Source organism: Streptomyces herbicida (genome assembly GCF_032656585.1).
Taxonomy (GTDB): Bacteria; Actinomycetota; Actinomycetes; order Streptomycetales; family Streptomycetaceae; genus Streptomyces; species Streptomyces herbicida.
Window position 1 is genome coordinate 1 of sequence record NZ_JAUYWJ010000046.1, and the last position, 47,066, is coordinate 47,066.

A 47,066-nucleotide genomic window follows, 5' to 3' on the forward strand; every position below is an offset into this window, starting at 1 on the left:
GCCGGAAGTATTCCTCCCGCTCACGGACCAGGATCTTGCGGCCCTGAGCCTTGCCCCGGTTCTCCCGGATCTTGAAGTCCATCGCACCCCACCAGCTGGGGTGTTGCGACGACCACTAGAACCCAAGTTCCGGGCGGGGCCTTCGGCGTACCCGGGCGGCCTGCACCAGTCGGCCGGGCTGACGGCCGCGCCGCTGATCACGAAGGTCCGGCGGCGCCCAACGCGCCCGCAAGGTCTTCGGGCCGGTCGAAAACGGCCTGAAGGGCAGCGCCGTGAACGCATAGGGTCGCCTCCATGCCGACGGCCAGGAAACGCGCACGCGCCTACGACTACGCCAAGACCCGCACCGCGGTCCTCGCCCAGCTCGGGAACGTACGGGAAGCCGTCCGCGGCCTCGGCCCCGAGCGGCTCGCGCTGCCCACCCGGCTCGGCGAGTGGACCGTACGGGAACTCGTCGCGCACATCGGCATGGCGGTCACGGCCGTGCACCGGGCCCTCGACGAGCCCGCGCCGCCCCGGCAGGACGTCACCGTCGTGGAGTGGCCCTTCGCCACCGCCGCCAACTCCTCCGCCATCGCAGGCTTCACCCGCCGGCTGGCCGAGCAGCACCCCGACCTCGACACCTACCTCGCCGACGTCGACCGGAGCCTGCGCGAGCTCCTCGAGGAACATCCCGGCAGCCGGCTGCTGGCGACCAGTGCGGGCGCCCTGCCCCTGGCCGACTACCTCGTCACCCGGACCGTCGAACTCGTCGTCCACACCGACGACCTGAACGCGGCCGTACCGGGCCTCGACGTGCCCTACGACCGTCAGGCCCTCGCCGCCGCCACCCGCCTCCTCGCCGACGCGCTCGCCGTGAAGGCCCCCGGCGGCTCGACCGAGGTCCGTATCCCGCCGTACGCCGTCGTGCAGTGTGGCGAGGGGCCCCGGCACACCCGCGGCACCCCGCCCAATGTCGTCGAGACCGACCCGCTCACCTGGATCCGGCTCGCCACCGGGCGATTGCTCTGGAAGGACGCCATCGAGGCGGCGAAGGCGAGCGCGAGCGGGGAGCGGGCGGATCTCGCGGCCCTGCTGCCGTTGATGTCGTAGGGGAACCTCCGCCCCGGTCGCTCCGTCGAATCGACATGTACAGGTACAAAGAGCGACTGACACTCGCGGCCGCCGTGGTGCTCGTTCCGCTCGCGGCGGCCTGTGGCGGCGAGCACGCGGGCAGCGGATCCGCCGGGGTCCAGAAGCCGGTGACCGGCGTCCACTGGATCGTGGACAGCGTCACCGCGGACGGCACGACACGCAGTGCCCCCGCGGGCGCCCATGTGGCGATCGACGACAGCGGCAGGACCGAGGGCAACTACGGCTGCAACCACTTCACCGCACAGGCCGCCTTCGAGGGCGACCGCATCCGGCTGAGCGACACCACGGCGACCGAGATGGCGTGCGAGGAACAGCCCATGGCCTTTGAGCGGACCCTCGCCCGCACCCTCGCCGCCGGCCCCCTCACCACCCGGGTGAAGGGCGACAGGCTGACCCTCACCACCACCGGGGGCGACACCGTCCGGCTGACCAAGGAGGAAAACGCCCCGCTCTACGGCACCAAGTGGACGATCACGGCACTCGGTGCCGGCGACGTCGTCAGCTCCCTGCCGAAGGGTGCCGACGCCCATCTCACCTTCGACCGGAAGAGCGGAAAGGTCAGCGGCCGCCTGGGCTGCAATCACGTCACCGCGAGCGCCACGGTCCGCGACTCCCGTATCACCCTGGGCTCTCCCGCGACCACCCGAATGATGTGCGACGCCTCACTCATGCATACGGAAAAGAGTCTGCTGCGGCTCTTCGACGGCACCGTGATCTACCGACTGGATCATCGAAACCTCACGCTGACCAGCGAAAACGGAGAGACCGTGACGGCCGTGGCCGAGGGGTGACCGGTTAAGAACGCATAACTTCGGTGCATTGGCCAATTCGGACCAGTGGTCGATCTCGCCTACACTCGGTGCCGTGCCACGTGGTGACGGTCGACTCAATCACGATCTGCTCCCCGGCGAGAAAGGCCCCCAGGACGCGTGTGGCGTCTTCGGTGTCTGGGCTCCGGGTGAAGAGGTCGCAAAGCTCACGTACTTCGGGCTCTACGCCCTCCAGCACCGGGGTCAGGAATCCGCGGGAATCGCGGTCAGCAACGGCTCCCAGATCCTCGTCTTCAAGGACATGGGCCTGGTCTCCCAGGTCTTCGACGAGACCTCTCTCGGTTCGCTCCAGGGTCATATCGCGGTCGGTCACGCCCGCTACTCGACCACCGGCGCATCCGTGTGGGAGAACGCCCAGCCGACGTTCCGCGCCACCGCGCACGGCTCCATCGCGCTCGGCCACAACGGCAACCTGGTCAACACGGCGCAGCTCGCCGAGATGGTCGCCGACCTCCCGAAGGACAACAACGGCCGCTCGACGCGGGTCGCAGCCACCAATGACACCGACCTGCTGACCGCGCTCCTCGCGGCGCAGGTCGACGCGGACGGCAAGCCGCTGACCATCGAGGAGGCCGCGCACGCGATCCTCCCGCAGGTCAAGGGCGCCTTCTCGCTCGTCTTCATGGACGAGCACACCCTCTACGCCGCCCGCGACCCGCAGGGCATCCGCCCGCTGGTCCTCGGCCGCCTCGAGCGCGGCTGGGTGGTCGCCTCCGAGACCGCCGCCCTCGACATCACGGGCGCCAGCTTCGTCCGCGAGATAGAGCCGGGCGAGTTCGTCGCGATCGACGAGAACGGCCTGCGCACCTCCCGATTCGCGGAAGCGAAGCCCAAGGGCTGTGTCTTCGAGTACGTGTATCTCGCCCGTCCCGACACCGACATCGCCGGGCGGAACGTCTATCTCTCGCGCGTCGAGATGGGCCGCCGCCTCGCCAAGGAGGCCCCCGTCGAGGCCGACCTGGTGATAGCGACCCCGGAGTCCGGCACCCCGGCCGCCATCGGCTACGCGGAGGCCTCCGGCATCCCGTTCGGCGCCGGTCTGGTGAAGAACGCCTACGTCGGCCGGACCTTCATCCAGCCCTCGCAGACCATCCGCCAGCTCGGTATCCGGCTGAAGCTGAACCCGCTCAAGGAAGTCATCAAGGGCAAGCGCCTGGTCGTCGTCGACGACTCGATCGTGCGCGGCAACACGCAGCGCGCCCTGGTGCGCATGCTCCGCGAGGCCGGTGCCGCGGAGGTCCACATCCGGATCTCCTCGCCGCCCGTGAAGTGGCCCTGCTTCTTCGGCATCGACTTCGCCACCCGCGCCGAGCTCATCGCCAACGGCATGACGATCGAGGAGATCGGCACCTCGCTCGGCGCCGACTCCCTGTCCTACATCTCCATCGACGGCATGATCGAGGCGACCACGATCGCCAAGCCGAACCTGTGCCGCGCCTGCTTCGACGGCGAGTACCCGATGGAGCTCCCGGACCCCGAGCTCCTCGGCAAGCAGCTCCTGGAGACCGAGCTGGCCGCAGGGCCCGCCGCCACGGCCGCGGCCGACGCGATCCGTCGCCCGTAAGCCCCGCAGAAACCAACCCGAAAGATCCCAGGCAATGTCTGCTGTGTCTGATCAGTCGCCTTCGGCGACGGGCCCTTCCACCGGTGCTTCCTACGCGGCTGCCGGAGTCGACATCGAGGCGGGCGACCGCGCCGTCGAGCTGATGAAGGAGTGGGTGAAGAAGACCCAGCGCCCCGAGGTCCTCGGCGGCCTCGGTGGCTTCGCCGGCCTTTTCGACGCCTCCGCCCTCAAGCGCTACGAGCGTCCACTCCTCGCCTCCGCCACGGACGGCGTCGGCACCAAGGTCGACATCGCGCGCCAGATGGGCGTCTACGACTCGATCGGGCACGACCTGGTCGCCATGGTCATGGACGACATCGTGGTGTGCGGTGCCGAGCCGCTGTTCATGACCGACTACATCTGCGTCGGCAAGGTCCACCCCGAGCGCGTGGCCGCCATCGTGAAGGGCATCGCGGAGGGCTGCGTGCTGGCCGGCTGCGCCCTGGTGGGCGGTGAGACGGCCGAACACCCGGGTCTGCTGGGTGCGGACGACTTCGACGTCGCCGGCGCCGGTACGGGCGTCGTGGAGGCCGACCGGCTGCTCGGCGCGGATCGTATCCGTAAGGGTGACGCGGTGATCGCCATGGCGTCCTCCGGGCTTCACTCGAACGGGTACTCCCTGGTCCGCCACGTCCTGCTGAACCAGGCGGGCCTGTCGCTCGACGCGCACATCGAGGAACTCGGCCGCACGCTCGGCGAGGAGCTCCTGGAGCCGACCAAGATCTACTCGCTGGACTGCCTGGCCCTCATGCGCACCACCGAGGTCCACGCCTTCAGCCATGTCACCGGCGGCGGCCTCGCGGCCAACCTGGCCCGGGTGATCCCGGACCGGCTGCACGCGGTCGTGGACCGCTCCACCTGGACCCCGGGCGCGATCTTCGACCTGGTCGGCAGGACCGGTGACGTCGAGCGCCTGGAACTGGAGAAGACGCTCAACATGGGCGTCGGCATGATCGCGATCGTGCCCGAGGCCTCGGTGGACGTGGCCCTGGCAACGCTGGCCGACCGCGGGGTCGACGCCTGGGTCGCCGGTGAGATCACGGACCGGGGCGAGCACGACTCGGGCGCGGCCCTGATCGGTGACTACGCCTGACGGTCCCGGTGACTGTGCCTGACGGGCCGCGGGGCTTCACGGCCCCGCGGGCCCAGGGCCCGGCAGTTCCAGGCCCGGCGCCCCGACAGGCAGCACGAAACCCGGTCCGGCGCTGAGGCCCCGGACCGGGTGAAGTGCAGTCGCTACAGAAACCGCGAAGCGCGCAACGTCAAGCGCCGCGACGACGCGACGTGGGACCGGACTCGTCGTCCTCGTCGTCCTCATCGTCGTCGTTATACAGATCCGCGTACTGGGCGTACGGGTCGTCTTCCTCGTCGTCGTCCTCGAACGGCTCGCCGTTCGGCGGCTGGCTCGAAGTCGAAGCGCCCAGCTCGCTGGCCAGACGCGACAGGTCAGTCCCGCCGCTGTTGTACTTCAGCTGGCGGGCGACCTTCGTCTGCTTGGCCTTGGCCCGGCCGCGCCCCATGGCTCGACCCCCTCGGTGACGGGGCTCGACGGCCCCAGAGTCTTGACACGCGTTCATGATCTGGAACGGGCTCTCCGTGGAGAGACCGGTCCGTAGGGCTTCCACGGTACCTGAGCCCGCGCCCATACGGTACGTCGCCCGCAGGACGTGCCTCGGCCCAGAACCCGCGAGGTGCCCCGTCCCCGCTGGTCAACCGCGATTTTAACCACTTATTGGCGGCCGACCCGCCGACGAACGTGAGAGTTCTCTCTAACTGTCCGCCGACGGGTACCGGCAAACCTCGCGGAACCGCGGCGTCAGCGCGCCGCGGCGGCCTCGTGCATCCGCTGCTCGGCGATCCGGTCGGCCGCGGCGGCCGGCGGAATCCCGTCTTCCTTCGCACGTGTGAAGATGGCCAGCGTGGTGTCGAAGATCTTCGCCGCCTTCGCCTTGCACCGGTCGAAGTCGAAGCCGTGCAGCTCGTCGGCGACCTGGATCACACCGCCGGCGTTCACCACATAGTCCGGCGCGTAGAGGATCCCGCGGTCGGCGAGGTCCTTCTCCACACCCGGGTGGGCGAGCTGGTTGTTGGCGGCGCCGCACACCACCTTGGCCGTGAGCACCGCCACGGAGTCGTCGTTCAGGGCGCCGCCGAGCGCGCAGGGGGCGTAGATGTCGAGGCCCTCTACGCGGATCAGCGCGTCGGTGTCGGCGACCGCCATGACGCCCGGGTGCTGGTCGAGAATTCGCCGTACGGCGTCTTCGCGCACGTCCGTGATCACGACCTCGGCGCCCTCGTCCAGCAGATGCCGGACCAGGTGGTGGCCGACCTTGCCGACGCCGGCGATGCCGACCCGGCGGCCGCGCAGCGAGGGGTCACCCCACAGGTGCTGGGCGCAGGCGCGCATGCCCTGGTAGACACCGAAGGCGGTGAGGACCGAGGAGTCACCCGCGCCGCCGTTCTCCGGCGAGCGCCCGGTGGTCCAGCGGCACTCGCGGGCCACGACGTCCATGTCGGCGACGTATGTGCCGACGTCGCACGCGGTGACGTACCGACCGCCGAGCGAGGCCACGAACCGGCCGTAGGCGAGCAGCAGCTCTTCGGTCTTGATGCGCTCCGGGTCGCCGATGATCACGGCCTTGCCGCCGCCGTGGTCGAGTCCGGCCATGGCGTTCTTGTACGACATCCCGCGCGCGAGGTTGAGGGCGTCGGCGATGGCCTCCGCCTCGGTCGCGTACGGGTAGAAGCGCGTACCGCCCAGCGCGGGGCCGAGGGCGGTGGAGTGGATGGCGATCACGGCCTTGAGTCCGGTCGCGCGGTCCTGGCAGAGCACTACTTGCTCATGACCGCCCTGGTCCGAGTGGAACAGGGTGTGCAGTACATCAGCAGGTGCGCCGGTTACGTCGGTCACGGTGGTGACTCCCGGGTAAGTTGCGGCGGTCGAAAGACCAGCTCCCGTGCGGGTGGCGGGTGCTGTGGCATGAGCGTAGAGCCTGTGCCCACCCGCCATCCGTGCAGTGTTCAGGATCACTCTCTCGCGCCGTGCACGCACGCATGCGCGTGGCACGATTTGCAGTGGTTTCCCACCCGTTTCGGGACGCCTCGTACGGATCCCGTGCGGGTCTCGTACGGGTTTCGAGCCCAGTCCGGTGGGGAGGGAGCAGGCGTGCCCAAGGTGTCCTCGGTGATCGTCCCCTACGCGGCGTATCTACGCGTGTACGAGCCGTTGGCCGCCTTCCCGGAGCCGGAGCGCGGTCACTGGGCGCGCTACGCCCGCCGCCCCGAGCGCCCCTCCTACCAGGACGAGCTGCGCCGCTCCCTGGCCGATCTGCTGCCCACCCCGCCCGTCCCGGTGCCGGTCCACGAGAGCGGCGACGCCTTCGTGCTGGACGTCGACGGGGTGGTCTGTGTCTGCCCCTGGCGCACCCGGCTGCGCGGCTGGCAGGCCCTGGGCGAACTGCCCGAAGAGTTCCCGCCGTCGGTCCTGGACGCGGTGCTGCCGCCGGTCGTGCGCCGCCAGGCCGCCCAGGACTACGAGCGCTGGCTCACCCGCAACCCCGATGCCCGCCCCTGGATCCGCACCGCCACCTGGCAGGTGCCGCTGAACTGGTTCGTGCTGGTCTCCGACGAGGAGCGGGAGTACACCAAGGGGACCGCCGAGGAGGCTCCCCTGCTGCGCTACCGCACGCCCATGGTGCAGGCGAGGCGGCGCGTGGCACGGGGGCTGCGGACGCTCAAGGACGCCATCGAGGAGGGGCCGTTGATCGACGGCCTGGTGGACGTCGGGCGGTGGCTGGAGGAGTTCCATCCGCGCTCGCTGGTGGAGCTGGACTACGGAGGCCTGGTGCATGTGGTGCCGGCCGGCGAGCTGGAGGGGGACCACTCGGCGGCGGACGTGGCCGCGGGCATCGACGCGCTGCGCAGGGGCGACGGGGCCGCGGCGGGGGAGGCGTACGGGCGGCTCGTGGAGCGGTGGCGGGCGGTGCGGGACCGGCGTTCCGCGAACTGAGTGACGTAGGTCACGGCCCAAAACGCCGTGGACGACGTACGGTCTACGCCACATAGGTCACCTGACGGGGCGTTGGTTCCGATCCGGGCTTTTGTGTCAAGGGTGATGGACCGCACTTACGCGGCCCTTGCGCCTCTTGCCGCTCCTCATGCCAAAATAGGACAAGGAGTCCGGGGAAGACTCCGTCCGCCCAACTAAGCTCCGTTCTGGGCGGAATCTCAGCATTGCACTGCTTTGGGGGGTCTCGTGACTCCTGATCGCCCTGTGACTGATCGTCACAGTGGCGTGACTGTCCGCTATGGCATGGTCCATCGGCTTCCGCGGCTGATGACTACCTGGGAGGGCAATTCCATCGGTTTGGCCGACGCGGCTGGACAGATGGTGTAGTTGTAGTGCCGAGGACAAGCCGTTCGTCCTATAACCGACTCGACTCGCGTCCGCCATTTCGGGCAACGCGGGTCAAGGTGCAGAATTTAGAGGAAAGAACCGAGAAGGTTCGGTTCTCCCGAGGAGGCCGCTCATGACCGCTCGCACCCCTGATGCCGAGCCGCTGCTGACCCCGGCTGAGGTCGCCACGATGTTCCGCGTTGACCCGAAGACGGTCACGCGGTGGGCGAAGGCCGGCAAGCTCACTTCCATCCGTACGCTCGGCGGACACCGCCGCTACCGCGAGGCCGAGGTCCGCGCTCTTCTCGCGGGCATCCCGCAGCAGCGCAGCGAGGCCTGAACAATCGTATAACCGGGCAAAACGGCTGGTCCCCCAACCCGCCGAGGCGCCCGAACCCTAGCTCCAAGCGACGCGGGACCTGCCCCAACAGGCCCTCGCCCAAGCCAATGGGAACTTCTCAGGCACGCGACACAGGGTGCGTCGTAGATCGCGCTGGACTCCGCCGGGTCCAGCGCGATCTTTTTTGTGCGCCGAAGGCCCTGGTGCGAGGGGTCTGTGAGCGGGCTTGTCGGAGTCTGGGGAGGGGTGTCGGATCCGCTGCGGATGCCCCCTGGAAGCGGTGCAATTGCACATATTAAATTGACCCGTTGTAGGGCAGGTGTAAGTACCGCGGTTTCAAAAAGTCATGCGGTGACACCCGTCACATGCGGGGTGGCTTGTTGCCGGTGGGTCATGTGCGCTAAGGGAGGAAAGGGTTCCAGCATCACACTGTGGCACGGGTGTTGGGAGTGCGCGAGCGCTACGCGCTCGGGGCGGCTTCGTCCTCGACGGCGCCCTCCGGGGCCTGAGGGCCTGGTGGGGCGGAGTCCATCGCCAGCCTGAGCAGGCGGTGGCAGATCGGGCAATGTCGGGTGACGTGGCGATAGGAGGAGGCGGCCGACAGGTGCGCGCGGAGCAACGCCCGCGTCTCGTGCCTGACAGATGCCGCCATAAGCCACCTCCGGGCCGCACGAGGGGAACGAGCCTGCTTTCTGGGTACCGACGGAATGTGACGCCGTCAAGAGCGCGGGGCTCCGCCGGTTTGGCCGCTGTCCACGGGTGCCGGCTCTTGTTCTTGACGCCGGTGTTGATGCCGGCCTCTGCTGGGGGCTGCCGCCCCCAGGCCCCCGCTTCGGCCCGAACGGCCTCGTCCTCGAACGCCGGACGGGCTGGGTGGTGCCGGTCGGCGCCAAGAGGTGGGGGTATGCCGAAGGCCCGCATCCGTATCGGTGCGGGCCTTCGATGTTGCGGTCCTGACGGGATTTGCTCTGTTCGATTGCGGCTTCGCCGCGGGCGCGGCCTGCGCCTTGTCAGGGTGACGGCACGGCGAAGGCCCGCATCCGTATCGGTGCGGGCCTTCGATGTTGCGGTCCTGACGGGATTTGCTCTGTTCGATTGCGGCTTCGCCGCGGGCGCGGCCTGCGCCTTGTCAGGGTGACGGCACGGCGAAGGCCCGCATCCGTATCGGGGCGGGCCTTCGATGTTGCGGTCCTGACGGGATTTGAACCCGCGGCCTCCACCTTGACAGGGTGGCGAGCACTCCAAACTGCTCCACAGGACCAGGTTTCGCGGCGCCCGCCCGGCGGAGCCGGTTATCGGCACTGCGTGCGTTGCGCTGCGAGAAGAGACTGTACAGGAGGGTGAGCCCCTGGTCGAACTCACCCTGTGTGAACGGACGATTACGAGATCGCGGCGTCGATCGCCTTCACGATCCGTTTGTCGGAGACCGGGTACGCCGTGCCGAGCGCGTGCGCGAAGTAGCTGACCCGGAGCTCCTCGATCATCCAGCGGATGTCCAGGACCGTGGACGGGACGGGACGGCCCTGCGGAAGCTGCTCCAGGAGCCAGGCGTACTCGTCCTGCATCTCATGGACCTTCTCCATGCGCGTGGTGTCGCGTTGGACGCCCGTCGGCATCTGCTGGAGACGACGGTCCGCGGCCACGAGATAGCGCATCAGGTCGGGCAGCCGCCGTATGCCCGCCCACGTCACGAAGCCGGGCTTCACGAGGGCGTCCAGCTGGGCGCGTACGTCCGCGAGGTTGGGCAGGAGGGTGGGGCTGCGTACGGCCTTCAGACGGCGCTCACAGGCCTGCCAGGCGGCGAGGACCTGCTGCACCTGCGCGACCGTACGGGCCGTCGTGTCGACGATCTCCGCGCGCACCTTGTCGTACAGCTTGCGGTACGACTCCTCGTCCCACACCGGCCCGCCGAAGTCGGCGATCAGCCGGTCCGCCGCCGCCATCGCGCAGTCGTCGAACAGGGCCTGTATCGAACCGTGCGGATTCGCGGACAGGGCGAGCTTCTGGGCGTTCGTCAGGCGGTCGCTCGCGAATTTCGCCGGGTTGACCGGGATGTTGCGCAGGATCAGGCGCCGGGTGCCCTTCCACATGGCCTCGGTCTGTTCCGCCTCCGTGTCGAAGAGGCGGACCGACACCGTGTCCCCGTCGTCGACCAGCGCCGGGTACGCCTTCACCGGCTGGCCGGCCCGGCGGGTCTCGAAGACACGGGTGAGCGTGCCGATCGTCCAGTCGGTGAGGCCCTTGCGCTCCAGGGACTCCCCACCCCGGCGCTCGGCCGTGGCCGCCGCGGCCTGGGAGAGGGCCATGCGCGCCTTCGGCTTCAGCCGGAGCTTCAGCGCCTCCAGGTCCTTGTCCTCGGCGAGCTTGCGGCGCCGCTCGTCGACGATCCGGAAGGTGATCCGCAGATGGTCGGGGACCCGTGTCCAGTCGAAGTCGTCGGCCTCGAAGGGCACGCCGACCATGCGCTTCAGCTCGCGGGCCATGGTGACCGTCAGCGGCTCCTGCAGGGGCACCGCCTTCGCCAGGAACGCCTTCGCGTAGTTCGGAGCGGGCACGTAGTTGCGGCGGATCGGCTTCGGCAGGGAGCGGATGAGCTCCGTCACCACCTCCTCGCGCAGCCCCGGGATCTGCCAGTCGAAGCCCTCGTCCGTGACCTGGTTGAGGACCTGGAGCGGGATGTGCACGGTGACGCCGTCGGCATCCGCGCCGGGCTCGAACTGGTAGGTCACCCGGAACTTCAGCTGCCCCTGCCGCCACGAGTCGGGGTAGTCGGCCTTGGTGACCGCCTCCGCCGACTCCCGGATGAGCATCTCCCGCTCGAAGTCGAGGAAGTCGGGCTGCTCGTGCCGCTTGCGCTTCCACCAGGAGTCGAAGTGGGCGCCGGAGACGACATGGTCAGGGACCCGCTGGTCGTAGAAGTCGAAGAGCGTCTCGTCGTCGACGACGATGTCCCGGCGGCGGGCGCGGTGCTCCAGCTCCTCGACCTCGCTGAGGAGTTTGCGGTTGTCGGCGAAGAACTTGTGGTGCGTGCGCCAGTCGCCCTCGACCAGGGCGTTGCGGATGAAAAGCTCGCGGGAGGCCTCCGGGTCGATACGGCCGTAGTTGACCTTCCGCTGGGCGACGATCGGCACGCCGTACAGCGTGACCTTCTCGAACGCCATCACCGCCGCCTGGTCCTTCTCCCAGTGCGGTTCGCTGTACGTCCGCTTGAGCAGGTGCTCGGCGAGCGGCTCCACCCACTCCGGCTCGATCTTCGCGTTGACCCGGGCCCAGAGCCGGCTTGTCTCCACCAGCTCCGCGGACATCACGAAGCGCGGGGTCTTCTTGAAGAGGGCCGAGCCGGGGAAGATCGCGAACTTGGCGTTCCGGGCGCCGAGGTATTCATTCTTTGCCGTGCTCCGCCCGCCCTCCCCTCCGGCGTCCTTCACGTCCTTCATGCCGATGTGCGAGAGCAGTCCGGCCAGGAGGGAGACGTGGACGCGGTCGTCGGAGGCGTCCTGCTCGCTGAGGTGGATGCCCATCTGCTTGGCGACCGTGCGCAACTGGGTGTAGATGTCCTGCCATTCGCGAATGCGCAGGAAGTTGAGGTACTCCTGCTTGCACATGCGCCGGAACGCGGACGAGCCCCGCTCCTTCTGCTGCTCGCGGATGTAGCGCCAGAGGTTGAGATAGGCGAGGAAGTCGCTCGTCTCATCCTTGAAGCGGGCGTGCTGCTGGTCGGCCTGGGTCTGCTTGTCGGCCGGGCGCTCGCGCGGGTCCTGGATGGACAGCGCGGCGGCGATGACCATGACCTCGCGGACACAGTCGTTCTTGTCGGCCTCCAGGACCATACGGGCCAGACGTGGGTCGACGGGCAGCTGGGCGAGCTTGCGGCCGGTGTCCGTGAGCCGCTTGCGCGCGTCCTTCTGCGTGGGGTCGAGGGCGCCCAGCTCCTGCAGCAACTGCACGCCGTCGCGGATGTTGCGGTGGTCCGGCGGGTCGATGAAGGGGAACTTCTCGATGTCGCCGAGGCCGGCGGCGGTCATCTGCAGGATGACGGACGCGAGGTTCGTACGGAGGATCTCCGCGTCGGTGAACTCCGGCCGCGCGTTGAAGTCGTCCTCGCTGTAGAGCCGGATGCAGACGCCGTCGGACGTACGGCCGCAGCGGCCCTTGCGCTGGTTGGCGCTGGCCTGGGAGACCGCCTCGATGGGCAGCCGCTGCACCTTGGTGCGGTGGCTGTAGCGCGAAATGCGGGCGAAGCCGGGGTCGATGACGTACTTGATGCCCGGGACGGTGAGCGACGTCTCGGCGACGTTCGTCGCCAGAACGATCCTGCGGCCGCCGTGGGGCTGGAACACGCGGTGCTGCTCGGCGTGCGAGAGCCGCGCGTACAGGGGCAGGATCTCCGTGCCCTGCCAATTGGCGCCTCCGGCGCGGGGATACTTCTTCTTCTCCAGCGCGTCCGCGGTGTCCCGGATCTCCCGCTCACCGGAGAGGAACACGAGGATGTCGCCCCGGCCCTCGCCCATCAACTCCTCGACGGCGTCGGTGATCGCGGTGATCTGGTCCCGGTCGGCGTCCTCGGAGTCCTCCTCCAGGAGCGGCCGGTAGCGCACCTCCACCGGATACGTCCGGCCGCTGACCTCGACGATCGGCGCGTCGCCGAAGTGCCGGGAGAAACGCTCGGGGTCGATGGTCGCGGAGGTGATGACGACCTTGAGGTCCGGCCGCTTCGGCAGCAGCTGGGCCAGATAGCCGAGCAGGAAGTCGATGTTGAGGGACCGCTCGTGGGCCTCGTCGATGATGATCGTGTCGTAGGCGCGCAGCTCGCGGTCCGTCTGGATCTCGGCGAGCAGGATGCCGTCCGTCATGAGCTTGATGAACGTGGCGTCCGGGTTCACCTGGTCGGTGAACCGCACCTTCCAGCCGACGGACTCGCCGAGCGGGGTGTCCAGCTCCTCGGCCACGCGCTCGGCGACCGTACGGGCGGCGATACGGCGGGGCTGGGTGTGCCCGATCATGCCCCTGACCCCGCGCCCGAGCTCCAGACAGATCTTGGGGATCTGGGTCGTCTTCCCGGACCCGGTCTCACCGGCGACGATGACGACCTGGTGATCGCGGATGGCGGCCGCGATCACGTCCTTCTTCTGGCTGACGGGCAGCTGCTCGGGGTAGCCGACCGCGGGCACCCGGGCACGCCGCTCGCCCATCCGTACCTCGGCCTTCGCGACCTCGGTCTCGATCTCGGCGAGAACAGCGGCACGGGCCTCGGGCTTGCGGATCTTGCGCGCGCCCTCGAGCCTGCGCCCGAGCCGGTGCGCGTCGCGCAGCGACAGCTCGGTCAGGCGGGGGGCGAGGGCGCCGAGGGCGGGGGCTGGATGCGTAGACATACGCGGTCCAGGATCTCACCTCGGGGAAATTCGTGGCGAACGCTTTTGCACCACGGTGTTTTCAGGGGGTGCGCTGCACCGGAGGGGCTGGTTGCGGCTCGCGCCCGCGGGAGCCGTCGCCCAGCGCGATGGACCTGGCGGTGTTGGAGACGGCCTTGATGCCGAGGTAGGCCGTGGTCAGGCTGCTGACCGCGGTGAACGCGGCCGTCAGCACGCCGACGATCACCGCCTTGTCACCGTCGAGCTGCCACACCCCGAAGATCGCGACTCCCGCGATCGCAAGGTTGCTGATGACCACGGCGAGCAGCCCGTAGCGCGCCCGGTCCTTCTCCAGCTCGGTGTCCCGAATGGCTCTCGACTCGTCCCGGCTCATCGTCCCACGCCCCCCGAAAAGTCACGGCCGACCAGGCAAAACGTAGCGCCGCGCAGCAGCCGCGCCAAGCCGAGTGCAGAACAAATGAAAATCCGAGCAATCACTCTCAGTGGTGAATCACTCCCTTCGCCTGAGCGAACCGGAGAACGAACCCAGATTCCTTGTTCGTGAAGACCGTGGTACGCCTCAAGCTGCTGCCGACACCGGAACAGTGCTCGGCACTCCAGGCGACGCTGCGCGCCTGCAACTCAGCAGCCAACCACGTCTCCGTCATCGCGTTCGGCACAGGCATCAAACGCAACCGCGAACTCCGCGCCATGATGCGCCACTTACGCCGAAGCCATCGGCGGGGGTGAGCTGCGAGCCGGGGAGCCTGCTCTCGGGTAGCGGACGCGATCGCTCGTACGCGTCTCCGGTGGCGGACGCGGACTCTCGTTTGAGGAGCATGATCCACGAGACACACAACAAGGCCCCGATCCGGGGATCGGGGCCTTGGCTGTGACTGTGGCTGGGGCCGGGATCGAACCGGCGACCTGCCGCTTTTCAGGCGGCCGCTCGTACCAACTGAGCTACCCAGCCGTCAAGGCCTCTTATGCGGCCTTTGCGGTCCTGACGGGATTTGAACCCGCGGCCTCCACCTTGACAGGGTGGCGAGCACTCCAAACTGCTCCACAGGACCAAGCTTGCGTGCAACAGTGTCGCACACGATCTTGCGTGCCCCCAACGGGATTCGAACCCGTGCTACCGCCTTGAAAGGGCGGCGTCCTAGGCCGCTAGACGATGAGGGCTATCGGCCCGCCTGGGCGCTTCTCAGCGCGTCGGGGACGTGAGAAGCATATGGGATGGCGGGGAGTATCGCCAAAACGGTTTACGGCCCCGTGGGCGAGGCCGTCCCCGATGGGGTGGTGGGGGCGCTCGGAGTGGGGTTCGCGCCAGGCTGGTTCTCCTCCGGGAGATGACGGCTGACCTCGGCCGTCGTCAGGCCCAGGCCGCCCAGCCTGATCTCGTCCCAGGCCTGGAGCCGCCGGGTGTCCCGGTCGAAGTAGAGGATCGACGCCTCGACCGGATCGGGGTACTTGCCCTCCACCGCACGCAGCCCGCTGCCGCCCGTCGAGCCCTCCACCCGCAGCCGGGTCCCCCGCTTCATGACCTCCGTCTGCTCGTGGTGCAGGTGGCCGGCCAGCACCAGGGGAACCTCGCCGTCCGTCCGCCGGGCGGCGGAGGGCTCGTGGGCCACGGCCACGTCCACCGGCGTGCCCGCGGCACGCTGGTCGCGCAGGGCCGCGGCCAGCCGGTCCCCGGCCAGTTCCTCCGCCGCGTTGCCGCCCGGACGGCCGGAGCGGTCGGGGGTGAACTGGGGGTCGCCGATGCCGGCGAACCGCAGCCCCGCGATCGTCTCCGTGCGTCCGTCGTCCAGGACGCGCACGTTCTTCATCCGCTCCAGGTAGTTCTGGGTCAGCAGCGAGTCATGGTTGCCCCGGACCCACACGTACGGCACGCCCAGGTCCGCGATCGGGTCGAGGAAGCCGTTTTCCGCCGCCGTACCGTGGTCCATCGTGTCGCCGGAGTCGATGATCACGTTCACTTTGTACTCCGTCACCAGCGACGCGATGATCTTCCAGCTCGCCGGGTTCAGATGGATGTCCGAGACGTGCAGGACCCGGATCGTGCTCGGGTCCGGGCGGTAGGCCGGGAGCGTGGAGGTGACGTCGTACAGCTTGGTCACGTTCGTCACCAGGCGCGCCAACTCCTTCTGGTAGACGTCGAATTCGGTCACGATGCTGCGCGCGTTGCCGACCAGGGAGGGCGCGGAGGACAGCAGGCCCGAGAACTTCGGCTCCAGGACCGACTTGGGGTTCCAGGTGGCGTACGCCGTCGCCCCCGAGGCGGCCAGCAGGGCGAGGGCCAGTCCGCCGGCCGCGAGGGCGCGCCGGGGGCGGCGGTAGACCGCCAGGCCGAGTGCGGTCGCGCCGGAGACCACGGCGACGCAGGACCGTACGGCCAGATCGAGCGTGCCGTGCTCGACGTCCCGGGCGACCTCGTCCTGGAGGCCGGCGAGGCGCTCGGGGTGGTCGACCAGGGCCTGCGAGCGGACGGGGTCGAGTTGGTCGACGTTCACGTCCAGCCGGACCGGAGCCACATGGCTGTCGAGTGTCAGCGCGCCCAGCGGCGAGACGTTGATCTTCGTGCCGCCGCTGAGGGACGGGCGCAGGGCCATCGTCGTGTTCATCGGGCCGACCTGGGCTCTGACGTTGCCGACGATCAGCAGGCCCAGCCAGGCGCCGACGAGGACGACGGCCGTCATGCCGAGGGCGCGCGCCCAGGGGTGCTGCTGGGCGGCGAGTTCCGGGGCGTGGCGGTTCGGGCGGCGCCGGGTGAGTGGGCGGATCAGGTTGCGGGCTGCGAGGGGGACGCGGGCCATTGGTCGCGTATGCCCAAGCCTCGCCGTGGATATGCGGGGGTTCGCGGCCGACGTGCCCGACGTGCCCGACGGTTCGCGACGTTCCTGGGGCCGTCGGTGCGCGACGCTCCTACGGCCGTCCCGTACCGGACAATGACCGTGTGCTGGAGATGACGCGCGAGGAGTTCGAGGAACTGGTCGCCGAGGCGCTCGACCGGATTCCGCCGGAGCTGACACGGCTGATGGACAACGTCGCGGTGTTCGTGGAGGACGAGCCCCCGGCGGACGATCCCGAGTTGCTCGGGCTCTACGAGGGGACGCCGCTGACCGAGCGCGGCGAGTGGTACGCGGGTGTGCTGCCCGATCGGATCACCGTCTACCGGGGGCCGACGCTGCGGATGTGCGACACGCGCGAGGACGTCGTCGCGGAGACCGAGGTCACCGTGGTGCACGAAATCGCCCACCATTTCGGGATCGACGACGAACGGCTGCACGCGCTCGGGTACGGGTGAGGGCCGGGCGCGTGTCTTCTTGAGTCCGGCGGGAGTTGGGCACGACGACTCTTCATCCTCCCCCGGAGGTGGCCGCCGTGCGCCCCAAGTACGTACCCGTCCGTCTGGCCGCCACGGTGCTGGCCGTGACGGTTGCCGCCGGTTGTGTGAACGTGGGCGAGGACGGCGGCCGGGCGACGCCCTCGCACTCGTCGGGGCGGCGGGGCGGCGAGGCGGCCGACGGGGGATCGGTGGTGTCGGGGGGCGGTGCGGGGTACGGCGGGACCGGGCGCGACGCCAAGCACAAGCACGGCCGGAAGGCGAAGCACGGCAAGCGCGCGTCGGCGTCGGCCGCGCCGTCGCGGGCGGGCAGCGCCTCCGTGCCGACGGCCGGGCCGGGCGGCAGTCAAAAGCCGGGGGATCCGGCGCCGACCCAGGCGCAGCCGACCCCCACCCCGACGCCTCCCGAGCCGGAGCCTCCGGCGTCGACCCCGCCGCCGCCCGCGTCGGAGCCGCCGACCGCCGAGCCGTCGTCGTCGGCGCACGAGGAGGCGGGGCCGCAGCTGGGGGAGCGGGAGCCGGCGCCCGAGGCGGGGTCTCCGGCATAGGTCCGGCGACCGGGCGGTCACCGGCGTGGGCACGTGACCAGCGTCTCGTGGTTTGAGTTTGCCTTGGGGGGCGGTGGGTGCGTATGGTGGTAGATCGTTTGATCCCATTTGCCCGGCGCCAACGCAGAGCGCGCCGTGTGGCGCGTACTCTCCTTTGCCGTGGCGGACCGCATTGAGGCGGTCGTATTGCGAATCACGGAGTTGACGGGCGCGTGCCGAAGAGACTCCGGAAGGTTTCCCATTCGCATGTCCGTGTCCAGCACTGATCACATCGTCGTGTCCGAGAACGAGCTCGAGAACGACGAGTCGACCCAGGTCACCGAGACCGCTGAGACCCCCCAGATCACTTTCGCCGACCTCGGCCTCCCCGAGGGCGTGGTGCGCAAGCTCGCGCAGAACGGCGTCACCGTCCCCTTCCCGATCCAGGCCGCGACCATCCCGGACGCCCTGGTCGGCAAGGACATTCTCGGCCGTGGCCGCACCGGCTCCGGCAAGACCCTCTCCTTCGGTCTGCCGACCCTGGCCACGCTGGCCGGCGGCCGCACCGAGAAGAAGCGTCCCCGTGCCGTCATCCTCACGCCGACCCGTGAGCTGGCCATGCAGGTGGCGGACGCCCTCCAGCCGTACGGCGACGTCCTCGGCCTCAAGATGAAGGTCGTCTGCGGCGGCACGTCGATGGGCAACCAGATCTACGCCCTGGAGAGGGGCGTCGACATCCTCGTCGCCACCCCGGGTCGGCTGCGCGACGTCATCAACCGCGGTGCCTGCTCCCTGGAGGACGTGCAGATCGCCGTCCTCGACGAGGCCGACCAGATGTCCGACCTGGGCTTCCTGCCCGAGGTCACCGAGCTGCTCGACCAGGTCCCGGCGGGCGGCCAGCGGATGCTGTTCTCCGCGACCATGGAGAACGAGATCCAGACCCTCGTCGACCGCTACCTCTCCTCGCCCGTCTCGCACGAGGTGGACGCGGCCCAGGGTGCGGTCACCACGATGTCCCACCACATCCTGATCGTGAAGCCCAAGGACAAGGCGCCGGTCACCGCGGCCATCGCCTCCCGCAAGGGCCGCACCATCATCTTCGTCCGCACCCAGCTGGGCGCCGACCGCGTCGCCGAGCAGCTGCGCGACGCGGGCGTGAAGGCCGACGCGCTGCACGGCGGCATGACCCAGGGCGCGCGCACCCGCACGCTGGCGGACTTCAAGGACGGTTACGTCAACGTCCTCGTCGCCACCGACGTCGCGGCCCGCGGCATCCACGTCGACGGCATCGACCTGGTCCTGAACGTGGACCCGGCCGGCGACCACAAGGACTATCTGCACCGCGCCGGCCGCACGGCCCGCGCCGGCCGCACCGGCACGGTCGTCTCGCTGTCCCTGCCGCACCAGCGCCGCCAGATCTTCCGTCTGATGGAGGACGCGGGCGTCGACGCCGCGCGCCACATCATCCAGGGCGGGGCCGCCTTCGACCCGGAGGTCGCCGAGATCACCGGCGCCCGCTCCATGACCGAGGTCCAGGCCGAGTCCGCGGGCAACGCCGCTCAGCAGGCCGAGCGCGAGGTCGCCCAGCTCACCAAGCAGCTGGAGCGGGTCACGCGGCGCGCCGCCGAGCTGCGCGAGGAGGCCGACCGGCTGGTCGCCCGGGTCGCCCGCGAGCGCGGTGAGGACCCGGAGGCGGCCGTGGCCGAGGCGCAGGAGCAGGCCGAGGCCGAGGTCAAGGCGGCGATCGAGGTCTCCGTTCCGGAGCAGCCGGCCGCGCGTGACTTCGACCGTGGCTCGCGTGAGGAGCGTCCGGCGTCCACGTCGTCGTACGAGCGCCGTGAGCGTCGTGACGACCGTGGTGGCCGTTCCTTCGAGCGTCGTGACGACCGGGGTGGTTTCAACCGGGACCGCGACAACCGCGACGGCCGTGAGCGTGGCGGTTTCGGTCGCGACCGTGGCTTCGAGCGTCGTGACGACCGTGGCGGTCGTTCCTTCGAGCGTCGTGACGACCGGGGTGGTTTCAACCGGGACCGCGACAACCGCGACAACCGTGACAGCCGCGACCGTGGCTTCGAGCGTCGTGACGACCGTGGCGGTCGTTCCTTCGAGCGTCGTGACGACCGTGGCGGTTTCAACCGGGACCGCGACAACCGCGACAACCGTGACAGCCGCGACCGTGGCTTCGAGCGTCGTGACGACCGTGGTGGCCGTTCCTTCGAGCGTCGTGACGACCGTGGCGGTTTCCGCCGCGACGAGCGCGGTGGGCACCGGGGCAGCGACCGCCCGTTCAACCGGGACCGCCGTGACGACCGTCCCGGCTTCCGCTCCGCCGGCCACGACCGCCCGTACGGCCGTCGTGACGACCACCGCGGCACCGGCTCCTTCGGCCGCCGCGACGACAAGCCGCGCTGGAAGCGCAACGGCTGACGCCGAGTGACCTGCAAGGGCCCGTACGACTCCGGTCGTACGGGCCCTTCGTCGTCCGCCGTGGCACCTGGAGCGCCGGTCGATCCGTACCTGTTTCGGCCTGTTCTGCGGTCCGACGCGGCCGGGTCCCCGATACCCGATCGGAGACTCGGCTTCGTCCGGCTATGCTCAGGGAGGCAACATCGCCTGGGCCCTTAGCTCAATTGGCAGAGCAGTGGACTTTTAATCCATTGGTTGTGGGTTCGAGTCCCACAGGGCCTACGGATTGCAGGCGGGGGTCACCCCCCATGTCCTGCCACGCAGCGTCCGGGTCGGCTTCGGTCGGCTCGGACGCTGTCTCGTTCGGGGGTAGGTGTTTGCCTACCTCAGAAGTAGGTTTCGGCCCATGGTGCTTGCCGGACCCCTCGCAGCAGCATGATCTCCGGGCCACAGCGCGTGGCCCGGTAGACGGACGAGGGGTGGACATGTGGCCGTTTCCGGTGGGCGGGGTGTCCTGGCCGGGGAGCGTGATCGTGGTCGCACAGGGTCTACGGGAGAGCCCCGGTCCGGATCTCGTCCGGACCGGGGCTCGTTTCGCGTTCGGAGGCGTCGGCGGGGAGCCGATCAGCCCACGCTGAGTTCCGTAAGTTCGCCCAGCGGCAGCGTGTGCTGGGTCTGCAGGACCTTGGCCCGCAGGTAGCGGACGTTGTGGGCGGTGGTGAAGACGCCCGTCGGGACGCGGTCGCGGACGGCGATGCCGAGGGTACGCAACTGTTCGGCCTTGTCGGGGTTGTTGGAGAGCAGGTCGAGCTCTCCGATGCCGAGGGCGCGCAGCATCTGGGCGGCCGCCGTGTAGTCGCGGGCGTCCTCCGGGAGGCCCAGCGCGGCATTCGCCTCGTAGGTGTCCAGGCCCTGGTCCTGGAGGGCGTACGCGTCGAGCTTGTTGTAGAGCCCGATGCCGCGTCCCTCCTGGCGGAGGTAGAGCAGTATGCCGCCGCGGCCGGCGATGCGCTCGACCGCCTCGCGCAGCTGCGGGCCGCAGTCGCAGCGGGCCGAGCCGAAGACGTCGCCGGTCAGGCACTCGGAGTGCAGCCGGACCAGCGGGACGGGTCCGGGGTCACCGAGGACGACGGCGACGTGTTCCTGGCCGTCGGCCAGGCCGTGGAAGGTGACGAGCTCGGCGTCGACGCTGTAACCGTCGTGGAAGCGCAGCGGTACCCGGACGCGGGCGCGCGGTGTGGCGGCTGAGGTGTCGGGCATGCGGGTTCTCCGGGTTCAGGAGTTTCAGTTTTGAAGCAGATGCCGGGAACCCTACCCCATGCTTTAAATTTGAAGCAATGGATTTGCGGAGTCTGTCGCGGGCGTCACGAACAGGACTTCGGCGACCGGCGCCGCCAAGGCACGTCGTCCGGCGCGCACCGCGCGTCCTCGCCCTGGAGCGCCTCGGTGATCCCGCCGAAGATCTCCTCCAACTGCCGTACCTGCTCCGGGCTGAGGTGGTCGAAGAGCGAGGCGCGTACGGTCGCCACGTGACCCGGTGCCGCACGCTCCAGCACGGCCATGCCCTCGGCGGTCAGGACGGCGATGCTGCCCCGCTTGTCGGAGGGGCAGCCCTCGCGCCGTACCAGGCCGTCCTTCTCCAGCCGGGTCACGGCGTAGGTCAGCCGGCTCCGGGTGATCTTCGACTTCTCGGCGAGGTCGGTCATGCGCAGACTGTGCTCCGGCGCCTCGGAGAGGTTGGCCAGGATGGAGTAGTACAGGTGCGGCATGCCGGTGTCCTGCTGGAGCTGCCGGTCGATGGCGTCCTCCAGGAGCAGGCTGCCGGCGATGTACGCGCGCCAGGCGCGCTGCTCCTCGGGGGTGAGCCAGCGGGTCGTCATACCGCCAGTGTAAGTTTGTTTCAAACTTGAACCAAGCCTGCAGGTCAGTCTCCGTCAGGGGCAGTCCTCGTCCTTCGTCAGCCAGTCCTTGTCACAGTCCTCCTCACAGTCTTCGCCAAAGTCTTCGTCACAGCCTTCGCCAGGGAGCGCGCCGATGCCGTACCCGTACGTCCTGCTGTCCGCAGCCGTCTCTCTCGACGGCTACCTGGACGACACCGGCCCCGAGCGGCTGCTCCTGTCCGGCCCGGCCGACTTCGACCGGGTCGACGAGGTGCGGGCGTCGGTCGACGCGATCCTGGTCGGCGCCGGCACGATCCGCGCCGACAACCCGCGGCTCCTGGTCTACTCGCCCGAGCGGCGCGCCGCCCGCGTGGCCTCGGGCCGGCCCGAGTACCCGCTCAAGGTCACCGTCAGCGGCTCCGGCGAGCTGGACCCGGACGCGATGTTCTGGCACACCGGCGGCGAAAAGGTCCTCTTCACGACGGAGAACGGCGCCGAGCGCGCACGCGGACTGGGCCTCGCCGCCGACGTCGTCCCGCTCGGCCCCGACCTCGACTGGCCGGCGCTGCTCACCCACCTGTACGAGGAGCGCGGGGTGCGCCGCTTGATGGTCGAGGGCGGCGGAACCATCCACACCCAGCTGCTCCGCCAGGGCCTCGCCGACGAACTCCAGCTGGTCCTCGCCCCGCTGCTGGTGGGTGATCCGGCGGCGCCCCGGCTGTTCGGCCCCGGGGGCTACCAGGGCGGGCGGCTCCGGCTCGTCGAGACGCGCCGCATCGAGGACGTCGTACTGATGCGGTACGAGCCGACGGCACCCGGAACCGGGCGGTCGGTCAGCGCGGCGGACCGGCACTGGATGCGGATCGCCTGCGAGCTCGCGGCGCTGTGCCCGCCCTCGGAGACCGCCTTCAGCGTGGGCGCGATCGTGGTGGCCGCAGACGGGACCGAGCTGGCCCGGGGTCATTCGCGGGAGGGCGACGACCCGGTCGTGCACGCCGAGGAGGCGGCGCTGGCCAAGATCGACCCGGCCGATCCGAGGCTGGCCGCCGCCACGGTGTACAGCAGCCTGGAGCCCTGCACCCGCCGGGCGTCGCGGCCCGCTCCCTGCGCGCGGCTGATCCTGGACGCCGGGGTGCGACGGGTGGTCACGGCCTGGCGGGAGCCGGACACGTTCGTGCCGGGCGCCGACGGCACCGGGCTGCTGACGGGCGAGGGCGTGGACGTCGTCGTGCTGCCCGAGTACGAGGACCTGGCAAAAGCGCCGAACCGGCACCTGCTGACCGGCGAGTAGAGCCGTGCGTTTGCACCCCTGCGTATGGCGTATGCTTGAGGCACACCGACGCGGGGTGGAGCAGCTCGGTAGCTCGCTGGGCTCATAACCCAGAGGTCGCAGGTTCAAATCCTGTCCCCGCTACTCAAGGCTCAGGGCCGGAATCCAGTTCACGGATTCCGGCCCTGAGTGTTTTGTGCGACCACGCACTTATCACGAAGAGTGATCGGACGGAAGCCCTCCGCATAACATCTGAGTCACCATCAAAACCGCCGTGACTCATGTACTGCGGCCAACTCGCCCGATTTCCACCGGTCATGGCCTGTAAGTCCCGCAGTAAAAACGTTAATGATCAAGTAGAACGGCTTGGAATCTGACGGCGGGGTCTATTAACGTTCGATAACGCAGCGCGGTCGTCCCAGCCGTCACAAGAGTCGGCTCCGTGCGCACGCGCCGAATCCCGCAAGGGAACCGGGGAACCACCACCTTGGGGTGAATCACGCGGATGCCGCCGTGGAGGCACGGCCGGTATACGCGCGTAGGAGACCTTCCTGCTCCGAACCCGTCAGCTAACCCGGTAGGCGGCGGAAGGAAAGGAGTACGCCCGCGTGGCGTCCAACCGGCCTGCCCCCACAGCCCCATTCGTGCCGAGCGAGCACCCCGAGACCTTCGGCTACGGCAGCTACCGCACCGACGAGGGCCCGTGGGAGGAGTGGAACCCCACCGAGGAGTCCCTCAGCCCGGTACGCGGCCGGCATCGCGTCGCCAAGCAGCGCGGCGGCGGACTCGCCCGCAGCTCCACGGTCCTGGGCGTCGGTGTCATAGCCGCCGTCGGCGCGGGCGGCATGGCCAGCGCCAACACCGGCAAGCCGCCGGTGTCCATCTCCATGCCCGACCTGCCCTCCGTCGGCTCCCTGCTCGGCGACAGCACCCCGGACGACGCCCCCAAGGGCTCCGCGACCGCGCTCAGCGGCGTCGGCATGACCACCGCCGACAGCGCCCAGGGCGCCTCCGACGCCGGTGAGGCGCTGCGCAACCGCATCATGGCCCAGGCCGAGAAGCAGCGGGGCCAGGTCGACACCAAGGCCGCCGCCGCTGCCGTGGCCGCCGCGGACAAGCAGGTCGCCACCGCGGCCGCCAAGGCCGAGAAGGAGGCCGCCGCCAAGGCCGCCGCCGCCAAGGCGAGCGCGGAGGCCGCGGCCAAGAAGAAGGCCGAGGCCGCGCGCCTGGCCGCGCTGGCCAAGCAGTACACGCTGCCGACCTCCTCGTACACGATCACCTCGACCTTCGGTCAGGCCGGCGCCATGTGGTCCTCCGGCTACCACACCGGCCTCGACTTCGCCGCGCCCACGGGCACGCTCATCAAGGCCATCCACAGCGGCACGATCACCGAGGCGGGCTGGGCCGGCTCCTACGGCTACCGCACGATCCTCACCCTCGACGACGGCACCGAGCTGTGGTTCTGCCATCAGTCCTCGATCAGCGTCTCCGCCGGGCAGAAGGTCAGCACCGGCGACGTCATCGGCCGCGTCGGCGCCACCGGCAACGTCACCGGCCCGCATCTGCACCTGGAGGTCCACCCGGGCGGCCAGGCCACCGGGATCGATCCGATGACATGGCTGCGGGGCAAGGGCCTCAACCCCTGACACACCCTGTCGACCTCCGGCGGTCCTGACGACACCCCCCCGACGTCAGGACCGCCGGTCAGGCGTTTACGGGATCTTTGCCGGCGTATCCGGACTCTTCCGCTCCGGTGTGACCGTAGTCATAGATCATGACTTCTCTGCTTCTTCCCGCTCGCCCTCGGCGGCAACGTCTCGGCTGGACCGCCGACGAGACCTCCTCCTTCGGCGTCCTGGACGCCTGCACGGCCGCCGGCGGCAACTTCGTCGACACCGCACGAGGGCGGCGAGTCCGAGACGATCATCGACTGGGGGTCCCCCCTGCTCGAAGAGCTTGGGGGAGGATGAAGGCCCGCGGCAACCGCGCCGACGTCGTGATCGCGACCAAGGTCAGCCAGCACACCGACTTCCAGGGCCTGACCGCCGCCAACATCAAGGCCGCGGCCAACGCCTCCCTCCGGCGCCTGGACCCGACTGCATCGATCTCTACTGCACCCACTTCGACAAGCCGGAAGTGCCCTTCGAGGAGATCGTCGGCGCGCTGGACGAGCTGGTGAAGGCGGGCAAGGTACCGCACATCGCCGCCTCCAACATCACTGCGCAACGCCTGCAGGCGTCCCTGGACTCGTCTCGCGCGACACCTACGAATGCGCCCTGCAGGACGTCGTCATCCGCAGCGGCCTCGCGGCCGTCCCCTACTTCGCCCTGGCCGCCGGCTTCCTCACGGGCAAGTACCGGCCCGGTACGACGGTGGACAGCGCGCGCGTGCCAAGGGCGCCGCCAAGCACCTCGACACCGAGCGCGGCCGACGGGTGCTGACCGCCCTGGACGAGATCGCCACCGCGCACGAGGCCCCCGTCCCCACGGTGGCCCTCGCATGGCCGGCGGCCCAGCCGGCGGTGACCGCGCCGATCGCCTCGCCACGCACGGTTGAGCAGCTCCCGGCGCTGCTCGCGGTGGCCGGGCTGCGGCTGTCGGAGAAGGAACTGGCGCGGCTGACGGACGCGTCGGCGTAGCGGGCCCGCCACGCCTGCCCGCGGCGCCCTAGGACCGATAGGGGTTGTACGCGGGATAGGGCGCCGCCGGGTACCCGTACGGCGCCGCTGTTCCGTACGGCGCCGCCGTTCCGTACGGAACCGGCGGCCCGTACACCGGCCGGGGCGGAGCGGACATCCGTGCCGCGTACTCCATCGCCGGACGGGCCACCTGCCGCCGCTTCCACAGCTCGGCCAGCAACTCCCGCTCCCGTACGACGTAGTCGGCCCCCGCACGCCCCCTGCGCCCGCGGTGGCGCAGGAACGCCAGTGACGTCGCGTACGCCTCGTACTGCCCCACGGCGCGCGCCGCCTGCTTGCCCAGGTGGTGGCCGGCGTAGTCCCGGGCCATCTGCCGCGCCCGCATCGAGCCGAGCACGAACGGTTCGGCGGGCCCCAGCCACCCGGCGAAGACATACACCGGCAGCTCCTCCCGCACGGTCCGCAGTTCGCGCTGCCGCGTCCAGATCGCCAGCCAGGTCAGCAGCCCGAACGCGGGCACCATGAACGCCCCGTACACGGCGAAGAACCCGTACGGGCCGAAGGTCGAGGAGCCGTTCCAGAACGCGTGCATGCTCATTGCGAGCAGCAGCCCGCCGAGCGGCACCAGCACCCGCCGCACATGCTGCCGCTCGGCGGAGAGCGCGGCGATGCCGAAGCCGATGCCGGTGAGGACGGTGAAGAGGGGGTGCGCGAACGGGGACATGATGACGCGCACGAAGAACGTCGCGGCCGTGACGGAGGCGATGCCGCGGTCGCCGGTGATCTGGTCGGTGCCGAAGGCGGTACCGAGATAGAGGATGTTCTCGGTGAAGGCGAACCCGGTGGCGGTGACCCCCGCTATCACCACGCCGTCCACGATCCCGGTGAAGTCCCGTCTGCGGAACAGGAAGACGAGGAGCACGGCCGCCGCTTTGGAGGACTCCTCCACGATGGGCGCTATGACGGTGGCGCCGAGGGTGTCGGCGCTGGACGGATCGGCGGTGGCCGTGGCTATCCACCTCGTGGCGAAGCTGTTGGCCACGATGGCTATCAGGGCCGCCGCGCAGGCGCCCCAGGCGAACGCGAAGAGCATGTTCCGCCAGGGCCCCGGCTCGACCCGGTCGAGCCAGCGGAAGGCCGCTATGAGCAGGGGCACGGGCAGCACGGCGAGGCAGATCCCGACCAGGAACCCTTCCGTGCCGGTCTGTTCGCGCACCAGGGCGAGGATGACGAGCCCGGAGAGCGCGAGCAGGGTGATGAGTGCCCCGTACCGCACCCACCTGCGCTGCCACCAGCGCGGGTGCCGGAGCGCACCGTCGACGGGGCCTGCGGGGTGCGTCGGATACGGGGGAAAGGTGGCCACGGCATTGACCCTAACGTCGCTGCTGCTCCCGGTGCTGTACGCGGCGGAAGAGCAGATCGTTCACCACATGACCCTTGTCCAGTCCCTGACCCTCGAAACGGGTCAGCGGCCGGAAGTCGGGACGCGGCGAGAAACCGCCGTCGGGCCGGGTGTTCTCGAAGTCCGGGTGCGCGGTCAGCACTTCTAGCATCTGCTCGGCGTACGGTTCCCAGTCCGTCGCGCAGTGCACGATAGCCCCGGGTCTGAGGCGGGTGGCGGCCAGGCTGAGGAACTCCGGCTGGATCAGCCGCCGCTTGTGATGCCGCTTCTTCGGCCAGGGGTCGGGGAAGTAGACGCGCAGCCCGCCGAGCGAGTCGGGCGTGAGCATCTCGCGCAGCAGGATGATCGCGTCCCCGTTCCCGACCCGGACGTTGGACAGCCCGTTCCGGTCGCAGAGGTTGAGCAGATTGCCCTGCCCCGGGGTGTGCACGTCGACGGCGAGGATGTTGAGGTCGGGATTCCCGGCGGCCATCTGAGCGGTGGCCTCGCCCATGCCGAACCCGATCTCCAGCACCACGGGCTTGTCGTTCCCGAACAGCTCGCCCAGGTCGATGACCTGCTGCCCGTCGATGTCGAGCCCCCACTTGGGCCACAGGCGCTGCAGCGCGTCCGCCTGCCCCGCGGTCACCCGGCTCCGCCGCGGCTGGAAGCTTCGGATCCGCCGCTCGAAGTGCGATCCGGCGGGATCGGCCCTGGGGCCGTCCGGGAAGCGCGGCTCACCCTTGGCGCGGGTGTGCCGGACGGAGACGCCGGGGACGTGCCGGGGGGATTCGGGGGTGTTCAGGGACTCAGACACAGTGGTGACGATTTTACGCGAGCGGGGACACGGGGAGCCCGGTCACGACGAGCCCAGCACGGCCAGCGCCCGGCGCGCCACCGACCTGCCGATCGGCAGCGAGGCCGTGGCCGCCGGAGACGGGGCGTTCAGCACGTGCACGGCCCGTGCTCCCTCCCGGATCAGGAAGTCGTCGACGAGCGTCCCGTCCCGCAGGACGGCCTGCGCGCGCACCCCGGGGGCCGCCCGCACCAGGTCGTCCGGCTCCACGGCGGGCAACAGCCTGCGCACCGCATCCGTGAACGCCGGCTTCGACACCGAGCGCCAAAACTCCCCGGCCCCGTACCGCCAGTGCTGCCGGGCCATCGCCCACGCCCCGGGCCAGGCCAGCGTGCCCGCCACCTCACGGGGCCGTACCACTCCCCAGCCATACCCTTCCCGGGCCAGGGCCGGCACCGCGTTGGGGCCGACGTGCACACCCCCGTCGATCCCGCGTGTGAGATGCACGCCGAGGAACGGGAAGGCCGGGTCCGGCACCGGATACACCAGTCCCCGCACCAGTCCGGGCCGCGCCAGCTCGTAGTACTCGCCCCGGAACGGCACGATCCGCACCTCTGGCTCGTCGCCGGTGAGCCGGGCCACCTCGTCGCAGTACAGCCCGGCGCAGTTCACCAGCACCCGACCGCGCACGATGTCCCCGCCCGCCGTCCGCACGGCGACCCCCAGCTCCGGGCGGCGGTCCACCTGCACGACCCGCGCCCCGTACCGGATCTCCGCCCCGGACGCCTCCGCGAGCTGCCGTGCGACCCCGACGAAGTCGGCCACGCCCGTCGTCCCGACGTGTATGGCCGCGAGACCCTCCACCTCCGGCTCGTACTCGGCGATCTGCGCGGCGCCGAGCTCCCGCACCGGAATCCCGTTCTCCCGGCCGCGCTGCACCAGTGCGTGCAGCCGGGGCAGCTCGGACCGCTCGGTGGCGACGATCAGCTTGCCGGTGACGGCGTGCGCGATGCCGTACTCGGCACAGAACTTCACCATCTCGGCGGCGCCCCGCACCGCGTACCGCGCCTTGAGCGAGCCGGGCCGGTAGTAGATCCCGCTGTGGATCACACCGCTGTTGCGCCCCGTCTGGTGCCGGGCCGGCCCCGGCTCCTTCTCCAGCACGGTCACGCGGGTGCCCGGCGCGGCACGTGTGATCGCATACGCCGTCGACAGCCCGACGATCCCACCGCCGACCACCAGCACGTCGCAGTCGTACGCGGCCTCCCGCACCTGCACCACCTCCTGGCATCGATAGTGCACTGCGCCACCGACAACGCGTTGAAACCAGGGTGACGACAGCGCCCCGAAGGGGGCGCGGGCCTGTGACATCAGCGGCTCCGCCGCGAGGCGCGACAAGCCACGGTCAGCCCGCACCCCCAAGCCTGCATCAGCCAGGAAGACGCTCAGGGGCCCGGCATTCCAGCGGAGCCTACGCGGGAGCCAACAGTGGTCGCGCCCGCTCCCGCAACTCGACCACACGCGGTTCGTCACCGTACGGCTCCAGCCGGTGAAGCAGATCCTTCACGTACTCCGTGGTGCGCGCGGACGATATCCGCCCCGCGACCTCCACGGCCCGCACTCCCTGCTCGCACGCTGCGTCCAGGTTGCCCGACTCCAGTTCGGCGACCGCCGAGACGACCAGCCGCAGCCCGTGCGACCGTACGAACTCCTCCGTCGGCTTCGACAGCGCCTGCTCCGTGAAGCGCCGCACCTGCCGCGGTGCCTTGAGATCGCGGTAGCACTCCGCGGCGTCGGCGGCGAACCGGTCGTAGGAGTAGAAGCCGAGCCAGGTCGGGTCGTTGTCGCCCTCCCGGGCCCGCTCCAGCCAGCCCTCGGCGGCCTTCAGGGCCGCGCCGGCCGCCTGTGCGTCGCCGGCGCGTGCGTGCGCGCGTGCCTCGACCAGGCGGAAGAAGCTCATCGTGCGGGAGGTGGCCAGACCCCGGTTGCGCTCCACGGCGGCCTGCGCGAGGTCGACGCCCTCGTCGCCGAAGCCCCGGTAGGTCGCCTGCAGGGACATGGACGCCAGCACGTAGCCCCCGAGGGGGACGTCGGCGGCCGCGCGCGCGAGGCGCAGCGCCTGGATGTAGTACCGCTGCGCCGCCTCCTGCTGGCCCGTGTCGAAGGCCATCCAGCCCGCGAGACGGGTGAGTTCGGCGGAGGCCCCGAACAGGGCCCGGCCGACCTCGTCGGAGTACGAGCCGAGCAGCAGCGGTGCCGCCTCCACCCGTAAACACTCGGGCACCATGGACGAACGCCAGTCGCCGCCTCCGTATTTGGAGTCCCAGCGCCTGGCGTCCTCGGCGGCCTCCCGCAGTTTCTGCACATCGCTGTGGCCGACTTTGATCGGTGCGCCGGAGCCCTCGGAAGGGTTTGCATCCCGTGCGACCGAGCTGTCGGCGGGGGTTATCAGCCACCGTGAGGCGGGCGTTGCGTATGCGCTCACCGCGAATGATCCGGCCAGGGACTGCCAGATGCCTCCGGAGCCGGCCCGGCGGCCGGCGAGGTCGAGACGGTACAGCTCCGTCGCCGACCGCACCGCCTGTCCTACGTCTCTGGGGAAGGCGAGGCCCACTTCGGGCGCGGGATCCGCGTCCGCCAGGCCGATCTCGTGGAGCGGCACCGGGCGGCCGAGCTTCTGGCCGATCGCGGCCGCGATGAGGTGGGGCGCGGCGCCCTGCGGCACCATGCCCTTCGACACCCAGCGCGCGACCGAGGTCTTGTCGTAGCGAAGAGTCAACCCGCGTTGAGCGCCAAGATCGTTGACGCGTCGCGCGAGTCCTGCGTTGCTGATTCCCGCGAGGGCGAGAACGGCGCCGAGCTTTTCGTTCGGCCCGCGTTGCTCCCTGGACATGCGCCACCCCTCGACACAGACGGCTGCCGCGCTGGCATAACCACGCGGCATTCGTAAACCCAGCGTAGTTCGCCGCATCCCAAGCGTTAAGGGGCATTGTTCCGGTTGGCGGGATTGTGGTCCGTACGGAAGTACGGGCCCTGTACGCACCGTGCACGGCATGTCGCGACGTGCCCCCGTCGTGTGGCCGTGCGCCCGTCCGTGCGCTCTTCTCCGGCCACGTGGGGAGCGGTTCCATGGATCGTGCGTGGGTCGGCCCGCTGTACTGGATCCAGCGGGCTGGGGGACACCGCCACCTTCATCCCCGCGGGTGGCGGACCGGTCCGGGAGGCGATGCCCGCCTCCCGGACTGTGCGCTGTCGGCGCGCCGCGCCGAGCCTGTACGGAGCGTTGCTCAAACCTGTCCCCGCGTCGCCAATTTGGCCGAAAATCGATCCTGCCTCTCGCGGGTGATTACCGCTCCTACCACGGAACTTGAGGGCGCGAAGGGCGTTTTTGGGGAGCGTATCGGGGGCGCATTCGAGTCGCAGTTCCCTTGTGTCGTACGGGGGTTCGCTTCCCCATGGGCACGCGCGCGTGGGCGCATTCCATCGGCCGAAGGAGGCGCCGCCGCACCTCGGGGGCGCGTTCTTCATGGCAGCATGGTGAACCGGTTCGTACCGTGCACTGGTTGTCCACAGCCTGTGGAGGCGTCGATGCGGTGGTTGGTGGGATGGAGCAGCGCCGCCGCCGGTGCCGCCGAGATCGGGTCCGCGGGCGCGACCGGACACGACGGCGAGACCGTCCACCCGATCGGGTCCCAACTCCTGTGGGGCGATCCCGATCCTCTGTGGGCGGTCGGGGACTGGCGCCCGGACGAGGTGCGCGTGGTCAAGGCCGACACCCAGAACCGCATCGCCGTGCTGGGCACCTGCGGCGCCTCCGACGAGGAGCTGCGGCTCTCCCTGTTCACCGCGCGCGGAGGGGCACTTCGGCATCTGACGGCCTGGTCCGGCAGTTACACGGCCGTCGTCCAGGTCGGCCGCCGCGTCACCGTCTGCGGCGATCTCGCGGGCGCCCGCCCGGTGTTCTACACCCCCTGGGCCGGCGGCACCGCGTACGCGACGGCCGCGCTGCCGCTCGCCGACCTCATCGAGGCCAACCTCGACTTCGGCCACCTCGCGGCGCTGCTCGCCGCTCCCGACGTACCGGCCGCGCTGCACGATTCGACGCCGTACGACGGTGTGCGGCGCGTTCCGCCGGGACACACCCTGATCCTCCGCGCGGGCTCGCGCGAGATCGCCGGGTACGAGCAGGTCGCCTCCCTCGCCGTGGCGGCGCCCTCGGCCGACCCGGACAGGGCGGTGGACGCCGTGCGGGACGCGCTCGTCGAGGCGGTGCGCGCCCGACTCTCCGCACCACGGCACGTCCCCGACATCGACCCCGGCCCGGTGCCCGGCATGGGCCCGGCCGAACGGCGTGCCGCGCGCGGGATGCCCGTACCCGGGATCGGTGCGGACCTGAGCGGCGGCCCCGCCTCGGGGACGCTGGCCCTGCTGGCCGCCGGCCTCCCGGGCATGCCGGGCACGATCCTGGGCCACGGCACCGGCGCCGGTGAGCGACTGTTGGCCGTCACCTTCAACGACCTGGCCGTCGGGGGCCGCGAGGCCGAGCTGGAGCGGGCCGGGAGCCTCGCGTCCAACCCGCGCCTGCACCACGTCGTGGTGGCCGGCGGGGAGGAGGTACTGCCGTACGCCGACCTGGACGGCCCGCTCACGGACGAGCCGGCACCCTCGCTCGTCATGGCGGCCCGTCATCGGGCGCGCCTGGCGTCGGGCAGCGCGGACCACTTCACCGGCTACGGCGCCCGCCAGGTCCTGGACGCCCACCCGGCCCGCCTGGCGGACCTGCTGATGGACCGCAAACGACGCCACCTGGTGCGTCCGGTCGCGGCACTGGCCAAGGCGGACGGTTCCGTGATGGTCCCCGCGCGCGTGTACAGCGCGGCACGGCGGCTGGCGCGGACACCGTACCGGGCGGGCGTGGAAGTGCTCGCCGAACGCCTGCTGCGCCGACGGTTCGACGAACCCGGAGGCGCGGTCGGAGCGTCCCTCGCGGCGCTCACCTGGGCCAGACCGGGGCCCGCGGCGCGCTGGCTGACGGGAGAGGCACTGGCTGAAGTATCGGTTCTGCTCCAGAGCTCGGCGAACCGCTCCGGAGTGGGCCCCGGCCAGCGGCCCGGCGACTACCGCGCGCGTGCGGCGCTGGCCCGGCACGCGGCGGACATCCGGGTGCTGGAGCAGGCCGCCGAGATCCGCTCCCAGCGCCTGCACGCCCCGTTCCTCGACAACCAGGTGGTCCGCGCCTGCCGCGAACTCCCCGAGGCCCTCAGGGTCCAGCCCGGCGCCCGTGCCGCCATCCTCCGTGCGGTCCTGGAGGGCGCCGGCGTCACCGACCTCCCGCCCGGCTGGGGTGCCCCCTCCCACGCCTCCTCGGCCGCGGCCGCCCGCACGGGCCTGCGCGTGGCCGCCGACCCCCTCGTCTCCCTCTTCACCACCCCCCTCCTCGCGGAGGCGGGCCTGATCGAGGCACGCGTGGTCCGCAAGGCGCTGCGCGGGGCGGCGGCCGGTGAACCGTTGCCGCTGGACGGTCTGGCGGATCTGGTCTCCCTTGAGCTGTGGCTGCGTCGGCTGCTGGCGCGCCGGGGTACCTGCTGGACCGGTACCCCGGCACGCGCGCGTGCGGTTCCGGCGGGGATCACGCCTCAACGGGGTGCGTTGGGGGCGGGGGCGGCCGCGCGGCGGGGGTAGGGCAGCCGACGGCGCCGGCGCTGCTCACCTTCCTCGCGCCCGCCGCCCGGGCGGACACCCACAAGGGCGACACCGTCTTCACGTCGGTGACCTTCGGCAAGACCACCGTCGGGGTCGGCGGGGCCCGGACCGTGACGGTCACCGCGACCGCCAAGGACGGCTCCGGCATCGACAACATCTACGGCCGCAAGCTGGTCGGCCCCGACAGCCGCAACTACGCCGACCTCACGAAGTTCGCGGGAACGGGCACGACGAGCGGGGCGACGGCGACCGGGGACGGCGTGGCCCTGAACCAGCCGCGGCGGGACGACCCCGCACCGAAACTCCGTGCCCCCGCCTGCCACCCCGGCGACAATGACCCGGTGCGGTACAGAATCCTGGGCGTTGCCCAAGCGACGGACGACCAGGGCACCTCCATCCCCCTCGGCGGCGCCCGCCTTCGCGCGCTCCTCACCGCCCTCGCCCTGCGCCCCGGCCGCACCACGCCCCCCGAGACCCTGATCGACGAGGTCTGGGCGGACGACCCGCCCCAGGACGCCCCGGCCGCGCTCCAGGCACTGGTCGGCCGTCTGCGCCGTACCGTCGGAAAGCACATCGTCTCCTCCGGCCCCGGCGGCTACCGCCTCGAGGCGGTGCGGGACGACGTCGACCTGCACGTCTTCGAGCGGCTGGTGCGCGACGGCACCGCCGCCCTCGACCGGGCCGACCCGGCCACCGCCTTCCGCGCCCTCACCGAGGCCCTCGCCCTCTGGTACGGCCCCGCCCTCGCCGACCTCCCCGACCGCACCGCCGCGAGTCGCCCGGAGGCCCTGCGCCTGGAGGCGACCCGGGCCCGGGCGGCCGCCGCCCTCGCACTCGGGCGCGCCCACGACGTCGTACCGGAGCTGACGGAGCTCACCACGGCCCACCCGTACGACGAACCGCTGCACGCCCTCCTCATCCGCGCCCTGCGCGACACCGGCCGCACCGCCGCTGCCCTCGCCGCGTACGACACCGCCCGCCGCACCCTCGCCGACGGCCTGGGCGCCGACCCCGGCCAGGAACTCAAGGCCCTCCACTCGGAGTTGCTCACGCAGGAGGAGGCTCCCACCGTCTCCCCGCTCGGCCGGTTCCACGAGCGCACCGGCAATCTCCGCCCCCGCCTGACGTCCTTCGTCGGCCGGGAACCCGAGCTCGCGGCCGTTCGTTCCGAATTGCACAGGGCCCGCCTCGTCACCCTCACCGGACCGGGCGGCTCGGGCAAGACCCGTCTCGCCGAGGAGGCCGCCGCCGGACTCCCGCAGGCATGGCTGGTCGAACTCGCCCCGCTCGACCGGCCCGAGGCGGTGCCGGGCGCGGTGCTCAGCGCGCTCGGTCTGCGCGAGACCGTGCTCATGACCAGCGAACTGGCGACCCACCAGGACGACCCGGTCGCCCTGCTCGTCGAGTACTGCGCCCCGCGCAGCCAGCTCCTGATCCTTGACAACTGCGAACATGTCATCGGCGCGGCCGCCGACCTCGCCGAGACACTGCTCACCCGCTGCCCGGGCCTCACGATCCTCGCCACCAGCCGTGAACCCCTGGGCGTCCCCGGTGAGTCGGTGCGCCCGGTCGAGCCTCTCGTCCCCGAGCAGGCGCACCGCCTCTTCGAGGAGCGCGCGGCGGCCGTGCGTCCCGACGCCGACGCCGTGCTCCACGACAAGGAGGCGGTCGACGAGATCTGCCGGCGCCTCGACGGGCTCCCCCTCGCCATCGAGCTCGCCGCCGCCCGGCTGCGGCTGCTCACCCCCCGGCAGATCGCCGACCGCCTCGACGACCGCTTCCGCCTCCTCACCTCCGGAAGCCGTACGGCCCTGCCCCGCCAGCAGACCCTGCGTGCCGTGGTCGACTGGTCCTGGGAGCTCCTCGACGAGCGGGAGCGGACGGTGCTGCGCGAGGTGTCGGTGTTCGCCGGCGGCTGGGACCTCGCGGCGGCGGAGGCCGTGTGCACCGGCCCGGCGGCGGAGCTGATCGGCGCGCTCGTCGACAAGTCCCTCGTCGTCGCCGCGCCGGACGGCCCGGACGCCCTGGACGGCATGCGGTACCGCATGCTGGAGACCATCCAGGAGTACGCCACCGAGCGTGCCGCCGAGATCCCCGAGCTGCGCGCGGCGGCCGAACTGCGGCACCGCGCATGGGTGCGTGCGCTGGCCGAGCGGGCGGAACCGCTGCTGAGGTCCGAGGCCCAACTGCCGTGGATCTCCCGCCTGGAGACCGAACTGGACAACATCCGCGCCGCCCTCGACCGCACCCTGCGCGACGGCGACGAGGAGACGGCGGGCGCGCTCGTCCTCGCGGTCGGCTGGTTCTGGTGGCTGCGCAACTACCGCCAGGAGGCGGTGGACTGGGTGCGAGCGGTGCTGCGCCTGGGCGTCGCCCTGGACGCACTGCCCGAGGACGCCCCGGCGGAGGCCCGGGAGCGGCTCGCCGCCTCCGCCGACCCGGTGGGCGCCTTTCTCGCGGCCCCCGACGCGGAGGCGGGCCATCCCCTGCGCGACCTGCGCATGGACGTGCGGATGCTCCATATGTTCCTGACCTCCGAGACCGGCGCCCCGGACCTGCTGACGGACGAGCGGGCCCCGGAGTACATCGCCCGCGTGCGGGCCGTCTTCGAGCACGGCGGGCCGCAGTCCGCCCGGCTGCCGGGTGTCGTCTGGCCGCTCACCGCCTACTACCTGGGCGGCCCGGCGGAGGTCGGCCCCGACATGGCGGCGGCGGTCGCCAACTGCCGTCTCCACGGCGACGACTGGGCGATCGGCGTCAGCCTGATGTACCGCACCCACATGGTCGTCGACTCGCCCGGCAATCTGCGGGGCGTCGACGAGGACCTGGCGGAGCTGCGGGTGCTCAGTCGGCGGGTGGGGGACCGCTGGATGCGGGCCCAGGTGTGCAGCGCGGCCGGCGAGGCGGCCATGGCGCGCGGCCGCTTCGAGGAGGCCGGGCGCGAGTACGAGGAGGCGCTCCGGCTCGCCTACGAGGTGGGCGGGTACGCCGAGTCGCCGTTCCTGATCGCGCGGCTCGCCGAGATCGCCTACCGCTCGGGCGACCGGGCGGCGGCGCTGGCCGCCCTGGACGAGGCGGCCGCGGCGGCCGAGCAGTACGGGGTCGCGGAGTCCCGGGCCTTCATCCTGCTGCTGCGGGCGCACATCGCCCAGGACGCCGGAGACATGGTCCGCGCGCGCGAGCTGTTCGAGGCCACCCGCGCGACGATGGCGGGCGGAAACGCGCCGCCCCAGTTCACGGCGAGCCTGGGCGCGGTCGAGGCCCTGATCACGGCCGGCGAGTCCGGTCCCGGGCAGGGACTGCCCGTGGTGGCCGGGGTGCTGCGCGAGGCCGTGGAGCGGCGGTGCGCCGAGTCGATCACGGCGGGGCTCGTGGACATCGCGGCCGACCTGCTGGCCCGGCTCGGCGATCTGGCCGGTGCGGTACGCCTGTTCACGGCCGCCGACCACTTGCGCGACGGCCATCCGCGCCCCGAGCCGGAGCGCACCCGCGCCGCGCACGTCGACGCCACCGCCCGCGCGAACCTGACCCCCGCCCGGTACGCGGCCGAGCTCGCCCGGGGAGCGTCCTGCACCGTGGACGACGTACTGCGGGAGCTGGACGGCAGTCCCTTCGCCGCCGGCGGATGACAGGACCTAGCGGCAGGTGAACCTCGAGTCGGCCCAGTCGGCGAGCGCCGCGGCGTCGAAGGCGTTGCTGTGCGGCTCGACCACCAGGCGTACGGTCCGGTGCCCGGTCAGGTTCACATGGACGGGGACGGCCGGGGCGCCGCCCTTCACCATCCCGGACCGCCACAGCCGGACGCCGTCGGCGTAGACGGAGAAGTAGACCTTGCCGAGCCCCAGCGTCAGGTCGTCGACGCCGGCCATCGCGTCGTACGCGGAGCACTCCCGGTTGAGGTCGACGGTGACGGAGGAGGCGCCGTGGACGGTCACACCGCGCGCGTAGTGCTGGTCGGCGACGGACAGGCCGTGGCGCCGCCACACCCAGCTGCTCTCCCCCAGCCGCATCTCGGGCTTGCTGCCGTCGCCGGTGATGTCGTACCGCAGATCGCTCCACTCGTAGACGACCGGCGTCGGCGCCGGTGTCGGCGGGGGTGTGGGTGTCGTGGGCGGAGCGGGGGTCCGGGTGGGCGTCGGTGTCGGCGTCGGTGTCCCCGGTGTCGGCTTCGGCGAGGGGGCCGGAGGCCGGCTCGCGCTCGATGCCGGGTTCGGGCTCTGCCCGGGTGCGCTCGACGCGGTGGGGGCCGGTGTCGGGGCGGCCACGGGGACGATGCCCGGTGCCTTCGGCGTGGGCTGCGTCTTCGAGGGTGCGGGGGCAGGCGACTTCGGCTGGGCGACCGACGGCGGGGAGGACGGCTTGGCGACCTCCTTGGCCGGGTGGCCGTCGTTCAGGAGAGCGAGCGCGACCGTGGCGACCCCGACCGCCACCACACCGGCCGCGATACCGGCCTTCACCGACCCGGCCAGCCCCTCGGCGGCCGCCGCGCCACCGCCCGCCCCGCCGGACGTGGCGCCACCGGCCGTGGCGGCGGCGCCCGCGGCGCCGACCCCGGCGCCGGCGGCGATGAGCCCGAGCGCCTTGGCGTACCCGGCGGCGCCGAACCAGCCGATGACCGCGACCGGGACGACCGCGGGGATCCCGCTCGCGACCTCCTCGATCTGCGCGGTCGCCAGCCGGCAGCCGGCGCACTCCTCCAGGTGCTTGCGCAGACCCCGCTCGGCGCGGATGCGCAGCTTGCGGCGGGCGTAGGTGCCGAGCTGGTCGGCGTAGCGCGCGCACTCCGCGTCGCCGGCGAGCGCGGCGCTGACATGGGCCTGCAGGTAGGCCTGCTTGAGGCCCTCGCGGGCGCGGCTCGCGAGCACGCGCGTGCCATTGGCGTCCAGCCCGAACAGGACGGCCACCTCGCTCGGTGACTCGTCCTCCACCTCGGTGTGCCACAGCACCGCCTGCCAGCGCTCGGGCAGTGAGCGGAAGGCCCGCATGGCGAGGGACTGCTCGGCCTCGTGCAGGGCCCGCACATCGGCGCCCAGGGCGAGTGTGCCGTCGCCCGGCACCGAGGACGAGCGCGTGGCATGCGCGGCGAAGACCGCGAAGTCGTCGACGAGCTGCTCGCGCCGGGACGACTTCGTCCAGTGCGCGGCCACCCGCCGGACGGAGGTGAGCAGATAGGCGCGTACGGCGTACTCGGGTCCCGAGCCGCCGCGCACCGCCTGGAGCATGCGGGCGAAGACCTCGGCGGTCAGATCGTCCGCGGTGTGGGCGTCGCGGCAGCAGGTGCGGGCGTAGCGGCGCACGGCGTCCGCGTGGCGCCGGTACAGCTCCTCGTACACGCTGTCGTCGCCCGCGCGCATCCGCTCGATCAGCTCGCCGTCGCCGGGCGCCGTCTTGCGCGGCGGCCGGGGGCTGCCCTCGCGCTGGGCCGGGACGCTGCCCTGCGCCGGGTCGCCGGAGCGCGGTACGTCCGCCCGGCCGCCCTGGCTGGGCACCTGAGGCGCGGTCAGCCCGCCGGCCTCCGCGTCACCGTCACCGAGGGACTCGTCCCACCCGTCAACGCTCATCGCGGAAAGCCCCCGACGCCTGCAAGCCCGACCCGATCACCGGCTCAGAGTGCCACACCGGCATTCGTTCAGGACCCCCAAGTACGAGCCATGCACTCGTCCGAGCGGACTTGCCGTCCGGCGGTACCGTCCATCACCCGGACGGGGAAGGCCCAACGGGCCGACCCCGTCCGGTACTTGATCGCATCCGGAGTGCTCCGAAGTCACTGGAGCGCCCCGTCGTACACAGGAGTCACAACGGTCACGCGGGCCGCGAACGCAGCCCCTCCAGCAGGATGTCCAGCAGCCGTGCCGAGGCCGCCGCCTGCTGGGCCGCGTCCGGCAGCGAAGGGGCCGCCGTGGCGATGACCAGCAGGACGTCGGAGACCGACACGTCCGGCCGCAGCTCGCCCGCCGCACGGGCCCGCTCCACGAGCCGGCCGACCACCTCGAGCAGCGCCGCCGCCCCCGCGTCGTCGTCCGCGGCCGCCGGCTCCTCGGACACCAGCCGCAGCTCACCGGCCCCCGGCTGGCTCCGCTGCTGCGGCACCCGCGTCTCCTCGGCCGCGGAGCCCGCGTCCTCGGTGCCGTCCTCCTGGACGCCGACCCGCAGCACCTGCGGCGGCAGCAGCCGCCCGGCCCCCGAGGCCACCGACGTGCGCAGGAAGCGCGACAGCGCCGACCACGGCTCGTCCTCCTGACCGAGCGCCGCCCGGGCCTGCTCGGTCAGCCGGGAGGTCTCCTCCTCGGCTATCCGACGGACCAGGACGTCCTTGCTCGGGAAGCGCCGGTACACCGTGCCCACACCGACCCGCGCGCGCCGCGCCACGTCTTCCATCGGCGCGCCGTAACCCAGCTCGCCGAAGACCTCGCGCGCCGCTCGCAGCACGTGCTCCAGATTGCGCTGTGCGTCCACCCGCAGCGGCGTCGTGCGCGGCCCCTCCGCGCGTCCGTTGCCCGCCGCCGCGCCCATCGCACCGCCGACGGGTGCGATGGCGTTCGCCGAAGACCAATGCGTGTCCTGAATATGCATAAGCGTTCCCCCGGTTAATGACGTCTCCCCCCGGAGACTCTCCCCGTCACTGATTCCGGAGTGCGCGGAACTGGCACCGTTCCCTGAGCGGGACCGCCCGTCGCGGACCCGTTCGACCACATCCCCTACACCCCGTCGACACACGAACATAGTTGAGAGGGAGTCAATTCAGAAGGGGCAGGTTCCGCACAGAGCGCCCCCCGATCGGAGTACGGAGCGCATACGTCCCGTTTGCGCACTCTGGCGCCCTCATGTCCGCCCCCGCTGACCTGCCCGCTTTCTCCCGGCTTCGGCAGCCCCGGCGCCGCCGCGAACACCTGGCCGCCGGTCACACAAATTGCCGGGGCTGTGGACAAACAAGAGCGCCGGGTGCGTCATGGGATGGTGAAGGAACGTGCGCGCATTCTCGTTGTCGGCGGCGGCTACGTCGGGATGTACACGGCCCTGCGACTTCAGCGGAGGCTGAAACAGGAGCTCAGGCGGGGCGACGTCGACATCACTGTCGTCACTCCGGATCCGTACATGACGTATCAGCCGTTCCTTCCCGAAGCGGCCGCCGGTTCGATTTCTCCTCGTCATGTCGTCGTACCGCTGCGCCGCGTCCTGGACCAGTGCCATGTCGTCGTCGGCGAGGTGGTGGCCGTGGACCACACCGAGCGGACCGCCACCCTCACCACGCTCGCCACCGAGGAGGAAGGCAGGGGCGCCGAGCACCTGACCTACGACGAACTCGTCCTCGCCCCCGGTTCGGTCGCGCGCACGCTGCCCATCCCCGGCCTCGCCGAGCACGCCATCGGCTTCAAGACCGTCGAGGAGGCCATCGGCCTGCGCAACCACGTCCTCGAGCAGATGGACATCGCCTCCTCCACCCGCGACCCCGCGATCCGCGACGCGGCCCTCACCTTCGTCTTCGTGGGCGGCGGCTACGCCGGAGTCGAGGCACTGGCCGAACTCGAGGACATGGCCCGCTACGCCACGCGCTACTACCCCAACGTCCGGCCCGAGGACATGAAGTGGATCCTCGTCGAGGCCGCCGACCGGATCCTCCCCGAGGTGGGCGCGGAGATGGGCCGCTACACCCTGACCGAACTGCGCCGCCGCAACATCCAGGTCCTCCTGGAGACCCGCCTCGAATCCTGCGCCGACCGAATCGCCGTACTGAGTGACGGCCAGCGCTTCCCGACCCGTACGGTCGTGTGGACCGCCGGCGTCAAACCGCACCCGGTCCTCGCCGCCACCGACCTCCCGCTCGACGGCCGCGGACGCCTCAGGTGCACCGCCCGGCTGACCGTCGACGGGGCAGAACACGCGTGGGGCGCGGGCGACGCCGCCGCCGTCCCCGACGTCACCGCCGAGGAGCCGGGCAAGGAGACCGCGCCCAACGCCCAGCACGCGGTGCGCCAGGCCAGGCTCCTCGGCGACAACATCGCGCACGCCCTGCGCGGCGAGCCCCTCGAGACCTACGCGCACTCTTACGCCGGTTCCGTCGCCTCACTCGGACTGCACAAGGGCGTAGCTCAGGTCTACGGCCGCAAGCTGAAGGGCTACCCTGCCTGGTTCATGCACCGCGTCTACCACCTCAGCAGGGTGCCCACCTTCAACCGCAAGGCCCGCGTGCTCGCCGAATGGACCCTCTCCGGGCTCTTCAAACGGGAGGTCGTCTCCCTCGGGTCGCTCGAACATCCCCGCGCGGAGTTCGAACTCGCGGCCGGTGGAAAGCCTCATCATGGCCCCTCGGACGACCCGAAGGGGTCGTCCTGACCGGACCGAGGAACTCCCCGAGCCGCTTCGGCGTCTGACGGATGTTGCCGCGGTCGGCCACCCTGCCAGACTGCCCCACGACCTTGGACGAGCATCCGCCCGCCCTCAGCACCCATGAGGCTTTTCCCGAGCACCGCCATTCCCGGGGACAACCCCCGGACCCCCGGCCGGATCCGGTGCCGGCCGACCACGACGACACGAGGCAAGGATTCGTGAACTTCACGCGCTGGAGCGCCCGGCTCCCCGGAACGCAGCGCCGCGCCGCAGCGCGGAGCGAGCACGCGGTCACCCCGGACCGGCGGGGGGAAGGATCCGTGCCCGCGGCCCGCATCGAGCAGCTGACCGACGACGCACCGTCCGTGCCCGCCGTCGACGAGCTCCCCGCGCGCGAGGTCCTCGACCGCGTCCCGGCCCTCGTCGCCCTGGTCCACGGCCCCGACCACCGCATCGCGTACGTCAACGACGCCTACGCCGCGGCCTTCGGCCAACGACCGCTCGGCGAACCCGCCCGCGAGGCCCTCCCGGAGCTTGCCGAACTGGGCCTGATGCCCCTCCTCGACCAGGTCCTGCGCAGCGGCAGGCCCCGCACGCTCAAGTCCCGCAAGGCCCCCGACGGCCGCTCCTACACCTTCACCTGCACCCCGGCCGCCGAGAACGGCCTCCGGGACGGCGGCGACGGCGCGGTGCTGGTCTTCGCCACCGACGTCACCGACCACGCCGAGGCGGCCGAACGCCTCCGGGCCAGCGAACGCCGCCAGCGCGAGACCGCGGTGACCCTGCAGCGAAGCCTGCTCCCGCAGGAGCTGGAACAGCCCGACGACCTGCGGATCGCGGCGACCTACCAGCCCGGCGGCACCGAGTCCGCGGTCGGCGGCGACTGGTACGACGTGATCACCCTGGGCGGCGGCCGCACGGCCCTGGTCATCGGCGACGTGATGGGCAGAGGGGTACGAGCCGCCGCGGTGATGGGCCAGCTCCGCACCGCGGTCCGCGCGTACGCCCGCCTGGACCTCCCCCCGCACGAGGTGCTCCAGCTCCTCGACGGCCTCGCCACGGAGATCGACGCCAACCAGATCGCCACGTGCGTGTACGCCATCCACGACCCGAACGAGGGCCGGCTGGTGTACGCCTCCGCCGGGCACCTGCCCATCCTGGTCCGCGACGAGAGCGGCACGGTGCTGCGCGCCGACGAGCCGACCGGCCCCCCGCTCGGCACGGGCGGCTGGATGCACGCGTCGGGCTCGGTCCCGCTGGGCCCCGGCTCGACCGCGGTCCTCTACACGGACGGTCTGGTCGAGCGCCGGGACGAGGACCTGGACGAGGGCATCGAGTCGCTCGAGCGGGCCCTGTCGGGGGCGACGGGGACACCCCAGGTGATCTGCGACCGCCTGGTCCGCACGGCGGGCGTCACGGCCGACCACGACGACGACGTGGCGGTCCTGGTCCTCCAGCACCCGGCCCGCACGGGGCCGGACGGCGACCTCTTCCGCAACGCGGCCCTGGAACTCCTCGGCGGAGTGGAAGCGGCCCCCCGCGCGCGTGCGTTCGCCTCCGGCGTGCTGACCAGCTGGCGCTTCCCCGCCGACCTGCACGACCTGGGCGTCCTCGCCACCAGCGAGCTCGTCGCCAACTCCCTGCAGCACGGCACCCCGCCCATGCGCCTCAGGCTCCGCCGCACCGACCGCCGCCTCATCGTCGAGGTCACCGACGGCGACGACCACCTCCCGCGCCGCCGGCGCGCGGAACCGGGGGACGAGTCGGGCCGGGGCATCGCCATCGTGGCGACGATCGCCTCGAACTGGGGATCCCGGCGGACCCCGGGCGGCGGGAAGGCGGTCTGGTGCGAATTCGCGCTGCCGCGCGCCACCTAGGCGAACCGGCTCCGCGGTGCTACTAGCTCCCCATGGCAGACGAACCGGGATTTCAGCTCAAGGGAAGCGCTCCTGAGCGCTATGAGGAGTATGTGGCGCCGCTGATGGCGCCCTTCACGACGGCGTTGCTCGACGCCGTGGACCTGTGCCCAGGTGATGTCGTCCTCGACCTCGCCTGCGGCACCGGCTTCGCCGCCCGCGCGGCCGCCGCCCAGGTCGGCCCCGCCGGCCGCGTCCGCGGTGCCGACGTCAACGCGGCCATGCTCAAGGTGGCTGTCGCCCACCATCCACGCCTGTACCCCGACATCGAGTTCACCGAGGCCTCCGCCGACCGGCTCCCCTACCCCGACGCAACCTTCGACGCGGTCGTCTGCCAACAAGGCGCCCAGTTCTTCCCCGACCTCACCGAGGCCCTCACGGAGACGGCCCGGGTCCTGCGCCCCTCCGGTCGCTTCGCGGCCACCGTCTGGGCCGACATGAGCCTCTCGCCGTACCTCACAGCCCAGTGCGAAGCCATCGAGGAGTACGGCGGTGAGGAAGCCGCAGCCGCCTTCACCACGGCCTTCGCCTGCACGGCCGACCGGCTGACCGACGCCCTCGGCAAGGCGGGCTGCCACAACGTCACGGCACGCGAGATCACCTTCGGCATCGCCCTGCCCCCGCTCGCGGACTTCGCCCCGGGCCATCTCTCCGTCCTGCCCTGGGGCCAGCGGCTCGCCGACGCCCACGGCGAGGAGACGCTCGTCGCCGCGGGCCGCTCGGTCGCCGCCCGCCTCGCCGACCGCACGGGACCGGACGGCAGGCTGACGCTCCCCTTCACCGCGATCCTGGCGACGGCGATCCGGTGAAGGCACCGCGGGATCCGGTGAAGCAGACGGCGGCCGCCACCCGAAGGTGACGGCCGCCCCTGCCGGGCTCACGCCTCGGCGACCACCGGCTCGGCTGGCGCGGCGCCCCGCGCCACGACCCGGCTCCGCGCCTGCCAGGGCCGGTCCTGCGCGGCGGTGAGCTGCCGCCCCAGCCGGAGCGCGAGGGCGGTGATGCCCAGCGAGAACAGCAGGAACGTCACGATGTACGGCGTGTGCAGCGAGGCCGCCATCGGCCCGCCCACCGCGGGCCCGACGGCCAGCGCAAGCTGCTTCACCAGGGCGAAGGCGGAGTTGTACTGCCCCGCCATCCCCTCCGGCGCCAGATCCGCCACCAGCGGGGCGACGGTCGGCGACAGCATCGCCTCACCCAGCCCGAACAGCGCGTACGTCGACACGAACGCGGCCGTGGCCATCTCCTGGCTGCCGTGGCCGAGACCCGCGTACCCGGCCACGACCCACGCCACGGCCCAGATCAGGCCCACGGCGGCGATCACCCGGGAGCGCCGACGGCGCTCGACGAACTTCAGCACGGCGAACTGCGCGACCACGATCATCAGGGTGTTCGCGGCCAGCGCCGTACCGAGCGCGGAGGTGGAGATCCCCGCGGCCTCGACACCGAACGCGGCCAGCCCGGACTCGAACTGCCCGTAACAGGCGAAGAACAGCACGAAGCCCAGCACGGACAGCTGCACCATGGCCCGGTTGCCGAGCAGCCGCTTCCAGCTGCCCTTCGCCGACCGCGCGGGAGCGTCCTCGATCCGCGGCGAGTGCGGCATCCGCACCGTCGACATGATCACGACGAGCAGCAGGAACATCGCCGCCTCGATCGCGAACAGGAGCGTGAAGGAGGAGACGCGCGTGGTGTCGACCAGATGACCGCCGATGAGCCCGCCGACCCCGAGCCCGAGGTTCTGCAGGAAGAACTGCATGGCGAACGCCCGCGACCGTGTCTCCGCCGACGAGCAGTCCACGATCATCGTGGCCAGTGCCGGCTGCATCACGGCCTGCCCGGCCCCGAGCGCCGCCGCGGACAGGAGCACGGCGGGCGCATTGCCCGCGAGCCCCAGGCTCAGGGCGCCCAGTGCGGCCATGACCAGGGCGGCGAGCAGGACCGGCAGCGGGCCGCGCCGCACGATCGCCCGGCCGGCGAACGGCAGCACGATGAGCGCGGCCACGGCGAAAACCGCGAGGACCAGCCCCGCCGTCATGGCTCCCAGCCCCCGCACCTGCGCCACATAGACGTACAGGTAGGGGACGGTGAAGCCGAGCCCGAACGCGCTGAGTGCGTTGCCCACGTGGATCCGGCGCATCGCTGCGCCCATCGCCCTGGTCACGTTCACCTCTCTCAGGTAGTTGGCGTGCCTCAGTACTTAGAACCGAAGACTTCGAAAATAAATTTCGAAGCTAAAGAGTACACATCCAAGGACTTCAACGCCAAGCGGCCCCGTGCGATACTTGCCTCCATGGGCGACACCCCCGGCACCATCGGCATCGGCAGCGAGCCGACCCTCGAAGAGCAGATCGCCGCCTACCAGCGCGAGTTCCAGGACCTCGACCCGCAGGTCGAGAAGATCGTCTCGGCGCTGTCCCGCCTGAACCGCCGTATGAACGTCGCCTACGGACGCCAGACCGCCGCCCTCGGCATCAGCAACGCCGAGTGGGAGGTCCTCAAGGCCCTCGTCCTCTCCGGCGCGCCCTACCGCATGGGCCCCAGCGACCTCGCCAAGCGCCTCGGCCTGACGCCGGCCGCGATGACCCACCGCATCGACCGGATGGTGGCGGAGGGCCTCGTCACCCGTGAGCGGGACGAGTCCAACCGCGTTCGGGTGATCGTGGAGCTGACCCCCGAGGGCCGCGAGAAGTGGCTCGAGGCCATGCGCCTCGCCTCCGTCTTCGAGGAGGACCTCCTCCAGGACCTCTCCCCCGAGGACCGCACGGTCCTCGGGGAAGCCCTCACCCGGCTGCTCCGTAGGGTGGAGCACGCCCAGCCGGACGCCGGCGGGCGCCTCTCCGACCTGGACTGACGTCCGGCGGAAAAAATCTTGACAGGGGGTGCTTGACAGCCCCCTGTCTGATCCGTAAAGTTCTTCGGGTTGCCGCGGGGCCGTAACGGTTCTGCGACAGCACCTCCCGCCGCAGCAGCGGCAGCCCAAACCATCAGCACGATCGCCCAGCCGGGTTGAATTCGGCGTGCCCGAATTCAATTCGATTTGGACACGGCAGCCCGATTAGGAACTGCCGGGAGGATCCGCTAAGGTTTGAGACGTCGGAACGGCTCAACGGCCGGGAAGACAAACCCTGCTGACTGGGAATCAGGCCCGAAAGGATCTGATAGAGTCGGAACCGCCGGAAAGGGAAACGCGGAAGCGGGAACCTGGAAAGCGCCGAGGA

33 protein-coding genes, 6 tRNA genes, 1 pseudogene and 1 riboswitch are annotated in these 47,066 nt (G+C 71.2%); of the genes and pseudogenes, 21 read left to right on the top strand and 19 right to left on the bottom strand.

Annotated elements, in window-relative coordinates; genetic code table 11:
* Positions 1 to 294 precede the first annotated feature (294 nt).
* The 4 genes from Q8A52_RS47230 (at position 295) to purM (ending at position 4,660) form a co-directional block, all read left to right on the top strand.
* Positions 295 to 1,092, top strand: a complete 798-nt coding sequence (locus tag Q8A52_RS47230; protein WP_316764648.1) for a maleylpyruvate isomerase family mycothiol-dependent enzyme — start codon at positions 295 to 297, stop codon at positions 1,090 to 1,092.
* Between the two features lie 35 nt (positions 1,093 to 1,127).
* Positions 1,128 to 1,925, top strand: a complete 798-nt coding sequence (locus Q8A52_RS47235) for an META domain-containing protein (protein ID WP_316764651.1) — start codon at positions 1,128 to 1,130, stop codon at positions 1,923 to 1,925.
* Between the two features lie 73 nt (positions 1,926 to 1,998).
* Positions 1,999 to 3,528: an amidophosphoribosyltransferase gene (gene purF / locus Q8A52_RS47240; RefSeq protein WP_316764654.1), complete on the top strand. Its 1,530-nt coding sequence runs from the start codon at positions 1,999 to 2,001 to the stop codon at positions 3,526 to 3,528.
* Positions 3,529 to 3,562: 34 nt separating this feature from the next.
* Complete coding sequence (gene purM, locus Q8A52_RS47245) at positions 3,563 to 4,660, top strand: phosphoribosylformylglycinamidine cyclo-ligase (RefSeq protein WP_316764657.1); 1,098 nt, start codon at positions 3,563 to 3,565, stop codon at positions 4,658 to 4,660.
* Between the two features lie 169 nt (positions 4,661 to 4,829).
* Here purM and Q8A52_RS47250 read toward each other — a convergent pair whose 3' ends face one another.
* Complete coding sequence (locus Q8A52_RS47250; protein ID WP_316764660.1) at positions 4,830 to 5,087, bottom strand: DUF3073 domain-containing protein; 258 nt, start codon at positions 5,085 to 5,087, stop codon at positions 4,830 to 4,832.
* Positions 5,088 to 5,383: 296 nt separating this feature from the next.
* Positions 5,384 to 6,478, bottom strand: coding sequence for a Leu/Phe/Val dehydrogenase (locus tag Q8A52_RS47255; RefSeq protein WP_316764662.1), 1,095 nt, complete (start codon positions 6,476 to 6,478; stop codon positions 5,384 to 5,386).
* A 255-nt stretch (positions 6,479 to 6,733) separates the two neighbouring features.
* Between Q8A52_RS47255 and Q8A52_RS47260 the strand changes: the two genes are divergently transcribed.
* Positions 6,734 to 7,576 carry a hypothetical protein gene (locus Q8A52_RS47260; protein WP_316764665.1) on the top strand — a complete coding sequence of 281 codons (843 nt, stop codon included), beginning with the start codon at positions 6,734 to 6,736 and terminating at the stop codon, positions 7,574 to 7,576.
* A 520-nt stretch (positions 7,577 to 8,096) separates the two neighbouring features.
* The gene (gene bldC / locus Q8A52_RS47265) at positions 8,097 to 8,303 is read left to right on the top strand and encodes a developmental transcriptional regulator BldC (protein WP_003949541.1); all 207 of its coding nucleotides are present in this window, start codon (positions 8,097 to 8,099) and stop codon (positions 8,301 to 8,303) included.
* Between the two features lie 460 nt (positions 8,304 to 8,763).
* Here the strand turns inward: bldC and Q8A52_RS47270 are convergent, their stop codons facing one another.
* The 4 genes from Q8A52_RS47270 to Q8A52_RS47285 form a co-directional block, all read right to left on the bottom strand.
* On the bottom strand, positions 8,764 to 8,955 hold the full coding sequence (locus tag Q8A52_RS47270; protein WP_316764668.1) for a DUF6274 family protein: 192 nt from the start codon (positions 8,953 to 8,955) through the stop codon (positions 8,764 to 8,766).
* Between the two features lie 534 nt (positions 8,956 to 9,489).
* Positions 9,490 to 9,564, bottom strand: a tRNA-Asp gene (locus Q8A52_RS47275).
* A gap of 118 nt (positions 9,565 to 9,682) precedes the next feature.
* Positions 9,683 to 13,675 carry an ATP-dependent RNA helicase HrpA gene (gene hrpA / locus Q8A52_RS47280; RefSeq protein ID WP_316764670.1) on the bottom strand — a complete coding sequence of 1,331 codons (3,993 nt, stop codon included), beginning with the start codon at positions 13,673 to 13,675 and terminating at the stop codon, positions 9,683 to 9,685.
* Positions 13,676 to 13,736: 61 nt separating this feature from the next.
* Complete coding sequence (locus tag Q8A52_RS47285) at positions 13,737 to 14,048, bottom strand: 6TM ABC transporter family protein (RefSeq protein ID WP_316764673.1); 312 nt, start codon at positions 14,046 to 14,048, stop codon at positions 13,737 to 13,739.
* Positions 14,049 to 14,215: 167 nt separating this feature from the next.
* Here Q8A52_RS47285 and Q8A52_RS47290 point away from each other — a divergent pair, with 167 nt between their 5' ends.
* Entirely contained in the window at positions 14,216 to 14,404 is a 189-nt protein-coding gene (locus Q8A52_RS47290) for a hypothetical protein (RefSeq protein WP_316764676.1), read from the top strand.
* Positions 14,405 to 14,553: 149 nt separating this feature from the next.
* Here Q8A52_RS47290 and Q8A52_RS47295 read toward each other — a convergent pair.
* The 4 genes from Q8A52_RS47295 to Q8A52_RS47310 all read right to left on the bottom strand — a co-directional run bounded on the left by Q8A52_RS47295 (position 14,554) and on the right by Q8A52_RS47310 (position 16,470).
* Positions 14,554 to 14,627 (bottom strand) — tRNA-Phe (locus Q8A52_RS47295).
* Between the two features lie 25 nt (positions 14,628 to 14,652).
* A tRNA-Asp gene (locus tag Q8A52_RS47300) sits at positions 14,653 to 14,727 on the bottom strand.
* A gap of 36 nt (positions 14,728 to 14,763) precedes the next feature.
* Positions 14,764 to 14,836: transfer RNA gene (locus Q8A52_RS47305), tRNA-Glu, on the bottom strand.
* 80 nt (positions 14,837 to 14,916) lie between these two features.
* Positions 14,917 to 16,470, bottom strand: coding sequence for a metallophosphoesterase family protein (locus Q8A52_RS47310; protein WP_316764679.1), 1,554 nt, complete (start codon positions 16,468 to 16,470; stop codon positions 14,917 to 14,919).
* 140 nt (positions 16,471 to 16,610) lie between these two features.
* Between Q8A52_RS47310 and Q8A52_RS47315 the strand changes: the two genes are divergently transcribed.
* From Q8A52_RS47315 to Q8A52_RS47330, 4 genes are all read left to right on the top strand, one after another.
* A complete protein-coding gene (locus Q8A52_RS47315) occupies positions 16,611 to 16,961 on the top strand; it encodes a metallopeptidase family protein (protein ID WP_316764680.1) in 351 nt (116 codons plus the stop codon).
* A 77-nt stretch (positions 16,962 to 17,038) separates the two neighbouring features.
* The gene (locus tag Q8A52_RS47320; protein WP_316764683.1) at positions 17,039 to 17,548 is read left to right on the top strand and encodes a hypothetical protein; all 510 of its coding nucleotides are present in this window, start codon (positions 17,039 to 17,041) and stop codon (positions 17,546 to 17,548) included.
* A 246-nt stretch (positions 17,549 to 17,794) separates the two neighbouring features.
* Complete coding sequence (locus Q8A52_RS47325; RefSeq protein ID WP_316764684.1) at positions 17,795 to 19,954, top strand: DEAD/DEAH box helicase; 2,160 nt, start codon at positions 17,795 to 17,797, stop codon at positions 19,952 to 19,954.
* A gap of 188 nt (positions 19,955 to 20,142) precedes the next feature.
* Positions 20,143 to 20,215, top strand: a tRNA-Lys gene (locus tag Q8A52_RS47330).
* A gap of 342 nt (positions 20,216 to 20,557) precedes the next feature.
* Here the strand turns inward: Q8A52_RS47330 and Q8A52_RS47335 are convergent.
* Positions 20,558 to 21,193: a GTP cyclohydrolase II gene (locus tag Q8A52_RS47335; protein WP_316764687.1), complete on the bottom strand. Its 636-nt coding sequence runs from the start codon at positions 21,191 to 21,193 to the stop codon at positions 20,558 to 20,560.
* A 104-nt stretch (positions 21,194 to 21,297) separates the two neighbouring features.
* Entirely contained in the window at positions 21,298 to 21,813 is a 516-nt protein-coding gene (locus Q8A52_RS47340) for a MarR family winged helix-turn-helix transcriptional regulator (RefSeq protein WP_316764690.1), read from the bottom strand.
* A gap of 154 nt (positions 21,814 to 21,967) precedes the next feature.
* Between Q8A52_RS47340 and Q8A52_RS47345 the strand changes: the two genes are divergently transcribed.
* From Q8A52_RS47345 to Q8A52_RS47360, 4 genes and pseudogenes are all read left to right on the top strand, one after another.
* Positions 21,968 to 23,104, top strand: a complete 1,137-nt coding sequence (locus Q8A52_RS47345) for a dihydrofolate reductase family protein (protein WP_316764692.1) — start codon at positions 21,968 to 21,970, stop codon at positions 23,102 to 23,104.
* A 49-nt stretch (positions 23,105 to 23,153) separates the two neighbouring features.
* A tRNA-Met gene (locus tag Q8A52_RS47350) sits at positions 23,154 to 23,227 on the top strand.
* 297 nt (positions 23,228 to 23,524) lie between these two features.
* Positions 23,525 to 23,684: riboswitch (cyclic di-AMP (ydaO/yuaA leader) on the top strand.
* A 7-nt stretch (positions 23,685 to 23,691) separates the two neighbouring features.
* Positions 23,692 to 24,729 (top strand): M23 family metallopeptidase, encoded by a 1,038-nt coding sequence (locus tag Q8A52_RS47355; protein WP_316764695.1) that lies wholly within the window; start codon positions 23,692 to 23,694, stop codon positions 24,727 to 24,729.
* Between the two features lie 144 nt (positions 24,730 to 24,873).
* Positions 24,874 to 25,721 (top strand): annotated as a pseudogene (locus tag Q8A52_RS47360) (aldo/keto reductase); the annotation flags it as partial.
* Between the two features lie 28 nt (positions 25,722 to 25,749).
* Here the strand turns inward: Q8A52_RS47360 and Q8A52_RS47365 are convergent.
* The 4 genes from Q8A52_RS47365 to Q8A52_RS47380 form a co-directional block, all read right to left on the bottom strand.
* The gene (locus tag Q8A52_RS47365) at positions 25,750 to 27,084 is read right to left on the bottom strand and encodes a PrsW family intramembrane metalloprotease (RefSeq protein ID WP_316764697.1); all 1,335 of its coding nucleotides are present in this window, start codon (positions 27,082 to 27,084) and stop codon (positions 25,750 to 25,752) included.
* Between the two features lie 10 nt (positions 27,085 to 27,094).
* Positions 27,095 to 27,919, bottom strand: a complete 825-nt coding sequence (trmB, locus tag Q8A52_RS47370; protein WP_316764699.1) for a tRNA (guanosine(46)-N7)-methyltransferase TrmB — start codon at positions 27,917 to 27,919, stop codon at positions 27,095 to 27,097.
* Between the two features lie 42 nt (positions 27,920 to 27,961).
* Entirely contained in the window at positions 27,962 to 29,179 is a 1,218-nt protein-coding gene (gene lhgO / locus Q8A52_RS47375; RefSeq protein ID WP_316764723.1) for an L-2-hydroxyglutarate oxidase, read from the bottom strand.
* A 190-nt stretch (positions 29,180 to 29,369) separates the two neighbouring features.
* Complete coding sequence (locus Q8A52_RS47380; RefSeq protein WP_316764702.1) at positions 29,370 to 30,791, bottom strand: MFS transporter; 1,422 nt, start codon at positions 30,789 to 30,791, stop codon at positions 29,370 to 29,372.
* Positions 30,792 to 31,486: 695 nt separating this feature from the next.
* Here Q8A52_RS47380 and Q8A52_RS47385 point away from each other — a divergent pair.
* Together Q8A52_RS47385 and Q8A52_RS47390 are read left to right on the top strand one after the other, a co-directional pair.
* Positions 31,487 to 33,580 carry an asparagine synthase-related protein gene (locus tag Q8A52_RS47385; RefSeq protein WP_316764704.1) on the top strand — a complete coding sequence of 698 codons (2,094 nt, stop codon included), beginning with the start codon at positions 31,487 to 31,489 and terminating at the stop codon, positions 33,578 to 33,580.
* 362 nt (positions 33,581 to 33,942) lie between these two features.
* Positions 33,943 to 37,230 (top strand): BTAD domain-containing putative transcriptional regulator, encoded by a 3,288-nt coding sequence (locus Q8A52_RS47390; RefSeq protein WP_316764726.1) that lies wholly within the window; start codon positions 33,943 to 33,945, stop codon positions 37,228 to 37,230.
* Positions 37,231 to 37,236: 6 nt separating this feature from the next.
* Here Q8A52_RS47390 and Q8A52_RS47395 read toward each other — a convergent pair whose 3' ends face one another.
* Positions 37,237 to 39,162 (bottom strand): sigma-70 family RNA polymerase sigma factor, encoded by a 1,926-nt coding sequence (locus Q8A52_RS47395; RefSeq protein ID WP_316764708.1) that lies wholly within the window; start codon positions 39,160 to 39,162, stop codon positions 37,237 to 37,239.
* 241 nt (positions 39,163 to 39,403) lie between these two features.
* Positions 39,404 to 40,174 carry a TetR/AcrR family transcriptional regulator gene (locus tag Q8A52_RS47400; protein WP_316764710.1) on the bottom strand — a complete coding sequence of 257 codons (771 nt, stop codon included), beginning with the start codon at positions 40,172 to 40,174 and terminating at the stop codon, positions 39,404 to 39,406.
* Between the two features lie 381 nt (positions 40,175 to 40,555).
* Here Q8A52_RS47400 and Q8A52_RS47405 point away from each other — a divergent pair, with 381 nt between their 5' ends.
* From Q8A52_RS47405 to Q8A52_RS47415, 3 genes are all read left to right on the top strand, one after another.
* A complete protein-coding gene (locus tag Q8A52_RS47405) occupies positions 40,556 to 41,935 on the top strand; it encodes an NAD(P)/FAD-dependent oxidoreductase (protein ID WP_316764713.1) in 1,380 nt (459 codons plus the stop codon).
* A 212-nt stretch (positions 41,936 to 42,147) separates the two neighbouring features.
* The gene (locus Q8A52_RS47410) at positions 42,148 to 43,806 is read left to right on the top strand and encodes an ATP-binding SpoIIE family protein phosphatase (protein ID WP_316764715.1); all 1,659 of its coding nucleotides are present in this window, start codon (positions 42,148 to 42,150) and stop codon (positions 43,804 to 43,806) included.
* A 32-nt stretch (positions 43,807 to 43,838) separates the two neighbouring features.
* The gene (locus Q8A52_RS47415) at positions 43,839 to 44,654 is read left to right on the top strand and encodes a class I SAM-dependent methyltransferase (RefSeq protein ID WP_316764717.1); all 816 of its coding nucleotides are present in this window, start codon (positions 43,839 to 43,841) and stop codon (positions 44,652 to 44,654) included.
* 68 nt (positions 44,655 to 44,722) lie between these two features.
* On the opposite strand, the gene Q8A52_RS47420 is transcribed toward Q8A52_RS47415, so the two are convergent.
* Positions 44,723 to 45,985: an MFS transporter gene (locus Q8A52_RS47420; RefSeq protein ID WP_316764728.1), complete on the bottom strand. Its 1,263-nt coding sequence runs from the start codon at positions 45,983 to 45,985 to the stop codon at positions 44,723 to 44,725.
* Positions 45,986 to 46,138: 153 nt separating this feature from the next.
* Between Q8A52_RS47420 and Q8A52_RS47425 the strand changes: the two genes are divergently transcribed.
* A complete protein-coding gene (locus Q8A52_RS47425) occupies positions 46,139 to 46,699 on the top strand; it encodes a MarR family winged helix-turn-helix transcriptional regulator (RefSeq protein WP_316764720.1) in 561 nt (186 codons plus the stop codon).
* The last annotated feature ends 367 nt before the right edge of the window (positions 46,700 to 47,066 follow it).

Coding starts and splice junctions, on each gene's coding strand:
- bldC (WP_003949541.1), top strand. CDS start 8,097: ATGACCGCTCGCACCCCTGATGCCGAGCCGCTGCTGACCCCGGCTGAG.
- purM (WP_316764657.1), top strand. CDS start 3,563: ATGTCTGCTGTGTCTGATCAGTCGCCTTCGGCGACGGGCCCTTCCACC.
- hrpA (WP_316764670.1), bottom strand. CDS start 13,675: ATGTCTACGCATCCAGCCCCCGCCCTCGGCGCCCTCGCCCCCCGCCTG.
- Q8A52_RS47325 (WP_316764684.1), top strand. CDS start 17,795: ATGTCCGTGTCCAGCACTGATCACATCGTCGTGTCCGAGAACGAGCTC.
- Q8A52_RS47340 (WP_316764690.1), bottom strand. CDS start 21,813: ATGACGACCCGCTGGCTCACCCCCGAGGAGCAGCGCGCCTGGCGCGCG.
- Q8A52_RS47250 (WP_316764660.1), bottom strand. CDS start 5,087: ATGGGGCGCGGCCGGGCCAAGGCCAAGCAGACGAAGGTCGCCCGCCAG.
- Q8A52_RS47425 (WP_316764720.1), top strand. CDS start 46,139: ATGGGCGACACCCCCGGCACCATCGGCATCGGCAGCGAGCCGACCCTC.
- Q8A52_RS47380 (WP_316764702.1), bottom strand. CDS start 30,791: ATGTCCAGGGAGCAACGCGGGCCGAACGAAAAGCTCGGCGCCGTTCTC.
- Q8A52_RS47415 (WP_316764717.1), top strand. CDS start 43,839: ATGGCAGACGAACCGGGATTTCAGCTCAAGGGAAGCGCTCCTGAGCGC.
- Q8A52_RS47420 (WP_316764728.1), bottom strand. CDS start 45,985: ATGCGCCGGATCCACGTGGGCAACGCACTCAGCGCGTTCGGGCTCGGC.
- Q8A52_RS47405 (WP_316764713.1), top strand. CDS start 40,556: ATGGTGAAGGAACGTGCGCGCATTCTCGTTGTCGGCGGCGGCTACGTC.
- Q8A52_RS47335 (WP_316764687.1), bottom strand. CDS start 21,193: ATGCCCGACACCTCAGCCGCCACACCGCGCGCCCGCGTCCGGGTACCG.
- Q8A52_RS47345 (WP_316764692.1), top strand. CDS start 21,968: ATGCCGTACCCGTACGTCCTGCTGTCCGCAGCCGTCTCTCTCGACGGC.
- Q8A52_RS47230 (WP_316764648.1), top strand. CDS start 295: ATGCCGACGGCCAGGAAACGCGCACGCGCCTACGACTACGCCAAGACC.
- Q8A52_RS47285 (WP_316764673.1), bottom strand. CDS start 14,048: ATGAGCCGGGACGAGTCGAGAGCCATTCGGGACACCGAGCTGGAGAAG.
- Q8A52_RS47385 (WP_316764704.1), top strand. CDS start 31,487: ATGCGGTGGTTGGTGGGATGGAGCAGCGCCGCCGCCGGTGCCGCCGAG.
- Q8A52_RS47270 (WP_316764668.1), bottom strand. CDS start 8,955: ATGGCGGCATCTGTCAGGCACGAGACGCGGGCGTTGCTCCGCGCGCAC.
- Q8A52_RS47395 (WP_316764708.1), bottom strand. CDS start 39,162: ATGAGCGTTGACGGGTGGGACGAGTCCCTCGGTGACGGTGACGCGGAG.
- Q8A52_RS47310 (WP_316764679.1), bottom strand. CDS start 16,470: ATGGCCCGCGTCCCCCTCGCAGCCCGCAACCTGATCCGCCCACTCACC.
- Q8A52_RS47235 (WP_316764651.1), top strand. CDS start 1,128: ATGTACAGGTACAAAGAGCGACTGACACTCGCGGCCGCCGTGGTGCTC.
- Q8A52_RS47400 (WP_316764710.1), bottom strand. CDS start 40,174: ATGCATATTCAGGACACGCATTGGTCTTCGGCGAACGCCATCGCACCC.